This is a genomic window from Nocardiopsis alba DSM 43377 (assembly GCF_000341225.1).
Taxonomy (GTDB): domain Bacteria; phylum Actinomycetota; class Actinomycetes; order Streptosporangiales; family Streptosporangiaceae; genus Nocardiopsis; species Nocardiopsis alba.
Genome location: NZ_ANAC01000029.1, coordinates 1 through 55486, shown reverse-complemented (window position 1 = coordinate 55486; position 55486 = coordinate 1). Strand labels below are relative to the sequence as shown.

Here is a 55486-nt window from a genome sequence, read left to right as displayed (position 1 = left end):
GTGGCCCGCCTTCGCCGCGTGGCTGTCAGGGGTCGGCGTCGCCTACGCGGGGTCTCGCATCGCCGTCGCGGCCCACTCGCCCCGGCTTCTCCGACGCCGACTCCGGTCGCGGCCTGTTCTCGGCGTGCCCGGGGGCGCTGAATCCGATGCGCTCATGGGTTCCGTCGCAGAACGGGCGGATCGATGACGCCCCGCAGCGGCACAGGGCCACCGTCCTTCGGCCCTTCGGGATCGGTTCGCCCTCCGAGTCCAAGAGCCGGAAGGGGCCTCTGAGGAGTAGAGGACCGTTCGGACACGCGGTCACGGTGACGCTCGGGTCCCGTTCGCCGTCATCGGGCGCGCTCTCGTCCATGAGTGCACCCTGCCCCGACGAACAACGTGGAAAACGGCAGGAGGACCCGGTCCGGCGGCCCGCCCTGGACCGTATCGAGGAGGACACGATGCCCGAAGGAACGGAACTCGGAGTGTGGACACCACTCGAAGGCCGATCCCGCGTCGCCTGGGCTCACAGGGTGAAGGCGTACGATACGCCCCCCGGCGCGACGGCGGGTTCGACGCGCCGGGCGGGGCCGTCGTCCACGGCCCGAGGGCCGCCTCCCCGCGGTCCCTCGACGACACCGTCGCGAAGGGACGGCCGAAGACCCGTGCACGCGAACCGGATGTGATACCCAACGCCGGCCCGTGCCCCGCCCGGCTCCACGGCGGCCCGGATGATCGGCGAAAGACTCAGAGAGGCCCTGCGGCGCGCCTACCGGCGGCGGGGCTACGAGCGCGAGCGCGTCGTCCTCATCCTGAGGAGCGTTCTCGCCTCCACCCTCGCCTACCTGGCGGGCGCCTCGACGGGCGAGACCTCCCTGCTCGGGTTCGCCCCCTTCACCGCCTTGCTGGTCGTCCGCCCCTCCGTGTACGGGTCCGTTCTCCAGTCGGGGCGTTATGTAGCGGCCGTTCTGGCGGGGGCCGTCCTCGCCGGAGCGGTGGGGCTCACGGTCGGTGCGCACACGCCGTCCTTCGCGCTCGTCGTGCTCGTGGCGCTCATCGTCGGGCAGGTCCGCTTCTTCGGTGGCCAAGGCCTGCAACTTCCGATCGTGGCCGCCTTCGCCCTGGCCGGAGGAACGGCGAGCAACGCGGAGGAACTCGGATCCCTGTTGGCCATGGTCGGGATCGGAGCGGCCGCCGCCCTCGTGGTCAACATCGTCCTCGTACCCACGATCAGATTCCGGGACGCGGAGAACGCCGTCCTGGACCTTGCCGACGAGCTGTGCTTCCTCACCGGCGAGATCTCCAAAGGGGCGCGGGACGGCGTGGACGGGATGGACACACGGCGTTGGTCCGAACTCGCGGAGGGTCTCGACTCCACAGTGCGCAACGCTCTGGAGTCGGTACGGCGGCAGGAGGATCGAGCCCGCCTCAACCCGAGGCGACTGGTGAGCCGACGTATCGATCTGTCCTGGCTGGACGTCTTCAGGAGTTGGATCCACGCGTTGAGCAGGTCCTCTCATCACGTGCGTTCCCTGGTCGGAACGTTGCGCGCGAACATGACCGAGGAGAACCGTTTCCGCGTGCCGGACGAGTCCTTCCTCAAAGAGCTCGCCCCGCTCTTGGAACAGGTCTCGGAGGTGTTCGCGGCCGTCCGTGACCAGCAGGAGCCGGAGAACCGAGCAGCGTCCGAGAGGTTGTCCGCTCTGGTGGAAAGGGCGTTGAAGGGAGTGGACGAGAGGCGCGCGCGGATGCGCGGACGGTGGGACGACGATCGGTGGACGGTGTACAGCTCACTGCTCACGGACACCGAACGCGTCCTGGCCGAGGTCCATCAGGGTTACGAGACCACCGCGCACGACGGCGTCTGACCGTGGGCGGGTTCCTCGGGCCGGCGGTGGTGCCCGAAGGCGTTCGTCGCTCTCTTCGGTACCTCGAAGACTCTCGGCGGTTCAGTGCTCGCCCTCCTGGATCGCGAGCTCCACCGCGGCCCGTGCTCCTCCGGTCCAAGGCGTCCCGTGGCCGGGCAGCAGCATCGTGGCTCCGGTGTCCGCTATCGCCTCCAGTGATTCCATGGCCCGCCGGGTGTCCTTCGTGGCCGCCGAGGCGACGATCTGCGGACCCTTTCGACCGGTGTAGGGGTCGAGCGTGACCAGGGCGTCGCCGCTGAGCAAGATGTCTCGCTCGGGCAGGTGGAGGACACAGTGACCGTCGGTGTGACCGGGGGTGTGCACGGCGGTGAGGTCTCCGGGGACCGGCAGGGCCTCTCCGGGTTCCAGGGCCTTGACGGCTTTCACCCCTTTGACGCCGAGCGCTCCGGCGGCGGCCATGCTCGCCAACAGCGGCAGGGACCGGGGATGCGTCAACGGGTACAGGAAGCGGTTGCGTTGAGGCGTGTACCGGTAGGGATGCGCCGCGAGCCGACGGTCACCTGAATGGATCAGCACGGGTAGACCCCACGCACGGTGAGCGCGCGAGGCGAACCCGACATGGTCGAAGTGTCCGTGGGTCAGGACCAACGCCTTGACATCACCAGACCCCCACCCTCTCCGCCGCAGGGTTCCCAGAAGAGTGGTCCACATGCTCGGCAATCCCGCGTCGACGAGTGTCACTCCATCACGGCCCTCGACCAGATAACAGTTGACGTGAGCGTGGGACAGGAGCACGACCCCATCGACGATCTCACGAACGATCACGACGCCCTCCACGACTCGATAACGGCTCGGACACCACTGACCGGGCCCCGCACGGGCAGGCACGGCGCCCGGCGCGACGTGGCCCCCGGCTTACGAAGCACCGGTGATGACGAACCCGGCCCTCCCCTGTTTCTCACTGCCCTGGGGGTAGTACTCCCGATTGCTCTGGAACCGGTACTTCGACACGCGCAGAGCCTCCTCCACGCGTTCGTACCCTTGGGCGTCCTCCCCCGGGGTGAGGACCAGACCCGGCTCCTCCACGGCCACCGCCCACCCGTTCCGGGTCCGGGCCGCGTCCGTATCCGGCATGAGATGGAGCATCGGGACACCGGAGTCGCGGAGGAGGTCCTCCACCTTCTGGCGTTCACTCGTCCAATCGGTCATACGTCCCCCAGGTGTGCGCGGCGGTCCTCATCGGCTCCCCTGCTCATAGGAACACCACCTCAAACACACCCGGCTCACCATCCGGGCGAGGGGCCGGCCGCCAGGTGGATCATGTGGACTGCCGCCGCGACCGCGAGGAGCAGGTACAGCACCGGGAAGGCGATGTTGTGGAAGACCCGGGCCCGGACATGGGCGACGACGGCACCGACGAAGAAGAGCACCAGGCCGACGCCGGCGGCGACACCCACCCAGGGCCACACGCTCAGGCCGACGAGGAGCCCGACCGCACCGGCCAGCTTCAACGTCGCGAGGTAGGGCAGGGCCCTCGCAGGGAGGCCCACCTCGGCCGAGTTCCTCAGCACGAAGCCCGCCCCGGCGTAGTCGGCGACGGCGATCAGGGCATTGGCCACGACGCACACGATGGTCGCGGCGAAGAGGACCGTGGTCACGCCGAACCCCCTCCTCTCGGCGTGCGCGGGCGGCACGGTTTCGGTGCGCATCGGTGTTCGGTGCGCGAGCGGTCTATCTGTACTCTCATCGGTGGGCATCTCCTCATGAGGTTCGTCGGGCGGAAGTCCTCTGCTCTCATCCCTCCCGACGTCCGCTCCCTGAGAAAGGTGACACCCGGTGGTGCCGAACATGGATTTCGAAGCGATGAGGCCGCGCCTGACGGCGATCGCGTTCCGGCTGCTCGGCTCCGTCCAGGACGCGGAGGACGCCGTACAGAACACCTGGCTCAAGGCATCGGCCGCGCACACCGAGGACCTCCTCAACCCGGACGCGTGGGCGACGACCGTGCTGACCCGGGTCTGCCTCGACGAACTGCGCAAACGCCACCGACGCCGTGAGGAACCACTGTTCGCGGACCTGCTCCCATCGGAGAGCGTCGCCGCGGACGAGCGTTACCTCCGGAGGGAGGACGTCTCTCGCGCGTTGATGGTCGTCCTCCACCGACTGACACCCGCCCAACGCGTCGCGTACGTCCTGCACGACCTGTTCGACGTCCCGTTCCATGAGGTGGCGAAAACGCTCCACACCAGCGTGGCGAGCGCCAAGAAGCACGCCAGCCGAGCACGCGGGCGCCTGGCGCGGGCCACACCGGAACCGTCCGCGACCACCGCCGATCGGGACGTCGTGGAGGCGTTCCTCGCCGCGGCCGCCGGTGGCGACGTCGACCGGATGGTCGCCCTGATGACCGACGACTGCGTGCGCGTCGCCGACGCCGGCCTCCTCCCCTCCGGTGTTCCGACGGTCGTCACCAGCGCCCGGTCCATCGCCCGGGAGACCTCGTCGTTCGCCGACCGCATCCGTGCCGCTGTGCCCATGCTCATCGACCGCCGCCCGGTCGGCGTCATCGCCCCCGGCGGTCACCCGTTCGCGGTCATCACCATCACCACCGTGGGCCGACGCGTCGCTCGGATCGAGATCGGCCGGCCACGCGGGTTCTCCTTGACGCAAGGTCGGTAAGGCCGAGCCTCGCGGCACAGGGTCGAGTGCATGGAGCGTGGGTGGCCGATGGCTTTGTCAGTGTGGCTCCAGCGCTCGCCGCGCGGCGTTGATGACGTTATGAGCGTCGGTCCCGTAGACCGCCGACTCCTCCAATGTCCGCCAGACCTTCGAGTACAGGGCGATGTTCTCGTCGTCGTCGAGCCACAGCTCGGCGTGCCAGTCCTCGGCGACGACGAGGCGCTCGTCGAGGATCCAGAAGCCGTTCGCCGGCACGATCTTCACCGGGGCGGTGAACGGGACGATCCCCAACTCGACGGTGTCCATCCCGATCACCCCGGAGAGCCGATCGAGCTGGGCGGCCAGCACGGCCGGCGGGCAGATGAGCGACCGGAGCGCGGCCTCCCACAGGAGCACTCGCATCTTCCGCCCCGGCTGATACAGCCACTCCTGCCGCCGTGTCCTCGAACGCACGGCGGCGTCGATGTCCGCGGCCCCGCCCAGCAAGTGGGCGTAGCGGGTGATGACGTGGCGGGCGTATTCGGGGGTCTGGAGCAGGCCCGCGACGACCGACTCCTCCCAGACCCTCATGACCGCGCTGCGGTCGATCTCGGTGCTCAGCGACTGGTGCAGGGGCGCGAATCCACCGGCCAGGGCTCTGCGCCACGACCTGATGTGGGACTCGAACCCGGCCAGGCGACCGGCGAGTTCCTCGTAGGTCTCGGGGTGGCCGGTCGCCTCGGCCCACGCCCGCAGGTCCTCGGGCGTGGCCGTCTGCCTGCCGTTCTCGATCTTGCTCACCTTGGAGCCGGGCCAACCCAGGAGCGCCGCCAACCGTCGACCGGTGAGTCGGCCGTGCGGGCAGGTGAACCTCAGCTCGCGCAACCGTGCGCCCAGGGCGGCCCTGGCCTGCTGGTAGTCGGTGCTCAATGGACCCCCGGTCTCATGTCATCCGGTCGCGTCGAACTCGTCGTAGGGCACCGCGTGGTGCATCGCCGCGTCCCGGATCATGGCATAGCGCACGACCGCGGCCGGCTCGGTGATCAGCTCGATGCCCGTGATTCAGGCCCCGGTCGACGAGCGCTTCCTTCAAGGATGGTCGTCGTTCTCCGCTCGGCGCCAGAGGGATGAGGAAGGCCAGGAGCAAATACCGGAAATTCTCCGGGTTCACTGAGCAAAGTCGAGAAACAGCACGGTGGGGCCAGGGCGACCGTTCACTCCATCCCCACGTGCGTGGGCTCAGGGGGAAATGACCTGCGGAAACAGAGGCCGTTATCTTCCCGCAGCCTTCGGTTGGAAGCAGCCTCCGCTCACCGCCCGTCCCTACCACACTCCCCGAAACGAGCCGGACGTGGGCGCGGGCACACCCCCGCCCCGAGAAGCCGCCCTCATACTCCTGCCCCCACCGGTCCATCTCACGAACACCACTCTTCCCGCCTTCCCCTCTTCCAACGAGAGCACCCCTGGTTGCGGCGGCTGGCCCCGGATTGACAGGCTGGAAGCCACGAATCACCGAAGCCAGGGAACCGGAGATCACGATGGACAGCACCACCGAGCGCACGGACGACGGACAGGCCACGATGCGGGCCGTCCGGCAGGAGGAGCTCGGCGGGACCGACGTCCTGCGGATCGCCGAGATCCCGCGCCCGAAGCCCGGCATCAGCGAGATCCTCGTGCGCGTGCACGCCGCGAGCGTGAACCCCACGGACTGGAAGCATCGCGCCACCGGCCGGTTCCTCGGCGAACCCCCGTTCGTTCTGGGCTGGGACCTCTCCGGCGTCGTGGAGGAGGTCGGGCTCGGGGTGACCCTGTTCAAGCCCGGGGACGCGGTCTTCGGCATGCTCCCCTACCCCGACGGCGCCGGCGCCCACGCCGAGTACGTGGTCGGCCCCACCCGGGCCTTCGCGCGCAAGCCCGACGAGGTCGACCACGTGCAGGCCGGCGCGATGCCGCTGGCTGCGCTGACGGCCTGGCAGTCGCTCGTGGACACCGCCCGTCTCTCGAGCGACGACCGGGTGCTGGTCCACGCCGCGGCGGGCGGTGTCGGACACTTCGCGGTGCAGATCGCGAAGGCGCGCGGTGCGTACGTCATCGGTACCGCGAGCACGCCCAAGCACGACCTGGTGCGCGACCTGGGCGCGGACGAGGTCATCGACTACCGGGAGGTCGACTTCGCCGAGGCGGTCAAGGATGTCGACGTGGTCCTGGACACCATCGGCGGCGACTACCAGCTGCGTTCCCTGCGTACCTTGAAGCCTGGCGGTGTCCTCGTCTCCACCATCCCCGTCGCCGCCGAGGGGCTGCGTGAGGAGGCGGAGCGGCTGGGTGTGCGCGCCGAGATCATCCTCGTCGAGTCCGACCACGCCGGTATGCGGTCCATCGGTGCCCTCGTCAGGTCCGGGCGGCTGCGGGCGACCATCGCCGGAACCTTCCCGCTCGCCGAGGCGGCACGCGCCCACGAGGCCGGGGAGACCGGGCACACGACGGGCAAGCTGGTGCTCGTCGTCCGGGGCGAGGAGTCCGCCTCGGGCTGAGCCCGAAGCGACGAAGACGGGAGCCCACGACTCGCGAAGTCGTGGGCTCCCGTGATCCGGGTATGCGCGATGAGCGCCTGAGCGGCCTGCTGACGGAGCCTCGGGGTTCAAGGCGCGAAGAATGCCGTGCCGCACGGGTCCTTTCCGGTCCCCCGACGCTCGGCCCCACCTTGCTCGGACGCGGCCTCGCCTTCGGTCGTGACGCGAGGCCTCCGAACGACCACGGGCATACGCCTGTCGTTCAGCGCCCAGAGCGTCACCCGGTGTGACCATGGCATGAGTCGCGCGGCGCGTGGTCGCGAGGAGCCTTCGCGCGCGAAGGGATCCGGACAGGACGGAGTGACCATGACGGACACGTACACCCTCACCCTGTACAACCGGTCGACGGCCCCCCGGTGGACGTTCGCCGTCTACACCGTCGTCCCGGTGTCGAGTTCGGACCGGATCGCCCCCGTCGCCTGGCTCACGAAAACCGTGGACTCGGGCGACAGCGTCACGTTCGAGTGGACTCTGGACCACCGGCTCGTGTTCGCGGCCCAAGGGATCGAGGCGGGTGCCGAGTGGACGGAGGCCGCATCCATGCCGGTCGCCGCCGGAACCCACGACAACGCGGCGAGGCTCGGCTACCAGAGCGGCGGCCACATGTTCACCCTGGAGCCCGCCGAGGCACGTCCGACCACGCCCGGAAGGCTCTACGTCGACACGGACCCGAACGTCCCGGAGTACGGTCCGATCGGCGGGCCCACCGTGGGGTTGGCCCTTTCCGGCGGCGAGCGGAACCGACCGTCGACCTTCGCTCCGGCGATCGTGGGCACCAGCGGCCCCGAGCTGAGCCACGCCTTCGATCTGGATCCGACCTACTACATCGACGCCGGAACCATCCGGCAGGGAACCCTGGTCGACTTCGACGCGGTGACCGGCTTCCAGAAGGTGGAGTTCGGGCCGGGGCGGTTCTCCTCCGAGTGGACCCTGGACGCGTCCGACACCTGGGTACCCGGACCGCCGGCCTAGGTGCCCGTCCTCATCACTCTGGTGTACGTGTCCCTGGCCTGGCGCAAGCGCTTCGCACCCGCGTTGCGGTGGGCGGCGGCCTTGGGCCAGTGGGGGCCGGGAGGACTTCGCTCTCGCTCCGCCCGATCCGCCGCCCCGGCCGGGCCGACGCGACCGATGTCCTCGACGGGCCGGAACGCACACCCGACGCCCAGCGCACTCGGTTCTCGGAGGAGGCGGACGAGGTGGCCAGGAGGGATCACCCCTTCCGTGGCAGAAGAAACCCGGCCAGGGCCATCACCACCGCGGCGACCAAGAGCGCCGTCCGAGCGTCCAGCAGAGCGGCCACCACTCCCCCGAGCAGAATGAACAGCGGCTGCGAGACCGTGGTCGCGAACGCCCAGAGGGTGGCCACCCGGGACATCAGGGCGTCCGGGGTCTCCAGCTGCCGATACCCGGCCATCGCCGAGTTGGCCGCGGCGGAGAACAGTAGGAGCAGGCCGAACCCCAGCCCGCACATCAACAGCCCTACAGGCCCGGGAAGCGCGAAGGGGATGAGGAAGTACCAAGGGCCGCGCAGCAGGGAGGCCCACCGCAGCGTGCGCAACGCACCCAGTCTGCGGACCAGTGAGGGCACGAGGCGAGCCCCCACCAACCCGCCGATCGAGGGCACCCCCATGAGGAGTCCGTACTCGAACGTACTGAACCCCAGGTCACGCATGTAGAAGACGGCGGTGAGCGGGGCCGCCATCGAGGAGGCCCCGGCGAACAGGATCCAACCGAACAGGATCGGCCGCAGGGTGGGATGGCCCCGGACGAATCCGAGGCCGGCGAAGAGCTCCGCGCGACGCGAAGTGCGCCCTCCCCCGACGGGGCGCTCTGGTGGAGGGGGCTCGGGCTCGCGGATGGTCCGTACGGCCAAGGCCCCGAAGAGATAGCCCACGGTGGTGGCCACGAGCGCGCCGACCGCCGACAGCGCGGCGATCAGAGCGCCGGCGAGCGCGGGCCCGAGAGAGATGCTCAGCCAACGGGTCGATTCCAGACGACTGTTGGCGTCGATGAGGCCGGCGGGTGAGACCAGGGACTTCAGATGCGCCTGTGAGGCCCCGGTGAAGGCGATGGCGCAGACGGCGTTGACCGCCGCGACCGCGCACAGGTGGGCATAGGTGAGGGCGCCGAGGGCATGGGCGATGGGAAGACTCGCCAGGGTGACGGCTCGGATGAGGTCGCCACCGATCATGACCGGGCGTTTGCGCGTGTATTCGACGAGGTGGCCTACGTGGAAGGCGACCAGCACGGTGGTCAGCGCGGTGATCCCGGCCAAGAGGGAGACCTGCCAGGCGCTGACGTCCAGCACGACGACGGCGATGACGGGTAGGGCCACCATGCCGATGGCGGATCCGAATTGACCCACCACCGAACCGGCCCAGAGGCGGCGGAAGTCCCGGTGTCCACCGACACCGTCGATACGGGGGGAAGGCATTCGATCGAGACTACTCCCCGCCGGTGAGGCGTGGTCGTCTTCCGGGCGCGGACACCGTTACGTCCTCTGCCCATGATCGCGTTACCGGCTCATGAGCGCCCGCCCGAGGAACCGGATCGCCTCCAATGTGCGCCGCTCGGCGGCGGGGCCGACGTGGCCGGCGCCCTCGACGAGTCGGAACGTGTGCTCGATGTCCAGCTCGGTCAGCACCCCGTGGAGGTACGCGGCCCCTTCGTACAGAAGGAACTCGTCGGCGGCCCCGCAGTCGATCAGCACTGACAGGCCCGAGCTTCTGATGAGCTCGACCCGGGTCCGGGCACGGCCGTGGACCGAGTTCCGGGCATAGGTCCGGGCGTCGCCGCCCGGGGCCATCGCCCGGTGCAGCTCCCCGAGCACGGAAGGGATGTTCCGCGCGAGAACGTCGGCCGGGGATTCGCCGGGGAACACCGCGGGTGAGAGGGCCGCGACCGCAGTGAACCGCTCGGGGTCGGCGAAGGCCTGCTTGAGCGCACCGTAGCCGCCCATCGACGCTCCCAGGAGCGCCACCCGATCGAAGGTTCCGAAGGTCTCCTCGAGGTACGCGGGCAGCTCGGTACCGACCATCGCCTCCCAGGCAGGCCCGTCCTCCTGGTCGAGGTAGAAGCCGCCCTGGGTCGGGGTGCTCGGGCAGGCGACGACGGCGCGCGGGAACTCTTCGGCGTCGAACGCCTCTCGATACAGGGGCAGGGCGAGTTCCAGCGAGGCCGAGGACGACATGGCCCCGTGGAAGTGGAGGACCAACGGCAGCCGCTCCCCCTCCCGGTGATCGTCGGGGAGGAGCAGCCGGTATTCGACCTCGGCCTCGACCGCGTGCGAGGTGAAGGTGTGGGAGGAGAGGCGCAGGGGCATGGTCGTCGGTCTTTCTGTGGCGGGACCATCGATATAAGTTCCATGATGGTAAACTTTCCATCATGGTAAATATCGGCCTGAGGGAGCGCAAGCGCCGCGAGACCAGGCAGCGCATCTCCGACCGCGCGACCCGACTCTTCGAACGCGACGGCTTCGAGACCGTCACCCTCGCCCAGATCGCCGAGGCCTCGGACGTATCGATCAAGACGGTCACCAACTACTTCACCGCCAAGGAGGACCTGTTCTTCGACGCGGAACCCGCCGTCCTCGACGCGCTGATCACGACCGTCGAGGCCTGCGACGGGCCCGCGGCGGCCACCGAGGCACTACGCCCACTCGTCCTCGACGGCCCCCTGCTCGCCGACCCTCGCCGCTGGACCGACATAGGGCCGGAGGATTGGGAGGGGATGCGCCGCTGGAGCCGCTGTGAACGGGACTCCCCCACGTTGACCGCCGGGCGTTCGGCGATCCTCCATTCGTGGATCGCCCCGCTTTCGGAGGCCGGAGGTTCACGGTCCTGGGCCGGGTTGCTGGTCGGGGCGCTCCTGCTGCGGCACGACCTCTTTCACGAGGGGATTCTGCAAAGGGAGGGGCCCGAGGAGATCGAACACGCCATCCGCGGGGAGGTGGGGCAGGCGCTCGACGCACTCGTGACGGTCGATACCGGCTGAAGGGACTCCTGGATCCTTGAGCGGGAGGCCCTCAGAAAGAACGGCGGGCAGGCCTTGGACATCCTCGAGCGGTCGGAAACGGACCGGGCAAGGATCGATACGCCGAGGGGTCTCCCTGGGCGTCCCCTCGGGCGGCCCTCCCTCGTGGTTTAGAAAAGCACCCTTCCCGCCCATGGTGGTCCTCACCCGATGAGGAGCCGGGTCACCCCCGCGGGCCTTCCGCTACCAGGCCTCGGCCTCTCTCCCTCGGCCGGCTTCGCCCAACAGGACGGCGAGGTTGTGCGCCGCACCGGGATGACCCGCGTCAGCGGCCTGTCGGAACCAGGACACCGCTTCCTCCACTCGGCCGGCGTCGTTCAACAGGACCCCGAGGTTGGACATCGCGCCGGGGTCGCCCTCGGCGGCGGCGCGCCGATACCACTCCTCGGCTCCCTTCGACCGTCCTTCCCTGTGCATCAGGAGCCCGAGGTTGAACACCGCTTCGGTGTCACCTCCATCGACGGCCCGCCGATACCAGGCCTCCGCCTCCCCGATACGACCCGCCTCCTCCAACATGAGACCGAGGTTGTTCATCGCCTTGACCTCGCCTTCTTCGGCGGCCCACCGAAACCAGGCCTCGGCTCCCCCATCCCGCCCCAGCCCTTTCAGCAGGAGTCCGAGGTTGAACATCGCATCGCTTCGGCCTTTCTCAGCCGCCCTCCGATACCAGGATTCCGCCTCCCGGAACCGACCCGACCTGGACAGCAGGATCGCCAGGTTGCCCATCGCGTCGATCTCATCCACGTCGGCGGCCCGCCGGTACCAGGACTCGGCCTCCTCGAGCCGACCCACCTCTTGCAGCAGAAGCCCGAAGTTGAACATCGCACCGGCCAGCCCCCCTTCAGCGGCCCGGCGGTACCAAGGCTCCGCTTCCTCGAGCCGGCCCGATCTGCAGAGCAGGATCCCGAAGGCGTGCATCGCGTTGATCTCGCCCTTGCCCGCCGCCAGTCGAAGCCAGGCCTCCGCTTCCCCGACTCGGCCCACCTCCTCCAGTAGGAGCCCGAGGTCGACCATCGCAGCGTTGTAGCCCTGCTCGGCCAACGGGGTCCAGGCGGCTTCGGCGACGTCGTACAGGTCGACGCTGTGGGCCGTGAGGCCGACGTCGAGCCGCTCTTGTCCGGTGGTGGTCTCCAGGGCGGTGCGCCACACGGCTTCGGGCAGAGGACCCTGGTGGGTGAGGTAGTCGAAGGCCCGCCAGCGACGGCCCTCATGATCGGCGGGCACCAACAACCCGGCCATGCCACTACGTGGACAGGTGGCCCACTCCCAGGCCTGATCGCCCTCCTCTGGCAGAGGCGGAGGGGCCGGTAGATAGGCGACGTGTACGGCCTGGATCTGCTCGCGGGTCAACGGACTCGACACACCTGCCTCGGCCAGACCCACGGCGGCGGCCACCAGCGCGTAACCGCGGGCATGGCCGCCGTCGGGGCCTCCGTTCCAGGCCTGCTGGAGAAGAGGGCCCGCCGCCAACTGCTCGGCCACTCCGAACCGCTCGTCGTCGGCGGCCTGCACCAAACGCTCATCACCACTGGCCCGTGCCCGATCGCGCTCTTGTGGATTCCACCGGCGTTCGACGACGACCGGTGGGGTCTTGAGCACCGCGTACCCCACACCTTCCGCGGTGAAGGCACGGTCGGTGGGGCTCGGACGCAGTGCCTCCAGGTGGTTGCGGCGGATGGTGGCGGCCACGACCGCACCGGCCAGACCGAGCTCGGCGACCAGTGTCGGGGTCAGCCCCGAGGAACCCAGATGACGTTCCAGGTCGTCCAGCCAGACCACCCACCCCTGGGGTGCGCTCTCGGCCCGTTCTCCGAGCCAGGCCGGGAGTGCCCGTAGACCGGCGCCCTCTGGCGGAGCCACCAGCATCCGGTCGGGAAGCGTGCGTCCCAACGCTTCGACCATGGCCCGGGTCTTACCCGCTGTCGAGGCTCCGGTCACCAACACCAGACCACCGCGTGGCGCTTCCGAGACCGCGGCCAGGCGCCGGTCGATCTCCTCGTCCACATCCCGGGCCACGTAGGGAGGAAGACCCTCACCCCCGTCTCCGGACAGGGCGTTGTGGACGCCCAACTCGCCCACATCGCACCGATGGACGGGCAGGGCCGTATCCACCCATCCGGGCACCGAAGCGTCGGTCCGGGGGTGCACGGTGATCGGCCCATTGATGTCACGGGCCTGGATCGAGACCCCGTGGTTGTCGCGCGTACGGTTGTCGACCACCGCTACCACCGGCCCCGGAACCGAAGGGGCGCGAGGAGACCGGGCCACGCCGGAAACGTGCCCGGTACCGTCGGCGTCAAGGGGGAGATCGTGCGTGCCCACGCCCGTGTTCGTCGCATACGACGATTCTGCCCCTTTCCCATAACGTTCACGGCCGGCCACGAACGACGTCGTGATCGCCATGGCCCCAGAACCTTCGAAGGCTCCTCGGCACTCGGGGAGTGCGTGTTCAATGAGGTGACCGGATTCCCGTCGCCCCTCCCACGAAAGCGAGATAAGTGAATCCCCAGTTGGTCCGGATCGAGGCCCGTCTTTGGGACTGGCCCGCCCTGCACACCCTGACCGGCGACGCGTCCTTCGTCCCCGACAGCATGATCGAGCTCGTCTCGCAGACCTCCGAAGACGACGCCATGAACCACTACTGGGATATCGAGAACTCGGTCTTCGTCCAGGGGCGGCTCTTCGAAGCGGCCGAGGCCACGGTCTCACTGGCGATGGCCGCCCTGGCCTGCGATCCCCCGTCACACGTGAAGCCGGTCCTCTTCGAGGTGATCTTCCAGATCGTTTCCGGTGTCGCTCACGAGAAGGTGCTGGAAAGGGGCGACCTCGATCTGGAGAGAAGGTGCAAGGGCATCGTCGAAAGAGGGGCCTGGATCCTTGAGCGGGAGGCCCTCAGAAAGAACGGCGGGCAGGCCTTGGACATCCTGGAGCGGTCGGGAACGGACCGGGCGAGGATCGACGCGTTGAGGGGCCTCGGCAGGTGACCGTTCGGGCGGCCCGCCCGGATGCCTCAGGCGGGGTCGCCGATGATGACGGACTTCGCCCGCTCCAGCGCGGAGCCCGATCCGACCACTCCGCCGGCGGCGACCACCAGGTACTCGCCTTCGAAGGCGTCGCTGGGCACACCGCCCTCCCGGGCGGGGTCGCACGGGACGCCGATGAGGTGGACGACGGTGTCCGTGGCGTTGTGGAACCTGGAGACCCTCTCCGGTGCGGAGCGGACCTCCTCGGGGACGGCCGCGCAGCCGAGTTCCGGGGTCTCGACGACGACCTCGGATCCTCCGTCCACGGTCCAGACGAGAGCGCCCTCGGTGGCGGCGTGCGCCGGAGCGATGGTGGAGGCCACGAGGGCACAGGCGGCCAGCGGCACGGCGACGGCGGTGGGAACGGGGACCACGGCTCATCCCTTTCTGTGGGCATCTGACATCACACGGTTCTCAGTGTGTGCGCCGATCATCATCGATGTGCTCTCGACACACCGCGAAACACCCTGGTCAGGGTGGTTCGACGGGGTCGGGATCATCGATCGCCCACCGACACGCCTCGCCCAAGGAAACCGGCCGGGACGCCCTGGAGGAGAGCGCCCCGGCCGGTCTCGAAGACGATCAGGCCCGGCGAGGCCGCGCGGGCACCAGGCCGTCCGCCTCGTAACGGTCGAACAGGTCGAGGAAGGCCCGTTCGGTACCGACATAGGTGTCGAACCCGGCCAGCCTGCTCTTGGTCATGTCGGCGACGACCTCGACCTCCACGCCGAGGTCGCTGTCGGTGTGCCAGAACGACGCCACCCGGTCGAGCCGGCGCTCCTTGAGCCCGTACCGGTCGGCGATCTCCTCCCAGAGCCCTTCCTTTCCGGCCATCTGCCCGACCAGTGGGCGGGGCTCGGAGGTGGGGCCCTCCCAGTCGACACCGAGAGCGTCGGCCAGGCGCGGCCACAGCCGGCGCCAGCGGAAGATCTCGCCGTTGGTCACGTTCCACGCCTCATCACCGATGCCGGGGGTGGTCGACGCCCAGATCATCTGTTCGGCGACCACCCGCGAATCGGAGATGTCCGTGAGGTGGTTCCAGACGAGTTCGGTGCCGGGGAAGATCAGCGGGGTACCGGTCTCGCGGGCGATCGCCCCCTGCACGGCGAGCGTGAGCGCGAAGTTCATCGCGTTGCCGACGGCGTACCCCGTGACGGTGTGCGCACGGTGGACGCTCCAGGTGAAACCATCGCGTTCGGCGGCCGCGAACAGCTCGTCCTCCTGCGCGTAGTAGAAGTTCGGCACGTCCAGCCGTGCGGATTCCTCCCTGAAGGGGGTCTCGCTCATCTCGCCGGTGCCGAAGGCCTCGAACGGGCCCATGTAGTGCTTCAACCCGGTCATGAGCGCGGCGTGACGCACCGTTCCGGCCGGGGCGAGCGCTTCGAAGAGGTTGCGCGTCATGGCCCTGTTGACGCGGATGTTCTCGGCCTCGTTCTCCTGCCTCGACCAGGCGGTGAAGAAGACGTGGGTCGGCCGAACGTCCTTCAGGGCCGGGGCGAGGCTCTGAGCGTCCCGTAGGTCGCCGAGGATCGGGTGCACCCTCGGCGGAAGCTCGTGGGCCGAGCGCGACAGGCCGTGCACGTCCCAGTCGTCGCGGATCGCGAGCCTGCGCGCGATCTCCGAGCCGACGATGCCGTTGACACCGACGATGAGCGCGGTGGAGCGATGGTCGTTCATGGGTCCTTCCTCAGCGGATCGAGTGGGCCGCGACGATCGGCGGCCGGGCGACGCCGCGCACGTAGAGGTGATGCCGGTCGTGTCGCCGACGGCCAGTCTCATGCGCGTTCGCCGTGGCGACCAGACACCCCTTGATCGTGTGATCGCCGTGCGTACCACCGACAGGGTCAGGCTGAACGTGGAGGATCCACGTACCCTGGCTCGTATGAGTGGTTCGTCCCGCCCGCGCGGTTCAGGTGGATTGGGCGGCTTTCTGAAGTCGCGTCGCGACGCCCTGAGCCCGGCCGAGGCCGGTGTCGAGTACCGGGGCGGACGTCGGCGGGTACCCGGCCTGCGCCGTGAAGAGGTCGCCCACCTGGCGGGGGTCTCCGTCGCCTACTACGTCCGCCTCGAACAGGGCCAGGCCCACAACGCCTCGGACGAGGTCCTTCTCGCGATCGCACGCGCGCTGCGCCTATCGCGGACGGAGACCGAGCATCTGCTCGATCTGGCCAGGCCCTCCCCGGTGAAGGCCGCTCCGCGCACCCGCCCCGAGCATCCGGACCCGCGCTCCCTGACGATGCTGGAATCGCTCGGGAACCGGCCGGCCGTACTCCTGGGCCGGCGCAACGACGCGCTCGCCTGGACACCGACCGGGCACGCGCTCCTGGCCCCGCACCTGCCCTTCGACACCGACGATCCGCACACCCGCCCCTCGCTGCCGCGTCTGCTCTTCCTCGACCCGCGGGTGCGGGAGACCTACGCCGATTGGGAGGCGGAGGCCCGCACCTATGTCGCCTATCTGCGGCTGGTCAGCGGCAAGTACCCCGATGACACCCGCCTGGCCGAACTCGTCGGCGAGCTGTGCATGAAGGACGCCGACTTCGCCGCGATGTGGGCGTCCGGCCGGGTCAAGGCGTGCACCCAGGGGACCAAGCGCCTGCGGCACCCGCTCGTGGGCGCGCTGACGGTCCACTTCCAGGTCTGGCTCCAGGCCGATACCCCGGACCATCGGTTGGAGGTCTACTTCCCCGCCGACGAGCCTTCCACCGATGCCCTGGCCCTGTTGGACACCCTCGTCCACGAGGGGCGGACAGGCCGTGCGCGGCGCGAGGCGGAAGTGGGCTTCTTCGAGTAGGGCCCCTCCTCGAGCGTTCCGGCGGTGGGCGGCCGACGCTCTCCGCCGGAGGGAACCCGCGGGCCGGGGCGCCCTCCTCCAGAGCACCCCGGCCGGCCTCAATCCCAGGTCACGTCGAGACTCGTCCGGCCCTCGCCGTCCAGGCGCACTTCGAAGCCGACCTTCGCGGTGCGCTCCCACCCCCGGATCAGGTCCGCCATCCGCTCCGCGAGCCTTCGCCCGGCCTCTCCGTGACCGACCACCCCGAACTCCCACTCCCCTCGCGGATCAGCGGTGAGGGCCCGGGCGGTGAGGTAGGCCAGCCCCCGCTCATCGACGGGTACCGAGGCCATGTCCCCCCACGGAAGGCCGGGGGCGACCAGGCCTGAGACGATCGCGGCGCGCTCGACCAACATGCGGGAGACGGAATTGTCGAGTAGCAGCGCCAGCCGGAGCCACACCTTGTCCCGGGGCTCCATCCCACCGATGGTGACGCCGGTCCACACCAGGGACGAGGGCTCGTCCAGTACGCCGCGCACCTGCTCGTCGGTGACGTGCTGCTCCCGGTTGACCTGAAGGGTGACCCTGTCATCACCGGTGATGGACCGGTAGGCACGGGTGTCCTCCTCCACGGAGTCCCGCAACGGGATGAACGTGGCCGGTCGGGCGTCGACACTCGCCCACTTCTCACCGTCGCGTTCGAACACGATGCTGTACGAGACGTCTCCGGCGACCCGGACCGGGGCGATGAGCCGACCTTCGGGAGCGAGCTGCCTCAGCCACGCCGCGGGGATCCGGTGCGAGCCGACCGTGGCGATGATCCTGTCGTAGGGTGCCCCGGCCTCGTATCCGAGAGCGCCGTCCCCGAGTACGACCTCCACGTCGGTCGCACCGGTCTCGGCGAGACGGGCGGCCGCGTCGTCGGTGAGGTCCCGGTCCACGTCGATGGTGACCACCCGGCCGTGCTCCCCCACTATGCGCCCGAGCAGAGCGGCGTTGTATCCGGTACCGGCACCCACTTCGAGGACGCGCGCCCCGGGCTCGATCCGGGCCTGCTCCAGCATCGACGCGACGACGCCGGGCATCGAAGCGCAGCTCAGCGACCTGCCGCTCTCGTCGTCCTTGATGGAGACGATCGTGTCGGAGTAGGCCTCCTCCAGACTCGCGTGGGGCAGGAAGGCGTGCCGGGGCACGTTCCGGAAGGCCTCCTCCACGGCCGCGTCGGTGATGGTCCCCTCGGCGCAGAGGCGATCGGCCAGTGTGTGGCGCGCGTGGGCGATCGTGTCCTCGGTCAGGGTGCTCGTGTCGGTCATCAGGGTCTCTCCAGCCATGGTGGACGGGAATGTGGGGTTCCGATGGGCGGTGGTCCCATCGGTCGAAGGGAAGGCTCGGGTCGGAAGCGGGCCCCGGGTGAGCGGGACACCCCGGCTCCGCGGATTTTCGGCCGGCCTCCGGCAGCCGCCGAAGAGGGATCAATCGGCGAGAAGACTCTTCACGTGGTCTCTGATCGGCTCTCGAAGATCGTCGTGGAATCCGTTCTCCACGGCGGTGAGGAAATTCGCGGCGGCGAACACCTGTGCCATTTCTCCGGATTCTCCCGAAAGGACGTCCGAGAAGAGATCACGCACACGGTCGGCGGTAGGGGGATGGGCGAGGCTGTAGATCAACAGATGCGCCGCGTCGGAACCGGCCGGGGCCAGGGAAAAGCCCTCCCAGTCGACGACCGTCAGCTTCGGAGCGAGAAGGTTCTGCCAGTGGAAGTTGTTGTGCTGCGGGATCCACTCGATCTCGGTGTCGGCGAACCTCTCCCCGGCCAAGGAGGAGACCCAACGACGTACCCTTCGCTCCGACTGTCCTGGCCCCGACCAGCCGGCCTCGGAGATCCGGTCATGGGCTCGACGCAGGTCGTCCCACCACACCTCGTCCACCGACGGGTCCTCCCGGATCATGGGCTCAGGGGAGACGGGAGCGCCTTCCACGTAGGCGAAGACGTGCGCTCGCGCTCGGCGATCGACACCCTCGTCGACATCCGGCCTCGACCAGGTGAAGCTGCCCAGGACGTGGGGCATGGGCACGAGGAAGGACAGCTCTCGGGAGGCCTCCTCGATGGATTCCGGGCGCATCCACACCACGTGGTCGGCCACGGTGCCCACCCGTACCCACACACGGGTTCCGTCCGACATGCGCGCGGGACCGGTGACGGTGGCCGCCCGATATCCGATTCTGATCGGCCCGTCCGAATAAAACCCCAGCCTTCCCAACGCGTACCGAAAATCCCATTCCGCATACCGCACCCCGAACACCCTTCCCCCTCTTTCCGCGAGAAGCTACCACGGAGCCGACGAAAGAACCGGGGAACGAGAAATCAGCGAGCGCTTTCCGAATACCGGGGAATCGAAATGGAGACTTCTCCCGTCTTTTCTGTTTCGGTTTCGGTTGAGTGCCTTCGTCGACTTCCCGACCTAAGGCAGAAGAGGGACACTCTCACCCATCTCACGAACGGAGACCCCGCCCACGCCCGAGCCGGGCACCGATCGCATCGGCACCCGGCTCGAAACGTCGGGTTGTCTCCCTAATTGATGATCTCGTCGCGGCCTTCCTCGCGAAGGGTGGCGAGCCGCTCCCGCCACATCTGGAGCGCTTCGGGGCTCAGCCGCGTCCAGTCGGTGACCTCCTCGACGATCAGCAGCGGATCCGTGCTCCGGTAGGAGCGCGTGGGGTTGCCGGGGAACTTCTTGTCGGTGACGTTCGGATCGTTCTCGAACACCCCGGTCGGTTCGACGAGGTACACCCGCGGGGTCCCCTCGCCCGAGGCGAGTTCGACGGCGATCTCGGCGGCGAGCCCCGCTCCGTCGATCAACGCGGTGAAATAGATGTGGTTCATGACGATCTCGGGCCGGTAGTTGGAGCGGAAACCGGCGGTGAGATGATCTCCGACCCGCAGGTCGGCGTTGGTGCCGTGGTAGAGCGGCCCCTCGTCCAGTGGATCGACCATCCCTCCAGGTTACCGGCCCGCCTCCGACCGGTCAGGGGAGAGAAGACCGGTTTCTCCCCGCTTCCGCGACCTGGACGAGAGGTCGACCGGTTACGCTTCCCGGCGGCCCCGGGTCCACCCCACCGGGGTTCCGATGTACCGGAGCGGAGAAACATGGATCACGTAGCGCACACCCGCAACGGTCGGGTACGCGGTCTCCCCCTGACCGACGACATCGTCGCCTTCCGCGGCATCCCCTACGCCGGGCCACCGACGGGCGCCGCCCGATTCCGCGCCCCGGTCCCGCCCACTCCCTGGCATGACATCCGGGACGCCACCCGGTTCGGACCGATCTCCCCTCAGTCGAATTCGTTCCCCGGTGCCCCGCCCTGGACCCCCGACGACGAGGCGGAATACCTCTCCGTCAACGTGTGGGCCCCGAGGAACCACCCCGGGCCGCTCCCGGTACTGGTGTGGATCCACGGTGGCGCCTACCTCTTCGGCACCGCCGCCGAGCCGCTGTACGAGGCGAGCCCGCTCGCGCGGGCCGGACTGGTCGTCGTCTCGCTCAACTACCGCCTCGGTTTCGAGGGCTTCGGCCACGTCCCCGGTCGCCCCGACAACCGGGGCTTCCTCGACCAGGTGGCGGCACTGCGGTGGGTGCGCGACAACATCGCCGAGTTCGGCGGCGACCCCGACAACGTCACCGTCGCCGGGCAGTCGGCGGGCGCCGGTTCGGTCGCCGCACTGCTCACGATGCCCTCGGCGCGCGGACTGTTCACCAGGGCGATCGCACATAGTGCTCCCAGTGACTTCCGCGCCGTCGACCACGCGCGCGAGGTCACCGAACGGGTCGGCGCCGCGCTCGGTGTCCCGCTCGGTCAGGGCCCTTGGGACGACATCCCGCCGGAGGCCCTCATCAAGGCCACCCGTGCCGTGATCGCGTATTTCAGGGGCGATCGGAACGCCGGGTTCAACCACTACGTCTCGATGCCCTACGCCCCGATCCTGGACGGTGAGGTGCTGCCCGAGAACCCGCTACGCGCGATCGCCTCCGGGGCCGCCCGCGACACCGACCTGCTGGTCTGCCACACACAGCACGAATGGACCCTGTTCACGGCGTTGGAGTCGGTCTCCCCCGTCGAGGACGAGGAGGGCCTGAGGCACGCGGCGGTCTCCTTCGGGCTGGGCGAGGACGCCGTCGACGGGTACCGGGCACTGCTCCCCGGCGCGTCCCCGTCCGACCTGTACAACGCGATCGCCGGGGACGGTCTGTTCTCCGAGTACAGCATGCGTATCGGCGAGGAGCACGCGCGCGCCGGCGGACGGACCTTCCTGTCCCGATTCACCTGGGAGAGCCCCGCCTTGGACGGCGCGCTCGGGGCCTGCCACGAGCTCGACCTCACGTTCGTCTTCGGAAAACTCGACTCCGGACAGAGCGCGTTCTTCCTGGACGGCCCCTCCACCGATCGACACCGTGACCTGTCGGAACGCATGATCCGCGCGTGGGCCGATTTCGCCTCGCACGGCGACCCCGGGTGGGCGGCGGCCGGCCCGGACGACACCCCGGTACGGATCTGGGACCTGCCCGTCGACCTGCGGAAGGAGGATCGGGACGGCGGCGTGCGCGCGCTGTGGCGGGAGGTCTCCTTCTAGGGCACGCCCTTCGAAGCGGAGACGGGACAGGTCGAGGGTCGAAAGGCCCTCGACCTCCATGGTCGTCCCCTGAGAGCCCACCGATACCACCGGGGCCGGCTCGTCCGGCTAGTGTGACCGTTCATGAGCGACGCCCCGATCGAGATCACCGCCGAGCTGATCGACGACCTGCTGCGCGAACAGCATCCGGACCTGGCGGGCCGGAGCATCCACGAGGTGGAGGGCGGCTGGGGCAACCAGATGTGGCGTCTGGGAGAAGACCTGGCCGTGCGGATGCCGCGCATGGACGACGCCGCCAGGCTCCAGCTTCGGGAACGCCGTTGGCTGCCCCTCCTGGCCCCGCGCCTTCCCCTTCCGATCCCCGTCCCGGTGCGGTCCGGTGAGCCGTCGGCCCGCTTCCCCAGGCCCTGGACCGTCATGACCTGGATCCCCGGCGAGCCCTTGGACCGCGCCCCCATCGATCGTGGCGAACACGCGGCCGTCGTCCTGGCCGACTTCCTCAACGCCCTCCACGTGGAGGCGCCCGCGGACGCGCCGATCAGTGAGACCCGCGGCGGACATCCCGGTGAGTACACGGAGGGGTTCGACCACTTCTGCCACGCGGTCGTCCCCGACGATCTCGCCGACCGGGTCCGGGCCGTATGGGAGGACGCCGTCGCCGCTCCCGCCTGGGAGGGCCCGCCGTTCTGGGTACACGGCGACCTCCACCCCGCCAACGCCATCGGCACGGACGGAACGCTCTCGGGCGTGGTCGACTTCGAAGACCTGCTCGCCGGAGACCCGGCCTGGGACCTCGCCGCCGCCTGGGTGCTGCTTCCCGACGGTGCCGCCAAGACCTTCTTCGACGCGTACGAGCGAGCGGACGAGGGGACGATCCGGCGCGCCCGTGGTCTGGCCGCCTTGAAGAGCCTGTTCCTCATGCTCATGGGCCGCAACGGCGACCAGGGCCTGCCCGGCGGTAAGCCGACCTGGGGGCCGGCGGGCCGGGCGGCGCTCGATCGAGTCCTGAAGGACGGTGTGGTGTAGGAAGGAAGGGCGCGACGAACCGCGCTCGACCGACCACGAAGAACGCGGGACATGACTCCACACCCCCCACGGAGCGACACCACCGAACTCCCCCACGGCGAGGGAGCCGTCCATCGGAGAAGACCGGTCCGCGCCTTTCTCCTGGGGGCCGGGCTCGGCCTTCTCGCGTTGAACCTCGCCTTCGCCCTGGCCTGGACGAAGGTCCACATCGGCTACGGCGGTCACTTCGACATCGGCCTTCTGCGACTGTCGTACAGCCCGAACCTGGGCCACCCCGTGCACCTCGTCGTCCACGAGGCGCGGATCGTGTTCTTCCTGCTCGGCTGCGGGCTCACGTCCCTCGTGGCGCACCGGGCCTGGACCCGCTGAGCCAGGGGTGCGGGGCACCCCTTCGAACCCGGTGGGGCTCGGCCGCACCATCTCCCACAGGCGTGATCCGAACGGTCGCGGAGCAGGCCCATCGGTCGATCGGCGGGCCGGATGCCCGGTATCCGGCCCGCCGCAAGACCGTCCGTTCGTACGGGACGGAAATTCTCTCCGATCCCTCGGCGGCCATACCCCCGCACACCAGGCATTCGTCACCATAAGATCCTGTTCAAGCACGGTAAGTGACCAGTAGGCTGCCAGGGCTTCGCCGGGGACGGCCGCGATTCCCTCAAGCGACGGACCCGGCATGCGATCCGTGACGCGGGGCCCCGCCCCATACTCTCAGCTAGGGAATGCCATGAGCATCACCGAAGAGCAGGCCGCCGAAGCCCTCCAGGACGCTCCCCCGATCATCCTGGCGCCCGGTCCACGCGAGACCGAGCACACCGCGCCCGAGGCCGACGAGATCTGGGAGTTCCCGGACGGCAAGGCCTGGGTCTACCTCGGTGAAGGCAACGATCGACTCACCCGCCCGGTCCTGTCGGCGGACGGCTTCAGCGTCGGCCCCAGCGACATCGATCTGAGCTGGGAGCTTTTGGAGTACGGCCCCTACCCGCTCCTGAGCGAGATCCGCCGCCGAGGCTACGACGTCGTCCTGATCGGCTACAAAGATCGCAGCGATTCGATCCTCAAGAACGCGGAGACGGTGAAGAAGGCCATCACCAAGGCGATCGAGCGTCGCGAGGGCGACCACCCGTTGTCCGTCGGCGGTTTCAGCATGGGCGGCCTGGTCAGCCGTTACGCCCTGGCGGCAATGGAGACCGAGGGCACCGAGCACCAGGCGCGGCTCTACTTCTCCTACGACAGCCCGCACAACGGCGCCTGGGTCCCCATCGCCCTCCAGGCGTTCGCGCACTACATCAAGGGGCTCAACGCCGACTTCTCGAACCAGATCAACAGCGACGCCTCCCAGGAACTGCTCTGGAGGCACATCGCGCACTGGGAGGACGAGCCCGCCATGAGCGAGCGGCGTCTGGAGTTCCTGCGTGCGCTGGAGGAGGTCGGCCAATGGCCGCAGGAGCCTCACCGGATCGCCATCGCCAACGGTCCCTCCACCGGCCAGGGCAACGGTGTGACCCCCGGTGTCGAAGCCGTCATCGGTAAGGGGCTCTCCATCACCGGCACGGAACTGCTCACCCAGTCCACGGGCAACGACCGGTTGGTCGCCAGGCTCCGGGTGGTCAGCGCCCCCACACGTGAGGTCTACACCCACGGGATGCCCGACATCGACAGCGCGCCCGGCGGCACCCTCTACGGCTTCGGCATCCTCGCCAACACGTTGAACGACCTCCCGCCCCTGTACGGCCTCAAGGTCGACAACCCGATCCGCGAGCACTGCTTCGTCCCGGCCGTCAGCGCCATCGCCGCCCGGGAGCCGGCCTCCAACGACGACCTCTACACGCCGATCAGTGACGAGGAGCTGGAGAAGACCCCCTTCCACGAGGTCAAGCTCTCCTCTCAGAACGACACCCACACGCTGGTCACCGAAGAGCTCGCCGGTTGGCTGCTGGAGCGGCTTCCGTAGGGCTCGGGCCGACCGGTCCGGCCTCGCGAGTCCCCTGAAGGGAACGGGAACGGCGCCCTCGCGAGGCCGGAAGGCGGTGCGCCGCCGATCTCGGGGGCGGGCGAAGGTCCGCCGCCCCTCGTCAGGGGGTGAGCGCCGCGTCCACCGCCCGGTACAGGGTCTCCGTCTCGCGTTGGGCGAGCGAGTCCTCCGCGGGCAGCGCCCGTTCGAGGCCGAGGCCGCTGAGCACGGTGCACAACAGGCTCGCGCGGCCGGGTATGCCTTCGAGGGGCAGTCCCTCCTCCTCGGCGAGGAGTGCCAGCCACTTCTCGACGCGGTGCCGGGTGTCCCGATCGATCGTCAGATAGGCCTCGCGTACCTGGGCGCTCTGCTCACCGGTGATGAAGGTCCGGGTCAGCTCACCCATGGCCGCACGCGCCTGCTCCGCGGATCCCACCGCCGTCAGGATCTCTCGCAGGCTCTCCACGAGGCGGTCGCGCGCGGGGATCGAGGTGTCGTGGATGCTGTGCGCCGGGGCGATCCAGTCGTAGATGCGGCGCATCACCTCGTCCCGCAGGGTCTGTTGGGTGGGGAAGTGGTGGCGCAGGGAGCCGCTGCTCACCCCGGCCCGCGCCGCGACGGCGCGGACGCTGAGGCGGGCCGTCACCCCACCCTCCTGGATGATCTCCGCGGCCGCCGCGAGGATGCGCTCGCGCGTGCCGGACGGCTGCTCGTCGTCCATGTTCCTACCGACCTCCTTCCAACACACTGTACTAGCACGGTGTGTTAGTGTGCCATCATTCCACTAGCACAGCGTACTAGTGGACCCCCGAGTGGAGGAGGAAGCCGTGTATCAGCAGTGGCGACGCCGCCAGGCCGAGAAGCGCGTCGCCCCGGGCGATGGCCGAGCGCTCCAGCGCTTCCGCTGGTGGCAGGTCCCGGGCCGGGCGCTCTTCCACCTCGACCAAGCCGACCCGTGGGGACCGCCCCGCCGCTACGCGGTGGACGTGCGGCACTGGGGGAACCAGTCCTCCGGAGAGGTCGAGGCCAGGTTGTACCTCGACGGGCGTCAACACGCGGTGGGAAGGATGCCCGTCGCCTTCCCCATCGAGGGCGGGGTGATCGAAGTGGACATGAGCGACTACGGGATGAAGCGCTGCCACTTCGTGGCCGACGACGGCACCGAACGCCTGCTCACGCCCGACCCACGGTCCCCTGAAGGTCGGCGCGCCCGCTTCGGACGCAGGCATCCCGGGGTGAGCCGCGCCATCGGTGCCGTATCGATCGTGTTCCTGTTGGTCGGTCTCGCCCTCCTGGCCCAGGAGATCGCGGTACCGCTCTCCGAAATCCCTCCCATCGCCGAGCGTTTCGGCCGGATCGAGCCGCTGTTCGACCTACCGCGATGGCTGGACGTCACCCTCGCCATCGCGGCCGCGCTCGCCGCCACCGAGCGCGCCCTCCGACTGCGCTACCACTGGTTGATCGACGCGGGGGCCTCCTGAACGACGGCGGTGTGCCCTCGCCCGGGTGGCACCGACGCTCAACCCGTCGACTCGGCTTCGAGATCGAGCCGCGCTCCGGCCCAGCGTTCACGGATCCAGCGGTCGTGCGAGGCGATGACCACGGTGCCCGGATACTCGCCGATCGCCCGTTCCAACGCCGTGACCAGAGGCAGCGACAGGTGGTTGGTGGGCTCGTCGAGCAGGAGCAGCTCGGGTGGGTCGGCCAGCAGGATCGCCAACTCCAGACGACGTCGCTGCCCGAGACTGAGCACCCCGACGGGACGATGCTCGTCGCGCCCGGACAGCAGCCCGAAGGTCGACAAGGGGGTCCGCTCGGCGCGCTCGGCCCCGACGGCCTCCGTGTAGGCCTCGGAGACGGTGCGCTCCGAACCGTCCTCGTGGGAGAGCGCGATGGTCACGTCCTGACCGAGCAGCCCCACGCGCTGCCCCGAAAGCAGGTTCAGCGTTCCCGAGACCGGTGCGAGACGGCCCGAGATCAGGCGCAACAGCGTCGACTTGCCGGCCCCGTTGGCACCGGTGACCAGGAGCCTGTCCCCCGCCCCGAGCGCCAACGACACCGGAGCGAGCCTGCCCGGCACGTGGACCTCGGAGGCGGTGAGCAGCGGTCCATCGTCCTCCGGCGAAGTGACCGTCGGAACGCCCGAGGCGGTGAGACCGGCGAACGCCAACTCCTCCGGGGGCCTGCGGATCTGCTCCTTCTCCAGGGTCTCCAAACGGGCACGGGCGTCGTTGACCCGCCGCGCGACGACCTTGGCGTTGCGATCCCCGTAGAACTTCTTGGCTATACGCGACTCCGTGCGGGGCTTCCAGTTCACGTGCCCCACCTGCTGATTGTCCTGGACACCGGCCCGCAGCCTTCTCAGCTCGTCCTGCTCGTCGCGGTACCGCCGCTCCCAGCGCAGGCGGGCCTCGGCCCTCGAGACGAGGTAGTCGCTGTAGGTGCCGGAGAACCGGGTCACCCCGACCCCCGATCCCGGACCGTCCTCCCGGACCTCGTCCGCGAGCCGGTGCGGGATCGGCGCCGGATCGAGGTCGACCAGGGACGTGACCACCTCGTCGAGGAAGGCCCGGTCGTGGCTGGCCAGGAGCGCCGGACCGCGCCGGCCGAGCAGCACACGACGCAGATGCTCCGTGGCGGCGTCGTCCAGATGGTTGGTGGGCTCGTCCAACAGCAGCACGTCCGGATCGCGGAGCAGCAGCCAGGCGAGTGAGAGCCGGGACCGCTGCCCGCCCGAGAGCTCCCCTGTGCGCCGCTCTCCCGGTACGGAGGCCAGGCCCAACCCCACGAGCATCGTGGAGATACGGGCGTCCACGCTCCAGGCGTCCAGGCGTTCGGCCACGTCCAGAGCGTGCGCGTACGCCCGCTCCACCTCGGCGTCCTGAGGAGCCTCGGCCAGGGCCTGGGCACTATGGTCCACCGCCGCGACCGCGGCCCGGATCGGAGCGACCGCCGTCTCGATCGCCTCGTGCACCGTCATCGAGGGGGCGAAGGGCGCTTCCTGATGCAGCAGTCCGACCGCCGACGTGCCGTCCTGCCCGCCGACCACGCGAGCCGTCCCCGCGTCGGGCGACAACAGCCCCGCGGCGACCCTCAGCAACGTGGACTTGCCGGATCCGTTCTCGCCGATCAGGCCGACCCGATCGCCCGAGGAGACCACGAACGACACGTCCGTGAGCACGCGACGGTCCGGGAAGGAGACGGAGACCGCGTCGATACGAAGGTGCGCGGAAGCGGAAGGAGAAGAAGAGGAAATGGCCACGAGTGCTCTCTGCGTCATCGGAAAGGATCCCGCCGGGCGATGGCCGCGGACGCGGGAGAAGGAAGAGCACTCAAGAAGCCATGCCGGGACTGTAGCAAGGGGCGGCCGAGGGTTCCAACCTCTTTTCCGGCGGGGTGGCGAAGCCGGTCCGGGGCGGACGTCTACCACCACGCGGGCTACTCGATGTACGACTGCATGGCCCTGGGCACCACGGGAGTGGGGCACCTGAGAAGAGGTGAAACCGCCGGTCGTGGGACTCGAAGGCGGTTCACCCCATGAGGGTGCGTACCGCCCGGTCGTACACCGCCTGCGCGATGGGGATCGTCTCGATCAGGACCCGCTCGTCGGTGGCGTGCAGTCCCTCGTACACGGCGCCGAAGCCGGCGGTGGCCGGGATCCCCAGCCCGGCGAGGTGGTTACCGATGTTCGACGGGCCGGCGATCTCGGCCACCACATCGATGCCCTGCTCGGCTGCGGCCCCCAGCAGCGCCGACCGCAGGGGCGACCGCTCCGGTAGGGCGTACGCCGGCCAGCGTGTGCGCTCCTCCACCAGGGTCGGTGGGGTGCCGGGCCACGCGGCGTCGATCTCGGCCACCACCGCGGCGACCAGGTCGGCGGCCTCCTTCCCGGTGAAGCGGGCGGTGGTGCGCACGTCCACGTTCACCGCGCACAGATCGGGGACCGCCGAGAACCCCGTGCCGCCTTCGATGGCGGTCACCGTGAGTTTTCCGGGCCCGAAGCCCTCGGCCGGCCCCGGCAGTGGCTTCTCCTCCAGCGCCCGAACGATCGCCGCCGCCTTGCCGATCGCGTTCGGCGTGCTCCGCCTTCCCCCCGAGTGCGAGGATCGCCCGTGCACCCTGAGCCGTACGCGATACACGCCCCGACCACCGACGACGAGCTTGTCCATCCCGGGGTAACCGATCATCACGCCGCCGATGTCCGTCGGAGCGTCCGGGCCCTCGAAGTAGCGCTCGGCCCCGCCGAAGCCGCCGGTGTGCTCGTCCAGGTCGAACAGGAGCACCAGGTCTCCACGCAGGTGCGCGGCCTCGTGTCTCAGGCGCGCGGCCAGATGGCAGAAGACGGCGACCGCGGACTTGGAGTCGGCGGCCCCACGTCCCCACAGCCACCCCTCGTGCACGTCTCCGCCGGTGGGCGGGTGGGTCCAGGCGGCCTCGTCACCGAACGGCGCGGTGTCCAGGCAGGCGTCCAATACCCATGTCGGCCCGGGTCTTTCTCCACGAACGGACGCGGTGAGCGCGACGGCCGAGCCGGTGTCGTCGCGCAGCACCGTCGGTTTCAGGCTCTTCTCCGCCATCCACCGGCCCAGATGGTCGACGGCGTCGTCGTAGGGGTCGATGCCGCCCCGGGTCGGGATACGGACCAGGTCCCGGATCAGTTCCAGGACCGAGTCGAGGTCGGCCCTGGCTCGGAGCAGGGCGGGAGAGGTGCGGAGGTCGGCCATGAGCGATCCCGGGGGTGTGAGGGAGCGGGAAGGAGTCCGTGCAGGGCTTCGAGGCTTTCCACCCGAGTGGCCGCGGCATAGCACTGGCGAGCGTGGTCCAGTAGACGCTCGGCGGCGGGTGGACCGAGCAGCACCCCGGAGTCGAAACCATAGGCGCTGGTGAGGGAGGGGATGGGGACGACGGCGGCCCGCTCGGAGGCGACGAAGAACCGCTCCGGCATGTCCTGCTCGGGACGGATGAGACCGATGTGCAGGGTCTTCATCCCCAACGACCGGTCGTCGGGGTCGCGGGCCTCCAACAAACGCCCCAGGTGGGCGTGCAGGGCCCTGTTGCGAGGAGGTCCGAACAGCAGCCGGTAGTGGACCAGTTCCGGGCGTGCCGCGAGCGCCTTCTCGATGGTCTTCAGGTAGGCGACGTCGCGGGAGCGGGACCCGGTCACCGCCAGATGGGAGGCGGCCGTTCGCGCCACCTCGCTCATGGCCTCGCGCAGGTCACGGGGGCCGTTGACCAGACAGGACGTGTTCCCGGACTCGACCGCGCCGTCCTGGTGGACGAACAACTCCTCGATCGGACGACCGTAGTAGTCGGTGAGCAGGTCCCGGTAGCGGCGGCTGGTGGTGCGCCGGCCGCGCTCCCACCCGGAGAGCATGCTCGGGGTGACCCCGCTGGACCCGGTCCGTGACCGGTGGTCCAGGTCGGCGCACACCTGTTCCAGGGTCAGACCGCGATCGACGCGGACCTGACGTAAGGGGCTGGGTCGGGGGGTGGGTGGTGTCACGCACCACGTCCTCGGTCAGGGGGAGCGGGGCGGGGATCGGTGCTGGTGGACCCCGTTCACCTCCGTACCCGGCGGATCGACCTCTCATACCCGCACCCGCGGTCCTGGGTCGGGCGGAGAACCAGGTCCGCGGAAGAGGATCCTCCTCGCTGGAGCGCGGGTGGTCGTCTCGGCGTTCCTTGTCCCCGGGCTGTCCACCATGCCCGAGCAGGGGGTGAACAACGTGGTGGACAACCGGTGACCTGGCCCGGGGCCCGCCGGTGGGCGACCCTGGAACCATCCATCGTCTTCGGTCGGAGGTCTTCCGTGAACCACCACCGCTCGCCCGTCATCGTCGAGTTCCCCCGCGCGTCGGAACCCGGCACACTCCACACGTCGCTCACTTCATGCCCGGTCGGGCCCGAGGGCCCCGGGTTCCACGTCATCACCGGACCCGGAGCCGAGATCGACCGGGTCGCCCCGTCTCCGAACGAGGACGCCTTCGAGGCGTCGCCACGAGGGTTCGCCCACTGGGCGTCCCTTCCTCGACGGCCGTACCGCTCCCCCGCCGCCGGTCGCCTGACGACACCGGTGCCCGAGGTTCGGGTCGGGGAGGCCGCGTGATCTGTCTGGCCATCGACCTGAACGACTGCGTCGTGGACCCCGCGCCTCAGGACGTCGGTGAGGCCATGCACGCCACCGCGCGACGGCTGGGCGTACGGGTACTCCTCGAAGCGCCCGCCGGGTACCCGGACCACGGCGTCACCCACATGATGGCCCTGGCCGAGTCCCACCTGGTCGTGTCCACCTGGCCCGAGCATCGCGCGGCCCAGATCGACCTCGTCTCCTGCCGCGCCGACACCGATCCGGAGAACGCCCTGGAGCCGTTGCTGTCCCTGTTCGGCCCGGGGAGAACCACCATCCGACACATTCCACGGTGGAACCCGAAGGCGGCTCCGGTCCCCGGGTAGGAAGGCCCCGTCTCACGGGTGGCCCACATCCCCCACCACCCGCTCCCGAAGAAGCGAATAGACCTCACCGACAACCCACCCACCAGGCCTTCTCCAACCCCCGAAGGAACCCCTTCGAAAAAAACGAGGACACGACTTGAAGCCCAGGAAAAACCAATACATCAGCACATGACATCGACACCAAATACCACTTCATGCGCATAATTCATCGACATAGACATACCATCAAGACATACAAGCAATCATCAAACTCGAACCATGCCGACATCTCCACAGAGAACGAATGGTCGATCTGATCGATACGACCGCCATGGTATTTTTCTCACACGCGTTCACCCCCCGATTCCAAGAACGCGCAGGAGGGCCTACCATGACACGTCCCTGGGAAGCGAACCCCGAAGCGAACATGGCGCGCAGGCTGGGGAGATCCCCGGTCGAACTGGGCAACACCGACAAAGTCAGCGGCTGCCCCGACATCTGGGAGCTCGACAACGGTGACATCGCCGTGATCGGACGCGATCTGACCGACGCCTACACGGAACGCCTTCCAGCGGGAGCCGTCATCGCAAAGGACGAACGCCTGGTCGTCATCCCCCGCAACACCCTCATATCAGCGAAAGCGGACATCCCCGATGCTTGACACCATCGATGGTCTCATTGGTGAGAGCCTGGAGCTCGATCCCTACCTCGATGAATTCGACGGACGTCTGACCTCTCTCAGGAACGCCGAAGTCTGGAAGCTCGAACGGCAACAGGTCTTTCACCAGCCGGAAAGCGAAAGTTGGCTGGCCTTCCGCGATGGACACCGAGACGATTCCCTACGGTTTCTGGAGGACAACCGCGCCTCCCTGCGAGAGCAGTTCACCGAACTCGCCCGAGCGGGATGCGTGCTGCGAAGGACCCGTGTCGTGGAGAAGCCCTTCACGACCTATCTTCTGTGGGAACTGCACTCCCTCCACCTACGAGCCCAGTGCGGTGAGGACATCAGGATCATCTCCGCCGAGCCTCTGGCCGCTTGGGAACGGGAACGTCCGGTACCCGAGATCGTGGGGCTCGGCGATGAGGTGATGTACCGGATCCAGTACGACGACCAGGGGGTTCTCCAGGGCGGCGTCCGTTTCACCGACCGCGCCGTCATCACACAATGCCGCGCGGAGGTCGCCGCCCTCCACCAGGTCGGCGAGGACCTGAGGAGCTACTTCCCCCGCAAGGTCGAGGGGGTGACGCTCGACCGTGAGCGACCATAGATCCTCCGAGCCCGATGGGGGCTCCGCCGAGCAGCCCGCCACAGGCGACAGCGCTCGGATGGGGGCGGTCGCGGGACGCGCGGTACAGGCGAGGGACGTCCAGGGCGGGATCCACTTCTACGGCCAGAACCCGCCGACGCATTCCTCCCCCGTACCCGGACAGCTGCCCGGTGACGTTCACGGGTTCGTCAATCGGATCGGGGAGCTGGAGGTGCTCAGCACCCATCTGAGTACCGAGGACCTCGACGGCGCTTCCGAGGCACCCGTCCACGTCATCACCGGGACTGCCGGCGTCGGCAAGACCGCTCTGGCCCTGCACTGGGCCCATCGAGTGCGCGACCGTTTCCCCGATGGTCAGCTCTACGTCGATCTGCGAGGGTACGGTGCCGGTCGACCCATCGACCCGGATCAGGCGCTGGAGCGCTTCGTTCGCGCCTTTGGGGTGCCCGCCGACGCCGTGCCCGCAGATCTCGACGACCGCTCCGCCCTCTACCGTTCCCTCTTGGCCGAACGACGCGTGCTCGTCGTCCTCGACAACGCGGCGACCGCGGCGCAGGTACGCCCTTTACTACCCGGCTCCTCGGCCTGCGTCGTGCTGGTCACCAGCAGGGACCGGCTGTCCGGCTTGGTCGCCAGAGATGGTGCTCGGCGTCTGACCGTGCGCACGCTGGAGCCGGAGGAGGCCGTGGAACTCCTCGAACACGTCACCGAGAGCCATCGGCCACGCGACGAGCCGCATGAGGTCGCCGAGCTGGCCCGTCTGTGCGGAGAGCTGCCCTTGGCCCTGCGCATAGCCGCCGAACGAGCGGCGGGACGACCCCACATGCCGTTGGCGGAGCTGATCCAGGACCTGCGAGACGAGTCCGCTCTCTGGGACGCTCTCGCCACCGACGATGAGGACGAGGCCGACGCGGTTCGTAGTGTCTTCGCCTGGTCCTACCGGGCGCTGCCGGAGGAGACCGCACGCCTGTTCCGGCTACTCGGGCTGCACCCCGGCCATGACTTCGACGCGGGCTCCGCCGCGGTTCTCGGAGACTTTCCGCTCAGGCGGGCACGACGTGTCCTGGACACACTCGTCGGCGCCCACCTGGTGGAACAGATCGGCCCGGACCGATATCGATTCCACGATCTCCTACGTTCCTACGCTCTGGACCAGGCTCGTCGTGAAGAGTCGCCCGAGAGCCGCTACCAAGCGCTGGAACGTCTGCTGAACCGGTATCTGTGCACCGCCGATAGCGCTTCCAGAGCGGTGGATTCACCCCTGCGTCGGCTCGAATCGGTCTCGGCATCGAACGAGGACGCTGCCGGTGACATTCGCGAGTTCGCCGACAACGCGGACGCGGTCCGATGGTTCGAGGCCGAGAACAGGAACCTGGTCGCTTTGACCGAGGCCGCCTCCGAAGCGGGCATGGACTCGATCGCATGGCGTCTACCGATCGTGCTGAGACACGTCTACGTCTACAGAACACCCATGAACGCCTGGATCTCCACGACTCTCCTCGGACTGGGCGCGGCCCGACGCGAGCAAGAACACGCCGCCGAGGCGGAGCTTCTGGAGAGTCTGGGGATGGCCTACGTGCAATCCCATCGCACGCAAGAGGGCATCGAGCGGCATCGCCACGCTCTGCGGCTGCGTCGAGAACTGGGCGATGAACTCGGTGAGGCCATGTCCCTCAACGCGTTGGGGCTGGCACATCTGCGTGAGCATCGGGTCGATCGGGCACGTGAGGTCTTCGAACGTTCACTCGCGACCGCCCGACGTCTGGGCGAACGGACCTGGGAGGGGATCGTCCTCGGCAACCTGGCCGACGCTCTACTCGATTCGGGAGATCTCCACGGTTCGGTGGCCCTGGCCGAGAAGGCCAGAGCGATTCTCAGGGAGACCGGTAACAGGATGAGCGAGTTCGCCTGTCTGGTCTGCCTGGGTACGGCATGGCGGCATCTGGGTTCCCTCGACCGGGCTCTGTCCTACGTCCTGAGCGCTCTCGACGTCGCCCGAGAACTCGACAACGCGGTCCGGGAAGGGTTCGCGCTTCTGGAACTCGGTCGGATCCACGAGTTACTCGACCGGCCGGAGGAGGCTCTGGCGAACTTCCATGAGGCGGCCCTCCTCCACCGGTCGATCGGCGATCACGTGCGAGAGGCCCGTTCCTTCGAGGGGGCGGGGCAGGTCCACCGGTCGACCGGACGTCTGAAAGAATCCGCGCGGTTCTTCCGGCAGGCGGCGATCGGCTATCGCAGGAACAAGGCCTACCACGATCTCGCGGAGTGCCTCGACCGCCTGGCCACCGTGCTGTCCGACATCGGTGAACCGGAGGCCGCGCGTGAACATCGGCGCGAAGCGTTGAAAACCATCGCGGACCTGTCCGACCCCAGGGCCGAACGTCTGCGCGAGACAGTGACCGCCCGTCTCACGGACCCCTCCCCCTCTTGAGAAAGGCGACCTCCCCCACCTGTTTCTGGAAGCCGTCCCTGCGAGTACGACCTCCCACCTTCGGGTCCGCCTTCAGGACTCCATGGGGGCGGGCCCGCACAGCTCGTATTCGACCTCGCCGTGTTCGGTGCCCGGGAGCGGGTCGTCGAAGTGCGCGTGGAAGGTCCGCACGTACCTCAGGCCGGCCTTCTCCATGACGCGGCGGGAGGCGAGGTTGACCGCCATGGTCTCGGCCCACACCCGCCGCACGCCCAGCTCGTCGAAGCCCTTGCGCACCAGCGCTCGCGCCCCCTCGGTGGCGTATCCGCGTCCCCAGGCCGACGTCTTGAGCCGGTAGCCGAGCTCCACCTCCTCCGCGCCGCCGTCCGCGGAGGGTTCGAGGGCGAACCAGCCCAGGAACTCGCCCGTGGAGCGTTCGATCGCGGCCCAGTGCCCGACCGGCCCGAGTTCGTACTCGCGTAGGAACCCCGGCAGCACCTTCTCCTCGATCTCGGCGCGCGGCGTCGGCTCGCCGGTGAGAAAGCGCATCACCTCGGAGTCGCCGTCCAGCCGGACCAGGTGGTCCACGTCCGCTTCGGTGAACCGCCGGAGCAGCAGCCGTTCGGTCTCCAGGAAGACCTCCATGGCCGGGCCTCTCTCCTCGTGGGGCAAGGTCGTTCGTCATCCTGTCGGGGCCCGACCGGTCCCGTCCACGATTTTTCGACGCGGTGAGGCCGAGGTTCAGACCGCGATTTGCTCCGCGAGCCGTTCGGCGACTCCGCGGGGTTCGCGTCCGAGGAGTTCGGAGAGCAGCGGGGTGGTCTCGGCGAAGTGGCCCTCGCGGGCCGCCCGATACCAGGTGAGCATGAACCGGGCCGCCGGTTCGGGGAGGCCGGCCGCGATCTGGTCGGCGACCCACCGTTCGTCGTCCACGACGACGCGCTCGATGGTGCGGCCGGTGAGTTCGGAGGCGATGGCCGCGATGTCCCCGAGGGTGAGGGCGGTGGGTGCGGCGAGGGTGACGGGGCCGTCGATGCGGCGGTCGCCGGCGAGGATCGCCGCGGTCGCCTCGGCCACGTCGGCTCGGTCGGTGTACGGGACGGGGCCGTCCGCGGGCAGGGCGATCTCCCCGGTCCGTGACCACGGGCCTAGCACCTGGTCGAGCGGGCCGTAGGCGCCGTTGCGCAGGACCGTCCAGGCGAGACCGGACTCGACCAGGGCCGCCTCGGTGTCGATGTGGATCCGCGACGGCGGGTACGGGTTGCCGGGGACGGCGGCCTGCTGGCCGGTGTAGACGATCCTCTGGACACCGGCGTCGACGGCGGTCTCGATCGCGTCGCGGTGCAGGGCGACGATGTCGGCGGTCGGATCGTTGCCGGACACCAGCAGTACCTGTTCCGCTCCGGCGAAGGAGTCGCGCAGAGCGGCCGGATCCTCGTAGGAGCCTCGCCGCACGCGGACGCCGCGGTCGGCGAAGTGCCGCGCTCTGGTCTCGTCACGGACGCTGACGCCGATCCGCCCGGCGGGCAGGCGCCGGAGGAGGTGCTCGACGGTGGCGCCGCCCAGACCGCCGGTCGCACCGGTCACCACGATCATGGTCACACCCTTCGTTCATAAACTGACCAGGGTGGTCAGTTTCGCTCATGACCCCGACCCTAGGTAACCTGACCCTGTAGGTCAATTTATGGTGGCGACGACGAGGGCGGTGTGGAGATGAGCGGTGGAGTGTCATCGAGGCCTCGGCTGCGCGCCGACGCCGAACGCAACGCCGCCCAGATCAGGCGCGCCGCGATCGACGCCTTTCGGGGGCGGGGCCTCACCGTGCCTCTGGAGGAGGTCGCCAAGGCGGCCGGGGTGAGCAAGGCGACGATCTTCAACCGCTTCGGCGGCCGGATCGGCCTCATCGACGCCGTCATCGAAGAGGTCGTCGCGGTCGAACTGCGCGCCATCGTCGACCGCACCCGCTCCATCGACGACGCCGGGGAACGACTCGCGTACTACGTCACCGCGATCCGCGATCTCCAGTACCGTCAGCCGGCCGCCAACGACACCATGTTGCAGGTCTATCCCGAGGCGCGAAGCCTCATGGAGATCTGTCGGATCGCCGGCGAGATCAACGAGGAGCTCATCTCGGCGAGCCGGGCCTCGGGGGCGCTGCGCCCCGAGTTCACCGTGGACGACCTCCACGCGCTCGTGCACGACAACGCGCTCGCGCTCAAGCACGGCCCTCTCCCCCGGCGAGAGGACTACGACCGCCGCACCGTCTTCCTCCTCGATGGGATGCGCGCCCGATAGAGGGGCGCGAAGCCCTCCCGCTTCAACGGGTTCTCGGTGGCGGACGAGAGGGACGGTGGGCGTGGGACGGTGGACGGGCCTCACGCCGACGACCACCCCTCGTCCCTCTCCCGTAGGGCACCCTCCTTTGAGAGAATGAGGGTCCGGACCCTCACCAGACGGCCCCCACGGCGACTGCACCCGGCCGAGGCCCCGAAGACCCTGTTCGGCGAGACCCGCTCGAGGTGCGTATGTCCTCCGCTCAGCCGCGTCCGTCCCTGCCCGAAGAGTTCCTGCTCCTGTCCCACCACCCACATGGGCGCCTCGACGATCCCGACCTCACCGCGTTGGGATGCGCGCTCGCCGAGCTCGGCGAACTGGTGCTCCGCCGCGACCTGTGGCTCGCCACCAAGAAGACTCGGCTCTTCGGCCTGGACGTCTACTCGCTGTCGGGCAGGATCCACCTCCAGTCCTCCGCCCCCACCGGCCTGGCCTGGGCCGACGAGATCCTCTCCGAGGTGGGGGCCATGACGGTCTCGCGGGGTGGGCCGATCCGCCTGGACGCCTGGATCCGGCACCGCGACTCCAGAGCACTGTCCCTGCACGAGGAGGCCTTGATCGGTCGCGGCCTCCTACGGCCCTCGAGAATTCGTGGGCACCATGTTCCGGACCCCGCCGTGTGCGACACGCTCGTCATCTGGCTCCAGGCGATCGCCGAGGAACGTGCCTCGATGGACGAACGGATGCTGTTCCTGTTCGACCTCGTGACCGGTGCCCGCCTGGGCGAGCACCTCGGGGTGACCCTCAAGACGCGCCAACGGTTCGATCGGGCCCGGGGCATCGGGGCCGTGGCGGGACTGTCGGAGGACATGCGGGACGCCAGCACGGTGCTGTCCGAGAAACTCACCCTCTACCGGACCCGGAGCAGGGGAGGTAATGGAGACGGTGGGGATGGGGGTGACGGCGGAGGCGAATAGATCCAGGATCATGACCGAACGTGGCCGACCGGCCTCGGTCTGGCCCGGGACCGGTCGGCGGCTCGCTATCGTGATGGGCGACCCCGACGAGCCTGTCCCCTTTTCAGGAGCACCGATGAGCGAGCAGCAGCCCAAGAAGGACCTCCCCCCGGAGGCCATGGGGAACGAGAAGTGGCACGACACCACCGACGCGGTATGGATGCGCTCCTCACTCTCCGACCCCGAATCAGAGGCGATCGTGGAGGTCGCCGAGTTCGACGACGGCTTCCGCGCCGTACGCGACGGCAAATCCCCCGACAAGGGCACCCTGTTCTTCACCCCCGCCGAATGGGAGGCCTTCACCCTCGGTGCGAGGGACGGAGAGTTCGACATCCCCGAAGAACACCTCACCGAAGAGGAGATCGCCCTCCAGCGCGAACGCGCGAACCAGCCCGCCGAATGGGTGCCCTCCCCGCTGCTCACACCCAAGGCCCGCGAGGAATACGAACGCCGCCGGGCCGCCAAGGCCTGACGAGACGGCGTACCCCCGGTCTGCTTCCCCGTGGTGGACCGTGGTGGTGGAACGGCGAGCACGGCGGCCCCTACTTACCGCTGTAGACGGGGAAGCCGCTGTGCTCGCCGTAGTCCCGCATGCGCACGTTCCGCAGAGTGTCCATGTCCTCGTCGGAGATGACGAAGTCGACCTGGGCGTTGGCGCGCATGTGCTCGGGGTTCGCGGTCTTGGGCAGTGAAACGGTGCCCAACTGGAGGGTGTAGCGGATGCACAGCTGTGGGACGCTCACGCCGTACCTCTCGGCCATCGCCGCGACGTCCGTGTTCTCCAACATCCGTCCGTGGGCGATCGGCGAGTAGGCCTCGACCAGGATGTCCTCGCTCTCGCAGAAGGCGATGAGCTCGGACGGGGTGTTGCCGACGTGGACGAGCAGCTGGTTCACCTGCGGTGCGACGGTGCAGGAGCCGAGGATGTTCTCCAGGTCGGACCGCAGGAAGTTGGAGACCCCGATGGAACGGATCCTGCCGGTGCCGTACGCGTCCTCCAGGGCCCGCCAGGCCTCGCGGTTGCCCTCGGCGTAGTCGTCGCCGCGGAAATCGTCCCAGGGCTGCGGGCTGTGGATGAGCATCAGATCGATGTGGTCCAGCCCCAGGTCGGCGAGCGACCCCTCGATCGCGGCGACCGCCCGGTCGTAGTCCTTGATCTCCGCGGCCAGCTTCGTGGACACGAACAGGTCCTCGCGGGCGATATCGGCGGTGCTCACCCCATGCCCGACCCCGCGCTCGTTGCCGTAGGCCTGCGCGGTGTCGATGTTGCGGTAGCCGATCTCGACGGCCTCGCGTACCGCCCGCGCCACCTCGTCGTCGTCGATGAACCACGTGCCCAGCCCCACCTTGGGGATGGCCACGCCGTTGGACAGCGTGTAGGTCTCGTTCAGGATCGTCATGTTCCGCCTCTTCCCGCCCGAGCCGGCCGTACCGCTCTCCGGTGATCGGTTCGAGCCCCGCGTCGTGGCCTTCGTGGCTCGAGGAGCACGGCCCCGATGGCGACGTTCTCGCTGGTGAGCATGTGCAGATACCTCTGCCCGACGAGGCTCTGGGCGTAAACCTCGCGCCCCTCGCCCCGGTGGCGGGGAGGGGATCGCTCGTTCCCCGTCCTCCCCGCACCCACGAAGGTTCTTTCCGGGGGATGGATCGGGCCAGGTTTCGGGAAAATCGGTTTCCGCGCCCACACCACCGGTCAACCACCTGTGCGGGGTGCCACCCCGTGCCGGGTCTCGTGGCGCGAGGTCCCGAACCCTCGTGTCCACTTCGGATCCGTCCGGCGGGTGCTCCCCCGGTGAGCGAGTTCCGCTCCCGCGCGACACCGACCGAAGCGGAGTAGGGAAGATGTCCGAGCACAAGGTGGTCCTGGAGCAGGCGGCCCGGGAGTTCGCCGACGTCAACGCGAACGAGCCCTTCATCTACCAGGTCCCGCCCGAGCAGGGCCGGCAGATCCTGGAGGACGTCCAGAGCGGCAAGGGCGTGCCCAAGCCCGAGGTGGTCGACGCGTGGTTCACCGTGGAGGGCGGTCCCACCGGCCAGGTGCCGGTGCGGGTCGTGCGTCCGCCCGGGGCCACCGGGGTCCTGCCGGTGATCCTCTACGTCCACGGGGCGGGCTGGGTCTTCGGGAGCGCGAACACCCACGACCGGCTGGTGCGGGAGCTGTGCGTGCGCACCGGCGCGGCGGTGGTCTTCCCCGAATACGACCGCTCGCCCGAGGCGAGGTATCCGACCGCGATCGAGCAGGGATACGCGGTGGCCCGCTGGGTGATCGAGCACGGCGCCGAGAAGGACCTGGACGGAACCCGCATGGCGGTGTGCGGGGACTCGGTGGGCGGCAACATGGCCACGGTGCTGACGTTGATGGCCCAGGACCGGGGGGACGTGTCGTTCAAGGGTCAGGCGTTGCTGTATCCGGTGACCGACGCCGACTTCGACACCGATTCCTACCACGAGTTCGCCACCGGCTACTTCCTGAACCGGGACGGCATGATCTGGTTCTGGGACCAGTACACGACCGACCCCGATGAGCGGGCGCAGGTCTACGCCTCGCCGCTGCGGGCGTCGCTGTACCAGCTACGCGAACTGCCTCCGGCGATCGTGCTCAACGGGGAGGCCGACGTGCTGCGCGACGAGGGCGAGGCGTACGCGAATCGTTTGCGGGAGGCGGGGGTGCCGGTGACGGCGGTCCGCTTCCAGGGCATGATCCACGACTTCATGATGATCGACAGCATGCGCGACACCCACGCCAATCAGGCGGCGCTGAGGTTGACGTCGGACTTCCTGGCCGACGTGTTGGAGACCCGGTCGACGGTGCCCCGTCAACAGGCCGGACAGCGGTCAGGGGCGTATTCGCGCTGAGGTGATCGTCGGCGGAGGCGAAGACACCCCCGCCGACGTCGCCCGCGGGGCCGGGGGCCGGCCCGCGTGGGTCATCGACCGGCCGGGGCCGCCGGGTTCCTTCGCTCGGACAGCCAGGCGCGGTAGCGGCGCAGCGCCCGACGTTGCCCGAGGCGTTCCGAGACCAGGGCGTAGGCCGGAAGGGTGCCGGGGCGCGGCGCCCTGCCCCGGGCGACGCGGCGGAGTTGGTGGCGGACCCGCGCCATGCCCGCCGCCGAGGCCAGCGCCTTGTTCGACCAGGTCACCGGCGGCATCGACCGGCCGGCCTCACGGTGTTCCCGCCAGAGCAGGGGAAGGTCGGGGGTGAGGGACAGGGCGGTGCCCATCCCGACGACCGCCACGCCGTCGGCGACGACCTTCTCGGCGGTCTCGCGTCGGGTCACGCCGCCGGTGAGCATCAACGGCAGCGGGCTGGTCGCCACCAGCTCCCGTGCCAGGTCCAGGAAGTAGGCTTCCCGGGCCTGTGTGCGTTCGTCGGCGGAGCGGCCGGTCATCGCGGGGCTCTCGTAGCTGCCGCCGGACAGTTCGACCAGGTCGACGCCGAGCGGTTCGAGCATCGCGATCACCCGACGCGCGTCGTCCACGTCGAAGCCGCCGCGTTGGAAGTCGGCGGAGTTGAGCTTCACCGCGACCGCGAAGGTCGGTGAGACGGTGGCCCGGATCGCGCGGACCACGTCCAGCAGCGTCCGCGCCCGGTTCTCCAGCGATCCGCCCCAGGCGTCGGTGCGCTTGTTGACCAGTGGGGACAGGAACTGGGACAGCAGGTATCCGTGCGCCGCGTGGATCTCCACCCCGTCGAACCCGGCCTGTTCGGCGCGGGTCGCCGTGACCGCGAACCGCTCCACGGTGGCCTCGATCTGTTCGGGGGTCATGGCGGTGGGGCGGCCGAAGTTCTTGCTGAGCCGGCCCAGCTCGACGCCGACGGCGGACGGAGCCCACACGACGCCGGGCATGTCGGCCTGGACCTGGCGGCCGGGGTGGTTGATCTGCATCCACACGGTCGAGCCGCCGGACTTGGCGGCCTGTGCCCACCGGGTGAACGGCTCCAGCGGGGAGGCCTCGTCGAGGACGATACCGGCCGGTCCGGTGAGCGCTTCGGCGTGCACCATGACGTTCCCGGTGATGAGCAGGCCCGTTCCGCCCGCCGACCAGCGCCGGTACAGCTCCAGGAGTCGGTGGTCGGGCAGTTGGCCCTCGCCCGCCATGTTCTCCTCCATGGCGGCCTTGGCGATCCGGTTGCCCAGAACCGCCCCGGAGCGCAGACGCAGAGGTGAGTACAGTCCACCGGCCATCGGAATCGGCCCCTTCTTCGGATTCGCTATCATGTATGCAGTGCTCACATTAGATGGGCAATGTGTGCACTGTAAACATGAGGGAGTGTGATCCGTGTCGCGGGCCAAAAGCACCTACCACCACGGCGACCTGCGGGCCGCCTGCGTCAGCGCGGCCCGAGAGCTCCTCGAGGAGGACGGCGGGGCCGCGCTGTCTCTGCGCGCGGTGGCCAAACGCGCCGGGGTGTCGGCGACCGCCCCCTACCGTCACTTCGCGGACCGCGACGCGCTCGTCTCCGCCGTCGCGGCCGAGGGCTACCGCGAACTCGCCGAACATCTGGCGCGGGCCCACCCCTCCCCCGAGACCCCCGACGACCTGGCCGAGATCGCCATCGCCTACGTCCACTTCGCCTTGGAACACCCGGCGCTGTTCCGGGCGATGTTCGCCGAACCCTGCGACCCCGCACACGAGGAACGGGCCGCCGCGACCGCCGCCATCCGGGCCTACGTCCACGGTCTCGTGCGCGCCGTCTTCCCCGAGGCCGAGCCCGAGGCGCTCTCCACGGCGGTGTGGTCGCTCGTCCACGGGCTGGCCTTCCTGCACCTGGACGGCAAGCTCGACGCCACGGACCCGGAGGAGATCGCCGGAAGGATCCGTTCCACCGTGCGGGCGATGCTCACCGCCGGAGCAGCGGTCGAGCGAGGGTAGGGCCCCGCAGACCTTCGCTCTCCGCGGGACGGAACGCGTGAACCCGTCCGCTCGGAGCGGCCTCTGCCACGGCCCACCCTGACACCGACCGCATCGAAGTCTCCGGGAAGGCCGACGATCGTCCGACGGGGGTAACGTCGTGCGGCGGACAGCCACTCGACACCGGGAGAGACCCGTGAAGCCCCGATGTCCGGCCTGCGACGGAACAGGCACCCTGCACGAACCGGTCGTCCCGGTCACCCAGTACGCCTCCCCCGAACTGATCGAGAGGATCGTCTACGCAGGGCACGACCCCGGCGACGACCCGGCCTGGGCGGTATCGGGGGCGACCTCCCGCGAGGAGTACGGCGCCTGGTGCGGCCACGCCTGCGGCATGGCGTGCCTGCGCATGGTCCTCGCCCACCGCGATGGCGACGCTCCCCCGCTCCTCGAACTCCTGCACGGGACCCGCGAGGCGGGCGGCTACGTGGAACGGCCCGACGGCACGGTGAAGGGCCTGATCTACGCGCCCTTCGTCGAATACGTCCATGACACCCACCGGCTGGACGCCCGCGTACGCACCGACCTGGACACCGAGGCGCTGCGCTCGGAACTGGACCGGGGCCGGATGGTGATCGCGTCGGTGCACAAGGAGATCCGCCGCCCCGAGCGCGCGGCACCGGGGAAGGGCGGACATCTGGTTCTGGTCATCGGCCACCGGGACGGGCTCCTCCACTTCAGGAACCCCTCCGGGCATCGGCCCGACACGGTCTCGGCGACGGTGGCGGAGGCGACCTTCGCGACGTTCTTCGCCGGGCGGGGCGTCGTCGTGGACCCCACCCGGTATCTGTGAAGGTCAGCCCACGGTCAGCGCGTCCGCCAGTTCCCCGAGCCTCGATGAGTGGGCGCCCTTGACCAACAGCACGTCCCCGGAGGCGAAGCGTTGGCCGCCCAACCACTCTCGGGCCGCGTCCTTGTCCGAAAGCACCAGGGCGTCGGGCCCGTACCCTTCGGCCAGGGCCCGTGCCTCGGCGATGCCCACCACGGTCACCGTGTCGATGCCGAGCACCGCGGCGAGCACGCCGATCTTGCGGTGCTCCTCCATCGACCCGTCCCCGAGTTCGCGCATCTCTCCCAACAGGGCGATCGTCCGTCCGGCACGCCCGCGCCCTAGATGCGCCAACGCGCGCAGCGCCGCCGAGGTGGAGTCGGTGTTGGCGTTGTAGGCGTCGTTGACCACCAACAGCCCGTCTCCGCGTTCGACCACCCGCATCCGCCCCTCGGACACGGGCGTCGCCGTCGACAGCATCTCTCCGACCTGGAGTACGTCCATACCGACCGCTCCGGCCGCCGCCGCTGCCGCCAACGCGTTGGGCACCTGGTGCTCGCCCACGACCTGTAGGCCCACCATGCAGTCGCCCGCGCGGGTCCGCAGGGTGAACGAGGCCCGCCCCTGTGAGTCCAGTCCGATATCGACGGCGCGCACGTCCGCCCCTTGGGCCGTGCCGAAGGTGATGATCCGGGCCTTGGTCCGGTCGGCCATCGCCGCCACTCGGGGGTCGTCGGCGTTGAGGACCGCGACCCCGCCCTCGGCCGCCGAGGGGAGGGCGGCGACCAGTTCGCCCTTGGCCTTCGCGGTCGGCTCGGGTCCGCCGAACTCCCCCATATGGGCGGTGCCGACGTTGAGGACCACGCCCACGGTCGGCGGGGTGATCTCGGTGAGGTAGGTGATGTGCCCCTGCCCGCGGGCGCCCATCTCGGCCACGAGGTAGCGGGTTTCGGTGTCGGTCTCCAAGGCGGTGAGGGGGAGGCCGATCTCGTTGTTGAACGAGCCCTCGGTGGCGACGGTCGGCCCGGCCGGTTCCAGGATCTGAGCGATCAGGTCCTTGGTGGAGGTCTTTCCGGAGGATCCGGTGACCGCGATGGTGGTCAGGTCCGGAAGCGCCTCCACGTGGGCTCGGGCCAGAACACCGAGAGCGGTGAGCGGGTCTTCGACCAGGACCGAGGGCAGCCCCAGGGACCGGGACGCCAGGACCGCGGAGGCCCCCGAGGCGATCGCTTCGTGGGCGTGGTCGTGCCCGTCACGCCCCTCGCCGCCTCGGAGGGCCACGAAGAGATCCCCCGGGTGGACCTTGCGAGAGTCGTAGGAGATGCCGGTGACCTCGATCGTCTCGGACACCTCCGAGATCCGACCCGAGGTCGCGTTCGCGATGTGGGCCAAGGTGATGGGCAGCATGGTTTCCTCTCGGTCCGGAGGTATGAAGACGACCGTACCCAGGTCGGGGGCGTTTCCAGGGGAACGACGCATCGGGTGCGTCGGCGTCGGTACCGCACGTGTCCCCGTATGCGTGGCGAAACGACCCGCGAGGACGGAGAGCACGGGCCCTCCGCGCTCCACCGTCCCGGTGACACGGCTCCCGGAACACCGGCCGTCCGAAACCGAGGAAAAATCACTACAGGTAATGAAACCATCACGCTTCAGCGTGGAGAAGGCCGGGGAGGACCAAGGCGCTCGATCACTCAAAGCACATGGAGATAACACACTGTGGTGAATCAGCCGTCGTTCGACGACGCCGACCGGGGTTACCTCGGTACGGCGGCGGATCCGCGGATCACCGATGAGACCGGACGCGTCGTCTGGGACCTGGACGCGTACGCGTTCCTCGACGCCGACGCCCCCGAGACGACGAACCCGAGCCTGTGGCGCCAGTCGCAGCTCAACGCCAAACACGGCCTCTACGAGGTCACCGACGGTATCTACCAGGTGCGCGGCTTCGATCTGTCCAACATCACCTTCGTCGAGGGCGACGAGGGCGTCATCGTCATCGACCCGCTGATCTCCGTGGAGTGCGCGGAGGCCGCGCTCGCCCTGTACCGCGAGTACCGGGACGAGAACCGCCCCGTCACCGCAGTCATCTACAGCCACTCCCACGTCGACCACTTCGGCGGGGTCCGGGGCGTGGTGCCCGAGGGCGCGGACATCCCGATCATCGCCCCCTCCGGCTTCCTGGAGCACGCCGTCTCCGAGAACGTCTACGCGGGCACCGCCATGACCCGACGGTCGATCTTCATGTACGGGTCCGTGCTGGGCAGGGGCGCCGACGGTCAGATCGGCACCGGGCTCGGCCAGACCACCTCCACCGGCACCATCTCCCTGATCGAGCCGAACACCTACGTCACCGAGACCGATCATGAGGAGCTGATCGACGGGGTCCGGATCCGTTTCCAGCTCACCCCGGGCACCGAGGCGCCCTCGGAGATGAACTTCTTCTTCCCCGACCGCAACGCCCTGTGCATGGCCGAGAACGCCACCCACACCCTGCACAACGTGCTCACCCTGCGGGGCGCGCTCGTCCGTGACCCGCACGTGTGGGCGAACTACCTCACCGAGGCCATCGAGCTCTTCGCCGCCGACTCCGACGTCCTGTTCGCCTCCCACCACTGGCCGACCTGGGGCACCGAGAAGCTCACCACGTTCCTCTCCCAACAGCGCGACCTGTACGCCTACCTGCACGATCAGACCCTGCGCATGATCAACCAGGGCTACACCGGCATCGAGATCGCCGAACGGATCCAGCTTCCGCCCGTGCTGGAGAGCGCCTGGCACGCCCGCGGCTACTACGGGTCCGTCTCGCATAACGTCAAGGCCATCTACCAGCGTTACATGGGTTGGTACGACGGCAACCCCGCCCACCTGTGGGAGCTGCCTCCGGAGGAGTCGGCGGCCAAGCACGTCGAGTTCATGGGCGGCGCCTCGGTGATCCTGCCCAAGGCCCAGGAGGCCTACGACGCCGGGGAGTTCCGCTGGGCCGCCCAGGTCCTCAACTACGTCGTCTTCGACGACCCCGGCGATACCGACGCACGAGAGCTGCTCGCCCGGGTCTACACCGCGCTCGGCCACGGCGCGGAGAACGGCACCTGGCGCAACTTCTACCTCCAGGGCGCCGAGGAGCTGCGCGGCAACAAGGTCCCCACCCCCATCGACACCGCCTCCCCCGACGTCATGAACGCCCTGAGCATCGGGCAGATCTTCGACTCGGTCGCCATCCTCGTCGACGGGCCCCGTGCTTGGGACACCGAGCTCGTCATCGACTGGAACTTCACCGACCCGGTGGAGAAGGTCAGGCTCACGCTCAAGAACGGCGTCCTCACCCAGCACGCCGAGCGCGAAGGGGCCGAGGCCTCCCTGACCGTCACACTCACCAAGGCGCAGCTTCTCCAAGTGCTCGCCACCCGGAGCCTGGACGGTATCGATTACGAAGGGGACCCTGAAACGCTCACGACCCTGTTCGGGCTCTTGGACGAGGACGATCCCGACTTCGACATCGTCACGCCCTGAGGAAGGTCGCGTCCTGAGGTGAACATGGTGTCCTGGCGCCGCCCGTGTCGGGTGGGCCCGCGATGGCGGGTCCACCCGGTGAAGGCCCCGGGGCCGGAGAATGCACTCTCCGGCCCCGGGTCGGTCGAGCCCCCGAGCGTACTCGGGGCGGCGGGTCAGGGCACGTCGTGACCGGCGGCCTGGAACAGGCCGTACCACTCGCTCCGTGTCAGAGGGAGCTCCGAGCCCGCGGCGGCGTCGGTGACGCGCCCCGGGTTCGTCGTGCCGAGCACGACCTGCATCCCGGCCGGGTGACGGGTGATCCACGCCGTCGCGATAGCGATCGGGGTGACCCGGTACTTCTCGGCGAGACGCTCCAGCTCGGTGTTCAGCTCCCGATGGTCCTCGGAGCCGAAGAACACCCCGCCCTGGGCCCCCTTCTGGAACGGTGACCACGCCTGGAGGGTGATCCCGTTGATCCGGGCGTGATCGACGAGACCGCCCCCGTCACGGGTGATCGAGTCGTCGGCTCCGGCCATGTTCGACGAGATCCCTTGGGCGATGATCGTCGAGTGCGTGATCGACAGCTGCACCTGGTTCGCGACGATCGGTTGGGAGACGGTGGTCCTCAACAGGTCGATCTGCCTCGGCGTGTGGTTGGAGACCCCGAACGCGCGCACCTTGCCGCCGGACTCCAGGTGGTCGAAGGCGCGCGCGACCTCCTCGGGTTCCACGAGCGCGTCCGGGCGGTGCAGCAGGAGCACGTCGATGTGGTCGGTGTTCAGGGCCTTCAGCGATTCTTCGACGGAGGCCACGATGTGCTCGTACGAATGGTCGTAGCCCCGGCCCGGGACGATGCCGGTCTTCGTCTGGAGGGCGATCCCCTCCCGCTCCGACGGGCTCAGGCTCAACGCTTCGGCGAACCGGCGTTCGCACAGGTGGAGACCGCCGCCGGGGTGGCCGATCCCGTAGATGTCGGCGTGGTCGAAGAAGTCGATCCCGGCCTCGCGGGCGGTGGTGTACAGCTCGCGGATCTGTTCGTCGGTCTTGTCGGCGATCCGCATCATCCCCGCGATGACGTTGGGCACCCGGGTGTCGGTGTTTCCGAAGGGGACGGTCTTCATGGGTTCCTCTCGTGGGGCCATGCCCGACAGGGGTCGGTGGAGAGAGCACGGTTCTCGTAGAGGTCGAGGTTGCCACGTCCGGGGAAGGGGTTCACGCGCGCCCCCGGCCGAGCCGCGAAGCCCCGGCAACAAGGAGGACTCCACATCCACACGCGGCCGAACGGAGCGAATAGGGGCATCTCACCAATCCCACCTTCTCTCCGTCCCCGGTGGCTACGGTGAGCGTATGGGCTCTCTGACCGACGACCCGGACTTTCTCGCGACGACGTACGTGGTCATCGACTTCGAGGCGACCACCCCGGCGGGGCGTCCGGCTCAGCCCATCGAGGTCGCGGCTCTCGCACTGCGCTACGAGCAGGGCGACTGGGTGGAAGCGGGACGCTTCGCCTCCCTGATCCGCCCACCGGAGTTCGCACCGGTGACCCGGTTCAACACCCTCCACAGCGGCCTCACCTCCGAGCACCTCGCCTCGGCCCCCACGCCGGCCGAAGCCCTGGGCGCCCTGGACCGCCGCTTCACCGCGGACTCCCGATACCTGTTGGTGGCCCAGCACGCCGCCACCGAGGCCGGACTCCTCTACAACCAACGCGAGCACTGCCCGGTGGCGGCGCGGATCGACCTTCTCGACACCATCCCGTTGGCCAGGCGTATGGTGCCCGGCCTGCCCGACTACAGGTTGGACACCCTGCTGGGGCACTACTCCATCCCCTTGCCGGCGGACCGTCATCGCGCCGCAGCCGACGTCCGGGTGACCGCGTGGGTGTTCAGGCGACTCATCGAGGACGCCGACCGTGAAGGCGACATCCGTGATCTCGCCGAACTGGTGAGGGTCGCCGGACGCAAGTCCAAGGTCGACCGGCCCGCACAGGGAGAGCTGTTCACCCTCTAACCGTCCGCGTCATGACGGATGAGCGTAGAACCCTTGTCAGAGCGGGCGGACTTTCGGAAAACTTCCACGAAAACCCCGCTTGTGCATTCGAGAAGCCGAACGTAAAGTGACGCCTAAGTACTAATGGTCACAGGGTGACCACCCCAGGTGCACCCTGTGGCGCTTCCCCCGGAGTAGCCCATGCACCGCGCCCTGTTCATGGCGGTCGTCACCGCCGCGGCCCTCATCTCCCCCACCACCGCCTCAGCGTCCACCACGGAGTCCGACATGCGAGCCACCCTCGTGTGGTCCGACGAGTTCGACGGCCCCGCCGGGAGCGCTCCCGACCCCGCCAACTGGAACCACGAGACCGGTGATCACGGCTGGGGCAACAACGAGCTCCAGAACTACACCGACAGCCGGGCCAACTCGGCCCTGGACGGCAACGGCAACCTCGTCATCACGGCCCGCCAGGAGGCGGACGGTGGCTACACCTCGGCCAGGCTGACCACCCAGAACAAGGTGCAGCCCCAGTACGGCCGAGTAGAGGCCAGTATCCAGATCCCACGCGGCCAGGGCATCTGGCCCGCCTTCTGGATGCTGGGCGCGGACTTCCCGAACACGCCGTGGCCGGACTCGGGCGAGATCGACATCATGGAGAACATCGGCCGCGAGCCCCACCTGGTGCACGGTAGCCTCCACGGCCCGGGCTACTTCGGCGGCGAGCCGCTCACCGGTTCCTACATGCACCCGCAGGGCTGGTCCTTCGCCGACACCTTCCACACGTTCGCCGTGGACTGGAGGCCCGGTTCGATCACCTGGTCGGTCGACGGCGTCGCCTATCAGACCTACACCTCGGCCGATACCCGAGGGAACCCGTGGGTGTTCGACCAGCCGTTCTTCATGATCCTCAACGTGGCCGTGGGCGGCGACTGGCCCGGCTACCCCGACGGCAGTACGCAGTTCCCCCAGGAGATGCGCGTGGACTACGTGCGGGTCTACGAACTGGGCTAGACCCCCGGAACACCCTGATCCGGGAGAGATCGAGGTGGGGCCCCGTCTCGGAAGCCGGGGCCCCACGTCCATCCGAGTTCGGATCAAACGGCACCCGTTTCGACGTACGGTGTCGTGCCATGACCGTTCTGATCATCGGTGGCAGTGGGTTTCTCGGCGGCGAACTGACCCGACAGGCCATCGCCGCAGGACACACCGTCACGGCGACCTTCGGCACCCGCGCAGGAGCCCTCCCCGGCGCCGAATGGCGGCGGCTCGATCTCCGACATCCCGAGGCGATCACCTCTCTGTTCGAGGAAGTGCGACCGACCGTCGTGATCAACACGGCCTATCGGAGGTCCGACTGGGCGACGACGGCGGACGGCGCCATCAGGGTCGCGATGGCCGCGGTCGGCCAGGGCGCGCGTCTGGTCCAGGTGTCCAGCGACACGGTCTTCTCCGGCGACCGGGTCCACTACGACGAGGACTCCCTCCCGGACCCGGTCACCCCCTACGGCGCCGCGAAGGCCGCAGCCGAAACCGCGATCCGGTTGCTGGATCCCACGGCCGTCATCGCCCGCACCTCCCTGATCATCGGTGACGGCGGTTCCGTTCACGAGTCCTTGGTCCACGACCTGGCCACCGGACGCCGGGATGGGGCCCTGTTCACCGACGATATCCGCTGCCCCGTGCATGTCGGGGGCCTGGCGGCCGCTCTTCTGGAACTGGCCTTCTCCGACTACGGCGGCGTCTGCCACGTCGCCGGCTCCGACGCCGTCAGCCGTTACGAGCTGGGGACTCTGATCGCCCGGCGTGACGGTCTCGACCCTTGCGCTCTGACCGCCGGGAAGCGTGCGGAGATGGGGCCTCCCGGACCTTTGGACGTCCGACTGGAGAGCGGCCGGACACAGAGCCGGGTCAGCACCGTTCTCCGAGGGGCTCGGGAGTTCCTCGCGGCGCCGGTCTCGAAGAAGGACGAACCCGGGCGATGAACCTTGGCCGGGCGCATGGTCGGTCGGTGATCCTCCCCGCGTGCGCGGGGCTCGGAACCGTTGAGCTTCATCCGCCGTATCCAGCGCTCGGCCCATCCCCGCGTGCGCGGGGTTCAGGGAAGTCGCCCCGGGGGAACAGAGACCGCGCCTCACGGCCCCGCCCTCTTCATCCCTCCTTGCGAACGGTGGTCGTGTCGACACCGGCGGGCTCGCCCCGCGCGTCGGTGGGGCGCAGCTCCGGGAGCGGAACGCCGTTCTCGTCGACGAGCACCGAGTGCTCCTCCCCTCGCGCGAACGCGTGCCGCTCGCCCCACTGCCGTAGGGACACGATGACCGCGAAGAGGTCGCGCCCCGTGTCCGTGAGGACGTAGACCTGCCTGCGGCCGGTGGGGGCGGTCCGTCGTTCGAGGATCCCTCGGTCGACCAGGCGTCGCAGTCGGTCGGTGAGGATGTTGCGGGCGATCCCGGTCCGGCTCTGGAAGTCGCCGAAGGCTCGCGCACCGTCCATGGCGTCCCGGACGATCAGCAGGCTCCAACGGTCTCCGACCAGGTCGAGCGTGCGGGCGACCGGGCAGGAGGGGTCGGTCCAGGTCATCGCGTCGTCGGGCGTCGCCGTGTTCGTCATCACCACTCCAGAAGAGTTGCGGTTTGAAACCAGTGTGCCCTACCGTCAAATCAGTTGCAATATGCTACTAATTCAAGGAGGCGGGATGACCACGATGGCCCGAAGGAGACTGCTCTTAGCGGCGATCTGCGCGGTGGCGGTCTCGACCATCTACGCGGCCCAGCCCGTACTCGCCCGGATCGGCGACGACCTGGGGGTCCCCGAAGCCGACCTGGGATGGATCGTCACCGCCGGACAGCTCGGCTACCTGATCGGCCTGGTGCTCCTGGTGCCTCTGGGCGACATGTTCGACCGACGCCGGCTTCTGGTCGGGCACCTGTCCCTCGCCGCCGGCGGTGTGCTCCTGGCCGCGGTCGCGGACCGGCTCTGGCTTCTGCTCTCGGCGCTCGCCCTCGTCGGTCTGCTCGCCGTGGTCGTCCAGACGGCCGTCGCCTACGCCGCCGACCTCTCCTCCCCCACCGAACGCGGGCGCACCCTCGGCATCGTGACCTCGGGGGTCATCCTCGGCATCCTCGGTTCCCGTGTGTTCGCGGGAGGGCTCGCCGCGCTCTGGGGGTGGCGAAGCGTCTACCTGGCGTTGGCCGTACTACTGCTGGCACTCGCCTATCTCGCGCTGAGGCTTCTACCGACCGATCTTCGCACCGAGCGCCCGACCTACGGACAGGTGCTGTTCTCCCTCGGCCGCCTGTTCCACGAAGGGCTGTTCCTCTCACGCGGGCTGATCGCGTTCTTCCTCTTCGCCTCCTTCGGCACGCTCTGGAGCGGCCTGGCCCTGCCGCTGGCGGCGGAACCCTGGAACCTGGACACCGCGCAGATCGGCCTCTTCGGGGTCGCCGGTCTCGCCGGGGCCCTCGGCGCCGCTCGCACCGGACGTTGGGCCGACTCCGGACAGGCCGATATCGTCACCGGAGCCGCACTGGTGCTCCTGGCGGTGTCGTGGGTGGCGACCGGACAGGTGAACTGGTCGCTCTGGGCGGTCGTCGTCGGCGTCGTCGCCCTCGACTTCGCGGTGCAGGCGGTGCATGTGAGCAACCAGCACCTGCTCACGACCGCCCGACCGGGCCGGACCGGCAGCGTCATCGGCGGGTACATGGTCTTCTACTCGCTCGGCTCCGCTCTCGGAGCGACCGCCACCACAACGGTGTACTCGACCTACGGGTGGACGGGGTCCAGTGTTCTCGGCGGGGCCTTCTCCCTCTGCGCGCTGGCCGTCTGGGCGATCGGGCGGCGCGTGGTGGCGGGTGACCGGCGCAGCGTGGCCGCGTAGTCGAGGTCGGGGGGTGGGATGCCGTCAGGATCGTGAGTGAGGCCCGGAAGAGGCAGGACACCGAGGAGCGTCCTGTCGTCCTGGAGGCGAGTCCGGCCCTCATACGCGGAGAACAGCAGGTCGAGGCCCGTACGCACCGTTGGGAGATCGGTCCATTCCCGCGTGCGCGGGACTCGGGCACCGACGGCCCCGGGAGACTCGACGGTCGAAGTCTCCCGGGGCCGTTCTCATACCGTCACCCTCTCCGCCTCACCGCGCGTACGCGGCACGACCCGGCAGAGCCTGGTGACCAGACGCTCGTTTCTTCTCCCCTTCTTCCCGGAAGGACACCGATAAACGCCGAGATGGCGCCGAAGCCGACCACGGAAAAGAACGACGGTGAGTTCGAACAGAAGGGCGACTGCCATATACGGTTCGTCTCCTCGGTATCTCAGAAGCTCCTGGCGACATACCGTCGAAGGGTTCTGAATCCAGACCGAAGCCTCGGGGTCGGCATGAGCAGCAGCCGAGACCGCAGCAGCGAGGCCATCAAGAAGACGAGGGGGATTTTATTCAAAGTCCCTCTTTCGAGAAAATCGAATGAGACAACACGACCTTACGCAGACCACACTCATTCCGTCAAGAAAAAATCGCCCCGAAAACCATCCGAGCGCCGATTTTGTTTGACCCGTTTTGACCGGACGAAAGCAGAGGAGGCGAAAACCCGAAAGGGATTCATCTCGGCGTCCCCCTCACCGTCTCGGCGCGCTCACCCGATACGCGACGTGTCGTGGTGACCGACCGTCCGAGCCGGCCCGGGTCGACCGAAGTCGTAGACCACCACCCGACCCCCGCACCCCCGTTCGAGCCGTTCTCGAACGGCGGCCGGTGTGAACGGAACGACTCCGAGGTGAGGCGTCGCCTCCGCTCACGATGGCGACGGCCCCGGCGGGCCCACCCTCGAGGGCCTGCCGGGGCCGTGCTCATGCCGCCACTCTCGTCGCCTCATCACGCCGACTCAGCACCGCGCCGGCCAGAACCACGAGGGTCACGCCGATCAGGTACCCGAGGCTGTTGGCCAGAAGGTCGTCCAGCGCGCTCTGCCGCCCGGTCGCGAGAACGGCCTGAGCCACCTCGATCGTCAGCGACAGCAGTGGGCCGAAGAGCCACACGACCCAACGGGTGAACAGCAGGGCCGCGACAATGCCCAAAGGAAGGAAGAGAAGGATGTTGAGCATCCATTCCTCCCAGTGCAGGGAATTCTCGGTCACATGCTCGCCGGAGAGGAAATCGAACGGGATGAGGCTGACATTGACTCCCCCGCTTCCGACCTGACCCCAACCGTCGACCGGCTCGACGAGGACGATCACATAGGCGAGCAGGGAGACCGCCAGCACGACCCGGCAGACCCCGGTGACCAGGCGCTCGTTTCTTCTCCGCAGAAGGACACCGATGAACGCCACCGCGGCACCGACGACGACCACGGAAAAGAACACCGGGACGTTCACGTAGAAGAGCAGCTGCCACATACGTCTCGCCTCCTCGACATCTCAGAGGCTCCTACCGGCATCCGACCGAAGGGGTCTGGAACCTGCCCTGCCCTTCGGCCTCCATGTATCCGACCACGCCGCCGGGAACCCGCACCTGTTCCCAGGTCTGACTCACCGTCTCTCCGGCCGCGACGCCCCGCTTCGTCCCGCTCACCCTGCCGGTGTCACCGGAGAACCATCCGAGCTTCAGGTTCACCGACACACCCGAGCGCTTCACGTAACTCACCCGGACGTAGTTGCAGTTGTTGGACCGCAACGACAACGTTCCATTGGAAAGCCTCGTCGAGGTATCGCCGGCCATACGGTCGAGGTCGCTCCCCGTCTCGACGATCCGCCCATCGTCATAGACGGTGATCTCGACCTCCACCTCCTGCCCCTCTTCCTCCGCATGGGCGACATTCGACATCGGAAGCAGTAACGCCACCAAGAACACGAGAAGGTGTTTCTTCAAAGTTCCCCTTTCGAGAACAGCGAATGAGACACCACGACTTTACGCAGACCCTACAGATGGCGTCAAGGAAAAAATCGCATCGAACGCCGCCCACATATTGCCTTGATCTGACCCGCTTTACCCCGACAGAAGCAAAGGAAGACCGAAGACCCGAAAAGGATTTGTTTCAAAAATTCCATACTCACTTCAACCCCCACCACCGGAGGCGAAGCACTTAACAGGAAGACCCTCATGGATCACGAGAAATCAAAAGCCAATACACTCATATAGATTCCAAAATCGGGCGATCTCGACATCCAGAATTCACCGTTTCGATGATCCACAAGAGGGAACCCGGTAGATATCCACCCCTCGGAGCCTCCGGCCGTTCGAGCCCGCCCGGGTCAGTCGAAGTCGTAGACCGTCACCCGAACCCCACGCTCCAGAAGTTCCCGCTCCACCAGGGGCTGGATCCGTTCCCACTTCCCGCCGGCCAGCCCGCAGCCGATCCGGGGCATGTGCACGGTGGCGCCGAGTTCGAGGGCGTGCGCGGCCAGGGCGCGCAGACAGGAG

The 55486-nt window shown here is 68.8% G+C and carries 54 protein-coding genes and 1 pseudogene (1 of these 55 cut by a window edge); 28 read left to right on the top strand and 27 right to left on the bottom strand.

The window, feature by feature from the left end; genetic code table 11:
- Window positions 1–187: the end of a glycosyltransferase gene (locus D451_RS28725; protein WP_017536314.1), read on the top strand. It extends 857 nt beyond the left edge of the window; 187 of the gene's 1044 nt are visible here — the last part of the coding sequence; its start codon lies beyond the left edge, outside the window; its stop codon occupies window positions 185–187.
- 24 nt (window positions 188–211) lie between these two features.
- On the opposite strand, the pseudogene D451_RS28945 reads toward D451_RS28725, so the two are convergent.
- Window positions 212–352: pseudogene (locus tag D451_RS28945) on the bottom strand (hypothetical protein); the annotation flags it as partial.
- A gap of 358 nt (window positions 353–710) precedes the next feature.
- Here D451_RS28945 and D451_RS0124085 point away from each other — a divergent pair.
- A complete protein-coding gene (locus D451_RS0124085; RefSeq protein WP_017536313.1) occupies window positions 711–1847 on the top strand; it encodes an aromatic acid exporter family protein in 1137 nt (378 codons plus the stop codon).
- Between the two features lie 81 nt (window positions 1848–1928).
- On the opposite strand, the gene D451_RS0124080 is transcribed toward D451_RS0124085, so the two are convergent.
- The 3 genes from D451_RS0124080 to D451_RS0124070 all read right to left on the bottom strand — a co-directional run bounded on the left by D451_RS0124080 (window position 1929) and on the right by D451_RS0124070 (window position 3556).
- Window positions 1929–2672 carry an MBL fold metallo-hydrolase gene (locus D451_RS0124080; RefSeq protein WP_017536312.1) on the bottom strand — a complete coding sequence of 248 codons (744 nt, stop codon included), beginning with the start codon at window positions 2670–2672 and terminating at the stop codon, window positions 1929–1931.
- Window positions 2673–2762: 90 nt separating this feature from the next.
- Window positions 2763–3056: a hypothetical protein gene (locus D451_RS0124075; protein ID WP_017536311.1), complete on the bottom strand. Its 294-nt coding sequence runs from the start codon at window positions 3054–3056 to the stop codon at window positions 2763–2765.
- A gap of 74 nt (window positions 3057–3130) precedes the next feature.
- A complete protein-coding gene (locus D451_RS0124070) occupies window positions 3131–3556 on the bottom strand; it encodes a DoxX family protein (RefSeq protein WP_017536310.1) in 426 nt (141 codons plus the stop codon).
- A gap of 139 nt (window positions 3557–3695) precedes the next feature.
- On the opposite strand from D451_RS0124070, the gene D451_RS0124065 reads away from it, so the two are divergent.
- Window positions 3696–4523, top strand: coding sequence for a sigma-70 family RNA polymerase sigma factor (locus tag D451_RS0124065; RefSeq protein WP_036568649.1), 828 nt, complete (start codon window positions 3696–3698; stop codon window positions 4521–4523).
- Between the two features lie 57 nt (window positions 4524–4580).
- Here D451_RS0124065 and D451_RS0124060 read toward each other — a convergent pair whose 3' ends face one another.
- Both D451_RS0124060 and D451_RS28940 read right to left on the bottom strand, forming a co-directional pair.
- Complete coding sequence (locus D451_RS0124060; RefSeq protein WP_017536308.1) at window positions 4581–5432, bottom strand: helix-turn-helix domain-containing protein; 852 nt, start codon at window positions 5430–5432, stop codon at window positions 4581–4583.
- A gap of 18 nt (window positions 5433–5450) precedes the next feature.
- Window positions 5451–5549, bottom strand: coding sequence for a hypothetical protein (locus D451_RS28940; RefSeq protein ID WP_358364113.1), 99 nt, complete (start codon window positions 5547–5549; stop codon window positions 5451–5453).
- A 491-nt stretch (window positions 5550–6040) separates the two neighbouring features.
- Here D451_RS28940 and D451_RS0124055 point away from each other — a divergent pair, with 491 nt between their 5' ends.
- A complete protein-coding gene (locus D451_RS0124055) occupies window positions 6041–7036 on the top strand; it encodes an NADP-dependent oxidoreductase (RefSeq protein ID WP_017536307.1) in 996 nt (331 codons plus the stop codon).
- 345 nt (window positions 7037–7381) lie between these two features.
- Window positions 7382–8047 carry a hypothetical protein gene (locus tag D451_RS0124050; RefSeq protein ID WP_017536306.1) on the top strand — a complete coding sequence of 222 codons (666 nt, stop codon included), beginning with the start codon at window positions 7382–7384 and terminating at the stop codon, window positions 8045–8047.
- A 238-nt stretch (window positions 8048–8285) separates the two neighbouring features.
- Here the strand turns inward: D451_RS0124050 and D451_RS0124045 are convergent, their stop codons facing one another.
- The gene (locus D451_RS0124045; RefSeq protein WP_017536305.1) at window positions 8286–9509 is read right to left on the bottom strand and encodes an MFS transporter; all 1224 of its coding nucleotides are present in this window, start codon (window positions 9507–9509) and stop codon (window positions 8286–8288) included.
- 81 nt (window positions 9510–9590) lie between these two features.
- Window positions 9591–10397, bottom strand: coding sequence for an alpha/beta hydrolase (locus D451_RS0124040; RefSeq protein WP_017536304.1), 807 nt, complete (start codon window positions 10395–10397; stop codon window positions 9591–9593).
- Between the two features lie 62 nt (window positions 10398–10459).
- Here D451_RS0124040 and D451_RS0124035 point away from each other — a divergent pair, with 62 nt between their 5' ends.
- Complete coding sequence (locus tag D451_RS0124035) at window positions 10460–11068, top strand: TetR/AcrR family transcriptional regulator (protein ID WP_017536303.1); 609 nt, start codon at window positions 10460–10462, stop codon at window positions 11066–11068.
- A 222-nt stretch (window positions 11069–11290) separates the two neighbouring features.
- Here D451_RS0124035 and D451_RS0124030 read toward each other — a convergent pair whose 3' ends face one another.
- A complete protein-coding gene (locus D451_RS0124030) occupies window positions 11291–13327 on the bottom strand; it encodes a tetratricopeptide repeat protein (RefSeq protein ID WP_017536302.1) in 2037 nt (678 codons plus the stop codon).
- Window positions 13328–13605: 278 nt separating this feature from the next.
- On the opposite strand from D451_RS0124030, the gene D451_RS0124025 reads away from it, so the two are divergent.
- Window positions 13606–14091 carry a hypothetical protein gene (locus D451_RS0124025; protein ID WP_017536301.1) on the top strand — a complete coding sequence of 162 codons (486 nt, stop codon included), beginning with the start codon at window positions 13606–13608 and terminating at the stop codon, window positions 14089–14091.
- A 26-nt stretch (window positions 14092–14117) separates the two neighbouring features.
- Here D451_RS0124025 and D451_RS0124020 read toward each other — a convergent pair whose 3' ends face one another.
- Complete coding sequence (locus D451_RS0124020; protein ID WP_017536300.1) at window positions 14118–14504, bottom strand: hypothetical protein; 387 nt, start codon at window positions 14502–14504, stop codon at window positions 14118–14120.
- A gap of 208 nt (window positions 14505–14712) precedes the next feature.
- Complete coding sequence (locus tag D451_RS0124015) at window positions 14713–15807, bottom strand: SDR family oxidoreductase (RefSeq protein WP_017536299.1); 1095 nt, start codon at window positions 15805–15807, stop codon at window positions 14713–14715.
- Between the two features lie 205 nt (window positions 15808–16012).
- On the opposite strand from D451_RS0124015, the gene D451_RS0124010 reads away from it, so the two are divergent.
- Entirely contained in the window at window positions 16013–16924 is a 912-nt protein-coding gene (locus D451_RS0124010; RefSeq protein WP_026125325.1) for a helix-turn-helix domain-containing protein, read from the top strand.
- 98 nt (window positions 16925–17022) lie between these two features.
- Here the strand turns inward: D451_RS0124010 and fxlM are convergent, their stop codons facing one another.
- The 3 genes from fxlM to arr all read right to left on the bottom strand — a co-directional run bounded on the left by fxlM (window position 17023) and on the right by arr (window position 19898).
- Window positions 17023–18216 (bottom strand): methyltransferase, FxLD system, encoded by a 1194-nt coding sequence (gene fxlM / locus D451_RS0124005; protein ID WP_017536297.1) that lies wholly within the window; start codon window positions 18214–18216, stop codon window positions 17023–17025.
- Between the two features lie 159 nt (window positions 18217–18375).
- Window positions 18376–19086 (bottom strand): hypothetical protein, encoded by a 711-nt coding sequence (locus tag D451_RS0124000; protein WP_020379974.1) that lies wholly within the window; start codon window positions 19084–19086, stop codon window positions 18376–18378.
- Window positions 19087–19475: 389 nt separating this feature from the next.
- The gene (arr, locus tag D451_RS0123995) at window positions 19476–19898 is read right to left on the bottom strand and encodes an NAD(+)--rifampin ADP-ribosyltransferase (protein WP_017536295.1); all 423 of its coding nucleotides are present in this window, start codon (window positions 19896–19898) and stop codon (window positions 19476–19478) included.
- Window positions 19899–20051: 153 nt separating this feature from the next.
- On the opposite strand from arr, the gene D451_RS0123990 reads away from it, so the two are divergent.
- The 4 genes from D451_RS0123990 to D451_RS0123975 all read left to right on the top strand — a co-directional run bounded on the left by D451_RS0123990 (window position 20052) and on the right by D451_RS0123975 (window position 24510).
- Complete coding sequence (locus D451_RS0123990; RefSeq protein ID WP_017536294.1) at window positions 20052–21533, top strand: carboxylesterase/lipase family protein; 1482 nt, start codon at window positions 20052–20054, stop codon at window positions 21531–21533.
- A 123-nt stretch (window positions 21534–21656) separates the two neighbouring features.
- The gene (locus D451_RS0123985; protein ID WP_026125324.1) at window positions 21657–22559 is read left to right on the top strand and encodes an aminoglycoside phosphotransferase family protein; all 903 of its coding nucleotides are present in this window, start codon (window positions 21657–21659) and stop codon (window positions 22557–22559) included.
- Between the two features lie 51 nt (window positions 22560–22610).
- Window positions 22611–22928 (top strand): hypothetical protein, encoded by a 318-nt coding sequence (locus D451_RS0123980; protein WP_017536293.1) that lies wholly within the window; start codon window positions 22611–22613, stop codon window positions 22926–22928.
- A 355-nt stretch (window positions 22929–23283) separates the two neighbouring features.
- Window positions 23284–24510, top strand: a complete 1227-nt coding sequence (locus tag D451_RS0123975; protein ID WP_017536292.1) for an esterase/lipase family protein — start codon at window positions 23284–23286, stop codon at window positions 24508–24510.
- A gap of 121 nt (window positions 24511–24631) precedes the next feature.
- On the opposite strand, the gene D451_RS0123970 is transcribed toward D451_RS0123975, so the two are convergent.
- On the bottom strand, window positions 24632–25231 hold the full coding sequence (locus tag D451_RS0123970) for a TetR/AcrR family transcriptional regulator (RefSeq protein ID WP_017536291.1): 600 nt from the start codon (window positions 25229–25231) through the stop codon (window positions 24632–24634).
- 106 nt (window positions 25232–25337) lie between these two features.
- On the opposite strand from D451_RS0123970, the gene D451_RS0123965 reads away from it, so the two are divergent.
- Complete coding sequence (locus tag D451_RS0123965) at window positions 25338–25991, top strand: hypothetical protein (protein WP_017536290.1); 654 nt, start codon at window positions 25338–25340, stop codon at window positions 25989–25991.
- Between the two features lie 38 nt (window positions 25992–26029).
- On the opposite strand, the gene D451_RS0123960 is transcribed toward D451_RS0123965, so the two are convergent.
- The 3 genes from D451_RS0123960 to D451_RS0123950 all read right to left on the bottom strand — a co-directional run bounded on the left by D451_RS0123960 (window position 26030) and on the right by D451_RS0123950 (window position 30013).
- Complete coding sequence (locus D451_RS0123960; RefSeq protein ID WP_017536289.1) at window positions 26030–27691, bottom strand: ABC-F family ATP-binding cassette domain-containing protein; 1662 nt, start codon at window positions 27689–27691, stop codon at window positions 26030–26032.
- 349 nt (window positions 27692–28040) lie between these two features.
- Window positions 28041–29234 carry a M20 family metallopeptidase gene (locus tag D451_RS0123955; protein WP_017536288.1) on the bottom strand — a complete coding sequence of 398 codons (1194 nt, stop codon included), beginning with the start codon at window positions 29232–29234 and terminating at the stop codon, window positions 28041–28043.
- Window positions 29165–30013, bottom strand: a complete 849-nt coding sequence (locus D451_RS0123950) for a helix-turn-helix domain-containing protein (RefSeq protein WP_017536287.1) — start codon at window positions 30011–30013, stop codon at window positions 29165–29167. The genes D451_RS0123955 and D451_RS0123950 overlap by 70 nt, the downstream gene beginning before the upstream one ends.
- 599 nt (window positions 30014–30612) lie before the next feature.
- Between D451_RS0123950 and speD the strand changes: the two genes are divergently transcribed.
- The 4 genes from speD (at window position 30613) to D451_RS0123920 (ending at window position 34644) form a co-directional block, all read left to right on the top strand.
- Window positions 30613–30963: an S-adenosylmethionine decarboxylase gene (speD, locus tag D451_RS0123935; RefSeq protein WP_017536285.1), complete on the top strand. Its 351-nt coding sequence runs from the start codon at window positions 30613–30615 to the stop codon at window positions 30961–30963.
- A gap of 370 nt (window positions 30964–31333) precedes the next feature.
- Complete coding sequence (locus D451_RS0123930) at window positions 31334–31603, top strand: hypothetical protein (RefSeq protein WP_017536284.1); 270 nt, start codon at window positions 31334–31336, stop codon at window positions 31601–31603.
- Window positions 31596–32210 carry a DUF6879 family protein gene (locus D451_RS0123925; protein ID WP_017536283.1) on the top strand — a complete coding sequence of 205 codons (615 nt, stop codon included), beginning with the start codon at window positions 31596–31598 and terminating at the stop codon, window positions 32208–32210. Before D451_RS0123930 ends, D451_RS0123925 begins: the two co-directional genes overlap by 8 nt.
- A 58-nt stretch (window positions 32211–32268) precedes the next feature.
- Complete coding sequence (locus D451_RS0123920; RefSeq protein ID WP_017536282.1) at window positions 32269–34644, top strand: ATP-binding protein; 2376 nt, start codon at window positions 32269–32271, stop codon at window positions 34642–34644.
- Window positions 34645–34716: 72 nt separating this feature from the next.
- Here D451_RS0123920 and D451_RS0123915 read toward each other — a convergent pair whose 3' ends face one another.
- Window positions 34717–35268 (bottom strand): GNAT family N-acetyltransferase, encoded by a 552-nt coding sequence (locus D451_RS0123915; RefSeq protein WP_017536281.1) that lies wholly within the window; start codon window positions 35266–35268, stop codon window positions 34717–34719.
- Window positions 35269–35364: 96 nt separating this feature from the next.
- Entirely contained in the window at window positions 35365–36219 is an 855-nt protein-coding gene (locus tag D451_RS0123910; RefSeq protein ID WP_026125321.1) for an NmrA family NAD(P)-binding protein, read from the bottom strand.
- Between the two features lie 117 nt (window positions 36220–36336).
- On the opposite strand from D451_RS0123910, the gene D451_RS0123905 reads away from it, so the two are divergent.
- From D451_RS0123905 to D451_RS0123895, 3 genes are all read left to right on the top strand, one after another.
- Window positions 36337–36918, top strand: coding sequence for a TetR/AcrR family transcriptional regulator (locus D451_RS0123905; protein ID WP_026125320.1), 582 nt, complete (start codon window positions 36337–36339; stop codon window positions 36916–36918).
- Window positions 36919–37148: 230 nt separating this feature from the next.
- Window positions 37149–37874: a GOLPH3/VPS74 family protein gene (locus tag D451_RS0123900; protein ID WP_017536278.1), complete on the top strand. Its 726-nt coding sequence runs from the start codon at window positions 37149–37151 to the stop codon at window positions 37872–37874.
- A gap of 115 nt (window positions 37875–37989) precedes the next feature.
- Entirely contained in the window at window positions 37990–38385 is a 396-nt protein-coding gene (locus D451_RS0123895; RefSeq protein ID WP_017536277.1) for a DUF397 domain-containing protein, read from the top strand.
- 70 nt (window positions 38386–38455) lie between these two features.
- On the opposite strand, the gene D451_RS0123890 is transcribed toward D451_RS0123895, so the two are convergent.
- Window positions 38456–39313 carry an aldo/keto reductase gene (locus D451_RS0123890; protein ID WP_017536276.1) on the bottom strand — a complete coding sequence of 286 codons (858 nt, stop codon included), beginning with the start codon at window positions 39311–39313 and terminating at the stop codon, window positions 38456–38458.
- Between the two features lie 442 nt (window positions 39314–39755).
- On the opposite strand from D451_RS0123890, the gene D451_RS0123885 reads away from it, so the two are divergent.
- A complete protein-coding gene (locus tag D451_RS0123885; protein WP_017536275.1) occupies window positions 39756–40769 on the top strand; it encodes an alpha/beta hydrolase in 1014 nt (337 codons plus the stop codon).
- 71 nt (window positions 40770–40840) lie between these two features.
- Here the strand turns inward: D451_RS0123885 and D451_RS0123880 are convergent, their stop codons facing one another.
- Window positions 40841–42100 carry an NADH:flavin oxidoreductase/NADH oxidase family protein gene (locus tag D451_RS0123880; protein ID WP_017536274.1) on the bottom strand — a complete coding sequence of 420 codons (1260 nt, stop codon included), beginning with the start codon at window positions 42098–42100 and terminating at the stop codon, window positions 40841–40843.
- A gap of 94 nt (window positions 42101–42194) precedes the next feature.
- Between D451_RS0123880 and D451_RS0123875 the strand changes: the two genes are divergently transcribed.
- Together D451_RS0123875 and D451_RS0123870 are read left to right on the top strand one after the other, a co-directional pair.
- On the top strand, window positions 42195–42788 hold the full coding sequence (locus D451_RS0123875) for a TetR/AcrR family transcriptional regulator (protein ID WP_017536273.1): 594 nt from the start codon (window positions 42195–42197) through the stop codon (window positions 42786–42788).
- A gap of 175 nt (window positions 42789–42963) precedes the next feature.
- The gene (locus D451_RS0123870) at window positions 42964–43620 is read left to right on the top strand and encodes a C39 family peptidase (protein ID WP_017536272.1); all 657 of its coding nucleotides are present in this window, start codon (window positions 42964–42966) and stop codon (window positions 43618–43620) included.
- Window positions 43621–43623: 3 nt separating this feature from the next.
- Here D451_RS0123870 and D451_RS0123865 read toward each other — a convergent pair whose 3' ends face one another.
- Window positions 43624–45003, bottom strand: coding sequence for a UDP-N-acetylmuramoyl-tripeptide--D-alanyl-D-alanine ligase (locus D451_RS0123865; RefSeq protein ID WP_017536271.1), 1380 nt, complete (start codon window positions 45001–45003; stop codon window positions 43624–43626).
- A 309-nt stretch (window positions 45004–45312) separates the two neighbouring features.
- Here D451_RS0123865 and D451_RS0123860 point away from each other — a divergent pair, with 309 nt between their 5' ends.
- Entirely contained in the window at window positions 45313–47106 is a 1794-nt protein-coding gene (locus tag D451_RS0123860) for an alkyl/aryl-sulfatase (RefSeq protein WP_017536270.1), read from the top strand.
- A 155-nt stretch (window positions 47107–47261) separates the two neighbouring features.
- On the opposite strand, the gene D451_RS0123855 is transcribed toward D451_RS0123860, so the two are convergent.
- A complete protein-coding gene (locus tag D451_RS0123855; RefSeq protein WP_017536269.1) occupies window positions 47262–48209 on the bottom strand; it encodes an aldo/keto reductase in 948 nt (315 codons plus the stop codon).
- Between the two features lie 226 nt (window positions 48210–48435).
- Here D451_RS0123855 and D451_RS0123850 point away from each other — a divergent pair, with 226 nt between their 5' ends.
- The 3 genes from D451_RS0123850 (at window position 48436) to D451_RS0123840 (ending at window position 51062) form a co-directional block, all read left to right on the top strand.
- Window positions 48436–49098 carry a 3'-5' exonuclease gene (locus D451_RS0123850; protein WP_017536268.1) on the top strand — a complete coding sequence of 221 codons (663 nt, stop codon included), beginning with the start codon at window positions 48436–48438 and terminating at the stop codon, window positions 49096–49098.
- Between the two features lie 180 nt (window positions 49099–49278).
- Entirely contained in the window at window positions 49279–50091 is an 813-nt protein-coding gene (locus D451_RS0123845) for a glycoside hydrolase family 16 protein (protein WP_014913442.1), read from the top strand.
- A 119-nt stretch (window positions 50092–50210) separates the two neighbouring features.
- Entirely contained in the window at window positions 50211–51062 is an 852-nt protein-coding gene (locus tag D451_RS0123840) for an SDR family oxidoreductase (protein ID WP_017536267.1), read from the top strand.
- Window positions 51063–51228: 166 nt separating this feature from the next.
- Here the strand turns inward: D451_RS0123840 and D451_RS0123835 are convergent, their stop codons facing one another.
- On the bottom strand, window positions 51229–51687 hold the full coding sequence (locus tag D451_RS0123835; protein ID WP_017536266.1) for a winged helix-turn-helix transcriptional regulator: 459 nt from the start codon (window positions 51685–51687) through the stop codon (window positions 51229–51231).
- Between the two features lie 85 nt (window positions 51688–51772).
- Here D451_RS0123835 and D451_RS0123830 point away from each other — a divergent pair, with 85 nt between their 5' ends.
- Window positions 51773–52954, top strand: coding sequence for an MFS transporter (locus D451_RS0123830; RefSeq protein ID WP_036568639.1), 1182 nt, complete (start codon window positions 51773–51775; stop codon window positions 52952–52954).
- A 962-nt stretch (window positions 52955–53916) separates the two neighbouring features.
- Here D451_RS0123830 and D451_RS0123825 read toward each other — a convergent pair.
- On the bottom strand, window positions 53917–54462 hold the full coding sequence (locus D451_RS0123825) for a VanZ family protein (protein ID WP_017536264.1): 546 nt from the start codon (window positions 54460–54462) through the stop codon (window positions 53917–53919).
- 31 nt (window positions 54463–54493) lie between these two features.
- Window positions 54494–54889: a hypothetical protein gene (locus D451_RS0123820; protein ID WP_234305947.1), complete on the bottom strand. Its 396-nt coding sequence runs from the start codon at window positions 54887–54889 to the stop codon at window positions 54494–54496.
- Between the last annotated feature and the right edge of the window lie 597 nt (window positions 54890–55486).

Bases quoted from the DNA above. Each gene is read 5' to 3' on its own strand.
- D451_RS0123895 (WP_017536277.1), top strand. From the start codon at position 37,990: ATGAGCGAGCAGCAGCCCAAGAAGGACCTCCCCCCGGAGGCCATGGGG.
- D451_RS0123955 (WP_017536288.1), bottom strand. From the start codon at position 29,234: ATGGCCGACCTCCGCACCTCTCCCGCCCTGCTCCGAGCCAGGGCCGAC.
- D451_RS0124065 (WP_036568649.1), top strand. From the start codon at position 3,696: ATGGATTTCGAAGCGATGAGGCCGCGCCTGACGGCGATCGCGTTCCGG.
- D451_RS0123980 (WP_017536293.1), top strand. From the start codon at position 22,611: ATGACTCCACACCCCCCACGGAGCGACACCACCGAACTCCCCCACGGC.
- D451_RS0124075 (WP_017536311.1), bottom strand. From the start codon at position 3,056: ATGACCGATTGGACGAGTGAACGCCAGAAGGTGGAGGACCTCCTCCGC.
- D451_RS0124035 (WP_017536303.1), top strand. From the start codon at position 10,460: ATGGTAAATATCGGCCTGAGGGAGCGCAAGCGCCGCGAGACCAGGCAG.
- D451_RS0124070 (WP_017536310.1), bottom strand. From the start codon at position 3,556: ATGCGCACCGAAACCGTGCCGCCCGCGCACGCCGAGAGGAGGGGGTTC.
- D451_RS0123910 (WP_026125321.1), bottom strand. From the start codon at position 36,219: ATGATCGTGGTGACCGGTGCGACCGGCGGTCTGGGCGGCGCCACCGTC.
- arr (WP_017536295.1), bottom strand. From the start codon at position 19,898: ATGGTCGATCCACTGGACGAGGGGCCGCTCTACCACGGCACCAACGCC.
- D451_RS0123930 (WP_017536284.1), top strand. From the start codon at position 31,334: ATGACACGTCCCTGGGAAGCGAACCCCGAAGCGAACATGGCGCGCAGG.
- D451_RS0123975 (WP_017536292.1), top strand. From the start codon at position 23,284: ATGAGCATCACCGAAGAGCAGGCCGCCGAAGCCCTCCAGGACGCTCCC.
- D451_RS0123985 (WP_026125324.1), top strand. From the start codon at position 21,657: ATGAGCGACGCCCCGATCGAGATCACCGCCGAGCTGATCGACGACCTG.
- D451_RS0123850 (WP_017536268.1), top strand. From the start codon at position 48,436: ATGGGCTCTCTGACCGACGACCCGGACTTTCTCGCGACGACGTACGTG.
- D451_RS0123855 (WP_017536269.1), bottom strand. From the start codon at position 48,209: ATGAAGACCGTCCCCTTCGGAAACACCGACACCCGGGTGCCCAACGTC.
- D451_RS0123925 (WP_017536283.1), top strand. From the start codon at position 31,596: ATGCTTGACACCATCGATGGTCTCATTGGTGAGAGCCTGGAGCTCGAT.
- D451_RS0123865 (WP_017536271.1), bottom strand. From the start codon at position 45,003: ATGCTGCCCATCACCTTGGCCCACATCGCGAACGCGACCTCGGGTCGG.
- D451_RS0124000 (WP_020379974.1), bottom strand. From the start codon at position 19,086: ATGTCGGACGGAACCCGTGTGTGGGTACGGGTGGGCACCGTGGCCGAC.
- fxlM (WP_017536297.1), bottom strand. From the start codon at position 18,216: ATGACCGACACGAGCACCCTGACCGAGGACACGATCGCCCACGCGCGC.
- D451_RS0123900 (WP_017536278.1), top strand. From the start codon at position 37,149: ATGTCCTCCGCTCAGCCGCGTCCGTCCCTGCCCGAAGAGTTCCTGCTC.
- D451_RS0124010 (WP_026125325.1), top strand. From the start codon at position 16,013: ATGAGTGGTTCGTCCCGCCCGCGCGGTTCAGGTGGATTGGGCGGCTTT.
- D451_RS0124050 (WP_017536306.1), top strand. From the start codon at position 7,382: ATGACGGACACGTACACCCTCACCCTGTACAACCGGTCGACGGCCCCC.
- D451_RS0123890 (WP_017536276.1), bottom strand. From the start codon at position 39,313: ATGACGATCCTGAACGAGACCTACACGCTGTCCAACGGCGTGGCCATC.
- D451_RS0123825 (WP_017536264.1), bottom strand. From the start codon at position 54,462: ATGTGGCAGCTGCTCTTCTACGTGAACGTCCCGGTGTTCTTTTCCGTG.
- D451_RS0124015 (WP_017536299.1), bottom strand. From the start codon at position 15,807: ATGAACGACCATCGCTCCACCGCGCTCATCGTCGGTGTCAACGGCATC.
- D451_RS0124045 (WP_017536305.1), bottom strand. From the start codon at position 9,509: ATGCCTTCCCCCCGTATCGACGGTGTCGGTGGACACCGGGACTTCCGC.
- D451_RS0124055 (WP_017536307.1), top strand. From the start codon at position 6,041: ATGGACAGCACCACCGAGCGCACGGACGACGGACAGGCCACGATGCGG.
- D451_RS0123970 (WP_017536291.1), bottom strand. From the start codon at position 25,231: ATGGACGACGAGCAGCCGTCCGGCACGCGCGAGCGCATCCTCGCGGCG.
- D451_RS0123840 (WP_017536267.1), top strand. From the start codon at position 50,211: ATGACCGTTCTGATCATCGGTGGCAGTGGGTTTCTCGGCGGCGAACTG.
- D451_RS0123845 (WP_014913442.1), top strand. From the start codon at position 49,279: ATGCACCGCGCCCTGTTCATGGCGGTCGTCACCGCCGCGGCCCTCATC.
- D451_RS0123915 (WP_017536281.1), bottom strand. From the start codon at position 35,268: ATGGAGGTCTTCCTGGAGACCGAACGGCTGCTGCTCCGGCGGTTCACC.
- D451_RS0123990 (WP_017536294.1), top strand. From the start codon at position 20,052: ATGGATCACGTAGCGCACACCCGCAACGGTCGGGTACGCGGTCTCCCC.
- D451_RS0123820 (WP_234305947.1), bottom strand. From the start codon at position 54,889: ATGTCGAATGTCGCCCATGCGGAGGAAGAGGGGCAGGAGGTGGAGGTC.
- D451_RS0124040 (WP_017536304.1), bottom strand. From the start codon at position 10,397: ATGCCCCTGCGCCTCTCCTCCCACACCTTCACCTCGCACGCGGTCGAG.
- D451_RS0123885 (WP_017536275.1), top strand. From the start codon at position 39,756: ATGTCCGAGCACAAGGTGGTCCTGGAGCAGGCGGCCCGGGAGTTCGCC.
- D451_RS0123830 (WP_036568639.1), top strand. From the start codon at position 51,773: ATGACCACGATGGCCCGAAGGAGACTGCTCTTAGCGGCGATCTGCGCG.
- D451_RS0123835 (WP_017536266.1), bottom strand. From the start codon at position 51,687: ATGACGAACACGGCGACGCCCGACGACGCGATGACCTGGACCGACCCC.
- D451_RS0123905 (WP_026125320.1), top strand. From the start codon at position 36,337: ATGAGCGGTGGAGTGTCATCGAGGCCTCGGCTGCGCGCCGACGCCGAA.
- D451_RS0123920 (WP_017536282.1), top strand. From the start codon at position 32,269: ATGGGGGCGGTCGCGGGACGCGCGGTACAGGCGAGGGACGTCCAGGGC.
- D451_RS0124085 (WP_017536313.1), top strand. From the start codon at position 711: ATGATCGGCGAAAGACTCAGAGAGGCCCTGCGGCGCGCCTACCGGCGG.
- D451_RS0123880 (WP_017536274.1), bottom strand. From the start codon at position 42,100: ATGGCCGGTGGACTGTACTCACCTCTGCGTCTGCGCTCCGGGGCGGTT.